Source organism: Yinghuangia soli (assembly GCF_021502675.1).
GTDB lineage: Bacteria > Actinomycetota > Actinomycetes > Streptomycetales > Streptomycetaceae > Yinghuangia > Yinghuangia soli.
Genome location: NZ_JAKFHA010000029.1, coordinates 53,844 through 104,822 on the forward strand (window position 1 = coordinate 53,844; position 50,979 = coordinate 104,822).

Below are 50,979 nucleotides of genomic sequence, written 5' to 3' on the forward strand. Positions count from 1 at the left end.
GTCCCCTCGCTTGGGCGGGGGGGCGCGCGGGCCAACGCGGGGCCCCCCGCGCTGCCCCGGGTCAGCCGGCGACGCTGATCCAGCGTCCTTGGTCCCGGCCTGCGGGCCGGGGTTCCTCGGCGTCGAAATCCACCAGGCACCAGGCGCCGCCGCCCACCGGAACCGCCGTCGATGCGGACGTCACCGAGAAGTGCTCCCGCGGCGCTGCGGCACCGCGCGGCGCCGACTGCAGGAGGACGCGGTCGCCCGGATACGCCGCGACCGCTAGTACCGGAGGCCGCACGCTGCCGGGCCCCAGGACCCCGATCGCCGGGGTGCGGACCGGCGGTTCGAGGACGCGCGTGCGGCTGTGCGCGACCAGGAGCGGGGCCGGGTAGCCCCGGTTGACCACGGACAGCGCGTGGTCCGGCCGGTATTCGAGGAGGACCAGGCGGGCGAGGGTGCGCTGGGGGCGGCCCCCGGCGTCGCCGGAAGCCGGTGCTTCCGCGGGGCCCACGGGCAGGGCCGCGGCGATACGGACCGACAGCTCGGCCAGGTCGCGTACGCCGGACGCCTCGGCGCGGAAGGTCCGCAGCATCTGCGCGGCGGTCTCCGCGGCGGCCTGCGGGGTGCCGGAGGCGTCGCCGAAGAGCACCCGGATGCCGAACGGCGTCGGCGCGACTTCGTGGACATAGCGGCACCACGCGGAGTCGGCGGCGTGCACGGTGGCGGTCACCGGGCCCACGGCCGCACCGGACGTTCCGAAGGCGCCCGGGCCGGAGGCGTGGACATGTGCGGGGAGGACGGGCGGCCGGCTGCCGACGCGGGAGAACAGGGCTCGGGTGCGGGCGGCGGTGGACTGCATGGGGTCCTCCTCGTACTCGGTGGTGCGTCGTACGGGCGGCGCAACCGCGGCGGACCGGCCGCCGGAACTGCGCTGCCCGACCGAGGCTTCCCCATCGGGGATAAGAGGGTGGTCAAGACACCGCGGAGGCCTTTACGGCGGCGGCATCGTCCCAGGCCACACCGCCGAACGAGGTAAATGCCGGGCGGTGCGCGGCAATCCTCATGCGCGCCTCAGCCCTTTCTCACAGTCGTCGGTGAGGCTCTGCGCATGGCTCCTGACAGCGACATGACAAGACGACGATTCCTGGTGGTGGGCGGCGGTGCGGCCGCGGCCGGACTCGCGCTCGCGGGTTGCTCCGACTCGGACGGCGGGGGTAGCGCGGACGGTGCCACGAGCGGCGCGCCCGGCTCGTCCACCCCGTCCGGGACTGCGTCCGCCTCCGCGGGGAGCACGCAGTGCGTGCTGACCTCGAACGCCACCGAAGGCCCGTACTACCTCGACAACGCCCTTGTCCGGCAGGACATCACCGAGGGCAAGGCTGGTGTGCCGCTCAAGCTCCGGCTGACCGTGCAGGACACGACCGCCTCGTGCAATCCGGTGGCCGGCGCCGCGGTCGAGATCTGGCATTGCGATGCGTGGGGCTACTACTCGGGCTTCACCACCGCCAATCCCGGCGGGAGCGCGCCCGCCGAGAGTGCGGACACCAGCGGTGCGAACGCCAACACCTACTTGCGCGGCTACCAGGTCGCCGGGGCCGACGGGACCGTGGAGTTCACCTCGATCGTGCCCGGCTGGTACACCCCGCGCGTCACGCACATCCACGTCAAGGTGCACACCGGCGGCCAGTTGCAGGATGGCACCTACGAAGGCGGCAAGGTGAACTTCACCGGCCAGCTCTTCGTCCCGGACGCCGTCGGCGAGGCCGTGTACGCGCTGGCCCCCTACAACCAGCACACCGGGACGCCGACCAAGCTCGACGACGACATGGTGTACGACGGAGGCGGCACCCAGAGCGGCCTCATGGCGGTCACTCAGCTCCAGCCGGGCTCGGTGCAGGGCGGCTACCTCGGCACGCTCGTCCTCGGCATCGACCCGGCCGCCGGCAACGGGTGAGGTGACACGTGTCGCCGGGGCGTATCTGCGTCTGGAGACTGCGTCCCGGCTGTGGCACGATCCGACCACTCGTCACCCTTCGGGACGCGGCCGTACCCCCGCGCCCCGACCAGTTCTCGCCCGTTGGAGTGAACGCATGTCGATAGTCCACGTGCCCGGCCGGTTCGACGGCAAGACCGCACTCGTCACCGGAGCCGGATCGGGCGTCGGACGCGCGACCACGCTGCGCCTGGCCGCCGAGGGCGCCAACGTGTACGCGCTCGACATCGCCGCCGAGGCGCTCGCCGAGACCGCGAAGCTCGCCGCCGACCTGCCGGGCAAGGTCGCCACCCGCATCACCGACGTCTCGGACCGCGCCGAGTGCTTCGCCTCCGTCGCCGAGTGCGTCGCGGAGTTCGGCGGCCTCGACGTCCTCGGCAACGTCGCGGGCATCGCTCGCGCCGAGCACGTCCTGGAGGTCACCGAGGCCGACTACCGCCGCATGATGGGCGTCAACATCGACGGCTACTTCTTCATGTGCCAGGCGGCCATCCCGCACCTGCTGGAGCGCTCCGGCAACATCGTCAACATCGCCTCCAACGCGGGCGTCATGGGCCTGGCCTACAGCGTCGTCTACACCATGTCCAAGGGTGCGGTCGTGCAGCTGACCCGCTCGCTGGCCTGGGAGTTCATCAAGACCCCGCTGCGCGTCAACGCGATCGCGCCGGGCGGCATCGAGACCAACCTGGTCGCCAACTACCAGATGCCCGCCGACGTCGACTGGGAGCTCGTGGGCCGCTCCACCACCCCGCGCCCGATGGCGCAGGCCGAGGACATCGCGTCGATGTTCGCCTACGTCGCGTCCGACGAGGCCCGCAATGTGCACGGCGCGATCCTCAACAACGACACCGGCCTCACCGCAGGCTGATCCGCCGCCTCCCCGAAGCGACGAAGTGCCGCCCCCGGCCCCCCGGGTGGCGGCACTCTCGGCTGGCAGGATGGGCGGACGATGACCGATACGAACGGATGTGCGGACTGCGCCGGAACCGTCGCCCCGGACGGGCACTGCTGGGACTGCGGGAGCCCGCAACCCGGGTTCCGGGCCCGGATCGAGCAGGATGAAGGCGCCGCGACCGGCGTGAGCGACCGCGGCAAGCGGCGCGGAGTGAACGCCGATGCCATGGCATTGAGTCGGGTGGGCGACTGGACCGTCGCGGTGGTGTGCGACGGGGTCTCGATGTCCCCGCGGGCCGAGCGCGCCGCCCAAGTGGCCGCCGCAGTAGGCGCCGCGGCGCTGACCGGGCAGCTGAACGCGGGGGCGATCCCCGAAGAGGCGCTGCACGACTCGGCGGTGCGGGCCGGCGCCGCGGTCGCCAAGTTGGCCGCGTCGGCCGACGCTGCCCCCGCCTGCACGTACGTCGCGGGCATCGCAGGACCGCAGGGGATCTGGACCGCGTGGGTCGGCGACAGCCGCGCCTACTGGCTTCCGGACGCGGGCCCCGGCATGGCCCTGACCGAGGACGACAGCGGCCGGCACGGCGCCTTGTCGGCCTGGCTCGGTGCGGACGCCGGGCCGACCGAGCCGCACGTGCGCAGCTACCGTCCGCGCGTCCCAGGGCACTTGCTCCTGTGCACCGACGGCCTGACGCGCTACACCGCCGCCCCCGGCGAGCTTCGAACGCTCGCCTTCGGCACCGAGGCGGCCCGGCTCGCCCCCGCGCGGGCGCTGGTGCAGCATGCGCTGGACGCCGGCGGCGAGGACAACATCACCGCCGTCGTGATCCCGGTGGGCGGCTGACCGGGCAGCGGCCCGGGCGTCAGCGGGGGAGCAGCCGCGGTTCGAGGCGCTCCTCGACCGCCGTGTCGCCCTCGCGCGTGACGATGTAGGCGCCCTTGCCCGGGACTTCGGTCACCGCCTCGTGCAGCTCTGTGCCGCGGTACACCAGGCCCACACCGTCGTCCGTGCAGTGCGTCGCGGGCAGCGTGCCGTCCGCGACGAGGCGGTGCACGAGCGGGCGGCGCTTCTTGTCGGAGTCGTAGTGCACGCCGTTGCCGTACGGCAGGTAGCCGAGCGCGTTGGTGACAGGCCGCAGTTCGGGGCCGAACGAGTCGGTCGTGCCGCCCTCGAACCAGCAGATCGACCCGGCGCTGACCCCGCTCAGGACCACGCCGGCCTGCCAGGCCCGCCGGAAGATGGCGTCGAGTTCGTGGACGCGCCATACCGCGAGCAGGTTGGCCACCGAGCCGCCCATCACCCACACCACGTCCTGCTCCAGCACGGTGCCCTCGACATCGTCGAGGTTGACCATGGGAAACAGCTGAAGCGGCGTCAGATCGAAGCCCGCGACCCGGGCCGCCTCGCCCATGCGCGCGGTGAAGTGCTCGGCATCGCCTATGGCCGTGCCCACGTACATGACGCGCGGGCGGCGCCCGTGCACGCCGGACAGATCCACGGCGTGGTGCACCAGCGAATTGAACGACACCATGGTGCGTCCCCCGGTCCGGTGTCCTCCGGAGGTGGCGACGATCGTCGGCTCAGTGGCAGGCATGGGACGAGACCCTACCCACGGCCGCCCGGGGTCAGCCGTAGGGGTTGTGCGGCGGTGGCGGCACGGACGGCGGCATGGACGGCGGGGGCGGAGGCGCGGGAGCGGCGGCCATGCCCGGGACCACGTCCGGGACCGGGCGTACCGGGCGCCCGTACACCGCGCACTTGTACAGGAAGCCGGGCGGCAGCCACGCGCCGCCGAGGAGCCGCGGGTGCGCCGGGAACGCCGCGAGCGCGCCCAGCACGAACATCAGCGGCGCCCACGGGCTGTGCAGCCGAATGCTGATGTAGTGGCCGGAGTGCACGTCGCGGAAGCGGCCCTCGAACGCGTCGAGCGTCGGCAGGTCGATCGCGTCCAGACCGGTGAAGCCGAGCGTCAACGGGCTGATCGGGTGCGCCAGATAGACGCCCTGCTCGGTGATCGTCGCCTCGCCGCCGCCGTCCGGCATCCACCGCGGGACCATGTCCTGCGCCGCCTGCCGCCGCCGCGCCGCGTTCCCCATCGCGTTGACCGCGACCGCGCCGGCCACGAACGCCGGGCTGCCGAACGCGAAGCCGCCCTGGTGCCGGTACGAGCCGTCGCCGGCCTGGCGGAGCGTGAACCGCTGCGCGGGACCGCAGGCCAGCACCCGTTCGCCGGGCTGCAGGCGGGCCATGCTCGCCATCCGGGGACGCCGGTCGACGCGCCCCTCCACAATGTCCGCGACGATGTCGCAGGTGTGCCAGAGGTAGTCGTCGATCGGCAGCCACGCCGCCGCCGGATCGGGCTGCTGCGGTTTCCTCGCCATCACGTCCCCGTTCCCCCGGAGTTCCCCCGGAACCGCCGCGGTCAGGTCCGTCCGCCCGGCACTTGGAGCTTACGGCGCCTCGCCGACCCAGGACACCGCGGCAGGCCGCCGCGGACGCCCTTGACTTCGCCGGCGGACGGTCGTTGGGTGGCGGGGTTCGCGGACGACCGCGCCGCAGGTGCCGCGCCACGGGGCGGTGGTGCCGCGGCGCCGTACCAAAGGAGCGGGTATGCGCGCCGCACTGCTGGAAGTACCGACGCTGAAGCTGTCCGTCGCCGAGCTCGCGGTCGCCGAACCCGGGCCGGGCGAGGTGCTCGTCGCGACCGCGGCGGCCGGTCTGTGCCACTCCGACCTCCACGTCCTCGACGGGCACCTGCCGATGCGCGGCGCCTCGGTGCTCGGCCACGAGGCCTCCGGGGTGGTCGTCGCGGTGGGCCCCGGTGTCCGGCGCGTCGAGCCCGGCGACCATGTGGTCACCTGCCTGTCCGTCTTCTGCGGACGCTGCGCGCTGTGCCTGCGCGGCCAGACCTGGCTGTGCACCGACAAGCAGAGCACCGAGCGGCCCGCGGACGCGGAGCCCCGCCTGGCGCTCGCCGGGCCGGGCGGCGCGGCGGTCTCCGCGCATGCCTCGATCGGCGGCCTCGCCGAGCGCCTGCTGGTGCACGAGAACGCCGTGGTGGCGATCCGCAAGGACATGCCGCTGGACGTCGCGGCCATCCTCGGCTGCGCGGTCACCACCGGTGTGGGCGCCGCCTTCAACAGCGCCGACATCCGGGCCGGGGAGAGCGTCGCGGTCATCGGCTGCGGCGGCATCGGCCTCAACATCGTGCAGGGCGCCCGGCTGCGCGGCGCCGGGCAGATCGCGGCCGTCGACCTGGTCGCCGCCAAGCGCGAACTCGCCCTGGCCGTCGGTGCCACGGCCGGCATCGACGCGTCCGGCGACCCGGGCGCGGCGGCCGCCGAAGTCGCCGCGCTCACCGGCGGGCTGGGCGCCGACCACGTGTTCGACGCGGTCGGCATCGAGGCCACCAACGCGCAGGCGCTCGCGATGACCCGGCCCGGCGGCACCATGTACGTCGTCGGCATCAACGGCATGGCCGGCAGCGTCACGGTGCCCGGCTACGCGATGTGGGCCCAGGGCAAGACCGTCCGCGGCGTCCACATGGGGTCCAACAACTTCACCGTCGACCTGCCGCGCTACGTCGACCTGTACATGCAGGGCCGCCTGCGGCTGGACGAGCTCGTCTCGCAGCGCATCGGCCTCGACGAGGTCGCGGACGGCTACGAGGCCCTGCGCCAAGGCGAAGTCGCCCGCGCCGTCGTGGTGTTCGCACAGCCCTGAAGCGCCGCTGCCCCGGCCCGCGACTGTGCCGGGGCACAGCATTCCGGTACGCCGGAACGTCGTGTGCTGTTCACCCGCAGCCTCTCGTCCCGGATCTCGCCGCACACCTAGCGTCGTGCGCCGGGTCGGGGACAGGCTGGCGGCGCATCGGCCGTCGACGTGAAGGGAGCACCACCCATGGATCGGCGTACCTTCCTGCGAGGCAGTGTGGTCGGCACCGGGGCGGTGGCGCTCGGCGGCTCGCTCTGGGCCTCCGCGGCGCACGGCGCACCGGCGCAGCCCGGGGCCGGCCCGTACGGACCGCTGCTCCCGCCGGACGGGCTCGGCGTGCGGCTGCCCGCCGGGTTCTCGTCGCGGATCGTGGCGCGCAGCGGCCGGTTCGTGTCCGGCACGCTCTACCTGTGGCACGGCGCCCCGGACGGCGGCGCGTGCTACCCCGACGGGGACGGCTGGATCTACGTCTCCAACTCCGAACTCCCGCTCGTGGGCGGTGCCTCGGCGCTGCGCTTCGCGGCCGACGGGCGCATCCGCGGAGCCCGTTCGATCCTGGGTGGCACCAACCTCAACTGCGCGGGCGGGGCCACGCCCTGGGGCACCTGGCTGTCCTGCGAGGAGATCCAGTTCGGCCAGGTGTGGGAGAGCGACCCGTACGGCCGCAACGGCGCCCGGGCCCGGCCCGCGATGGGCCGCTTCAAGCACGAGGCCGCGGCGGCCGACCCGGACCGCCGGGTGGTCTACCTGACCGAGGACGAAGGGGACGGCTGCCTCTACCGGTTCACCCCGGCGACCTGGGGCGACCTGTCCGCGGGGCGCCTCGACGTGCTGTGCGCGCCGGCCGAGCCGGTCACCGGCCCGGTGACCTGGCAGCCGGTGCCGCGGCCCGAGGACTGGGCGACCGGTACGCGCAACCAGGTGCCCGCGGCCCGGCGCTTCCGGGGCGGCGAAGGCGCGCACTACCGGGACGGCAAGCTGTGGTTCACCACCAAGGGCGACAACCGGGTCTGGGTGTACGACGCGGCCGCGCAGGTCCTGGACATCGCGTACGACGACGACCTGACCCCGCCCGGATCCGCCCCGCTGACCGGTGTCGACAACATCACCGGGCGGCCGAACGGCGACCTGTTCGTCGCCGAGGACGGCGGCGACATGCAGATCTGCCTCATCACCGGGGACGGCACGGTCGCCCCGTTCCTGCAGGTGACCGGGCACGACGGCTCGGAGATCACCGGCCCGGCGTTCTCGCCGGACGGCCGCCGCCTGTACTTCTCGTCGCAGCGCGGGTCGTCCAACTCGGTGGCTTCGGGCGTGACTTTCGAGGTGACCGGCCCGTTCCGCGGCGCCGCCTGAGCCTGCCCGCCCTGCCCGGCACCGCCCGGCACCGCCCGGCCTGGACCGGCCGCGCGAAAAGCGAAAAGCGGGGCGCACCTGCCGTCCGGCAGATGCGCCCCGCCCCGGAGCCGTGCAGCGGTCACAGCCGGACCAGACCGCCGTCCCGGTCTTCGGCACGGTCCTCGGCCCCGACCGCGGCCGAGGCGGCGGGCGACGACCCGGCGACCGTACGGGACTTCCGCGTGCCGCCCGCGCGGCGCTCCAGCCGGGCCGAGACGACCGCGAGCCCGAAGGCCGCCAGGGCCATGATCGCGCCGACCCAGTTCGGCGAGGTGTACCCGAGGCCGCCCGCGATGGTCACGCCGCCGAGCCAGGCGGCAAGCGCGTTGCCGAGGTTGAAGGCCGCGATGTTGCCGGACGAGGCCAGCGTGGGGGCGCCGGCGGCCTGGTCCATGACGCGCTTCTGCAGCGACGGGACGGTCGCGAAGCCGAACGCACCGATCACGAACAGCGTCACCGCGGCGGCCGCCTTGTTGTGCGCGGTCAGCGTGAACAGGGCCAGCGAGGCGGCGAGTCCGAGCAGCGAGACGTACAGGTTCGGCATCAGCGCGCGGTCCGCGAAGCGTCCGCCGACCAGGTTGCCGGTGAACATGCCCAGGCCGAGCAGGGCCAGCAGCCAGGTGACGCCGCCGTCGGAGTAGCCCGCGACGTCGGTCATCATCGGCGCGATGTAGGTGATCGCGGCGAAGACGCCGCCGAAGCCCAGCACGGTCATGCCCATGGCCAGCCACACCTGGACGTTGCGCATCGCGGCCAGTTCGGCCCGCAGGCCGCCGTTCCCGCCGCCGGCCTCGGCGGCCGGGCCGGGCTCGGGACGGCCGGCGTGCGCCGGGACGAGGGCCGCGATGCCGGCCAGTGCCACCACGCCGAGGCCGGCGACCGCGGTGAACGTCGTGCGCCAGCCGTACTCCTGGCCCAGCCACGTGCCGAACGGGACACCGACGATGTTGGCCGCGGTCAGGCCGGTGAACATGAGCGCGATGGCACCCGCCCGCTTCTGCGGCGCGACCAGGTCGGCGGCGACCACGGCACCGAGGCCGAAGAAGGCGCCGTGCGCGAAGGCGGCCACCACGCGGCCGGCGAGCATGACGCCGAAGGCGGGGGCCGCGGCCGAGATGAGGTTCCCGGCGATGAAGAGCCCCATCAGGCCGAGCAGCATGCGCTTGCGCGGCACCCGGATGCCGAGCAGGGCGAGCAGGGGGCCGCCGACCACGACGCCGAGGGCGTACACGGACAGGACGTAGCCGGCCGTCGGGATGGACACCGAGAAGTCCGCGGCCACCTCCGGGAGCAGTCCCATCGGGATGAACTCGGTGGTCCCGATTCCGAAGGCGCCTATGGCGAGCGCCAGAAGGGCGAGGGGCATGGAAGACCTCCGGGGACGAGGCGCGGGCGATTGCTTGCGAGTACATTAGTTGCACGCGCGGGATATTTGCAAACGCTGGATATCCGCTTAAGCTGGCTACATGTCCGAGCTCTCTTTTGCGTACGTCGCGTAAACTCGCGGGCGTCGCGGCGCGGGAACGCGCACGATCCGCAGGAACGTGCAGGAACGTGCAGGAACGTGCAGGAACGTGCAGGAACGTGCAGGAAGGGGTGGCCATGAGCAGGCCGGAGGTCGACGGGCGCATCCTCGCCCAGGGCTGGTGCGCACTCTCGCTCCTGCACAACCGCATCGACGCGCACCTGGAGCGCGCACTGCAGAGTGCGCACGACCTGAGCGTGCGCGAGTACTCGGCGCTGCTGGTGCTCAGCGAGCAGTACGAGGGCGAGGTCCGGCACCTGAGCATGACCCGGCTCGCCGAGACCGTCTCGCTCAGCCAGAGCGCCACGACGCGGCTGGTCACCCGGCTCGAGGACCGCGGGCTGCTGGCCCGCTACCTGTGCCCGACCGACCGGCGCGGCATCTACACCGACGTCACCGAGGAGGGCCGCAAGCTCTTCGCGGCGGCCCGGGCCACCAACGACGCCGCCCTGGAAGAGGCCCTCGCGCAGGCCGACGAGTCGCCCGAGCTGCGGCCCCTGGTCGCCGTCGTGCGTGCCATGCAGGCCGCGGCCGCCCCGGGCGCCGCCCCTGCCGAGCCGGTCCCGGCGGGCTGACCGCACCCGCTCCCGAGTCCACTCCGGCTCGCGCTCCGGAGTCCGCTGCCGGGCCCGCTCGCGCGGTGCCTGCGCGACGCACCCACGATCGGCGCAACCCCGGGCCCGCCGCCCCGGACCGCGCGATCATGGCGCGTCCTGGCATGTGGAGGGAGTCGGTGCGGAATGAGCAACAGCGACGACGGCAGGCGGCGCGGTCCGCGGCCGTCGAGCGACCAGCCCTATGAGGATCCGACCCTGGATGCCTCGGAGACGCTGATCACCGACGACCTCAGCGCCGACCCGCTGGACGTCGGCGTCGTGCCGCCGGACCACTACTCGGCCGCGGAGCGCTTCGGCACCACCGCCGAGGAGGCCGAACGCGGCGAGTCCCTGGACCAGTTGCTGGACGAGGAGGAGCCGGAGCTGGAGCCCGAGGACATGGACGAGATCGACGACCGCTGGGCGGACGGCCCCTCGCCGCGCTCCGGCCGCCTGGTGGCGGCCGGCCCCGGCGGCACCGTCGAACTGTTCGCGGAGGACGTCGGCATCGACGCGGGCGCCGCCACGGCCGAGGAGGCCGCGGTGCACATCGTCGACGACCTCTCCGACGAAGACTTCGACGAGGAACCGGAGTTCCCCGCCGAAGACGGCGAATGACCTTTGCCCCGGCAGGTCCGTCCCCGAGAGTATGAAGGCGAGCGCGGCGGACGCCCCGTCCGCCGCCGCGCGGGGGAGGTGAAGGACATGCCGTTGCTGTTCGTCGTGGCCGGACTGGCCTTGGTCGCGGTCGGCGACAAGAAGCGCGTCGCACCCGCGGCCGGCGAGCCGGGTGCCAACCGCCTCGGGCTCACCCTGGAGATAGTCGGCGGCCTGCTGATGCTGGCCGGCGTCGCGTTCATCGTCTACGACATGGCCTGGTAGCGCTCCTGGCGGCACGCCTGGTGGCGCCGCGCCTTCGCGTGCCGGGAGCCTCATGCCGCATGCGGTGCGCGGGCCGGCCGCAGGAGCGGAGGAGGAAAACCCTGCGGCCGGGCGCGGGCCCCGCCGGGCCGGGAATCGGCGGGGTCTGGCCGTGCCTGCCGGGAGACGGCAGGCACGGCCGAGGGCGGGGACGGCGGTCCGGCCGGGTTCGGTGCAAGAACCCGCGGTGCCGGACACGCCTTGCCCGGTGCGGCGAGGGCCCGGGGCCCGTCCCGCCCCGGGTCGCCGCCGCACTGTGGTGTCCCCGCCGGTCCGGCCTTTCCGTCCCGAGACGGAGCCGGAGCTTTGCGGCGTGGCTGCCAGGAACACCATACGCATCCGTATGGTCCGAGGGGCGGCTTCGTCCCATGCCGGTTCGGCATGGAAACCCGCAGTTCCGCGGACGCGCCCACGCTCGGGGGAGCACTCGGGCGGATAGGTTCCGGTCCGTACGCTTTGCACGTGATTCCGTACTGCATCGCCCTGTTCTTCTTCGCGCTGTTCTGCTGGAGCGTGTACCGCGACCGCCGGCGGTTCCGGAATGCGGTCTACCTGGGCCTCGCGGTCTGCTTCCTCGGGCTCGGCGTGCTGGACGACCTCAGCAAGGGCCCGGTCGAGTCCTTCGAGGTCGTGCTCGCGGCGGTGCTGCTCCTGCCGGTCCTCGGCACCTTGCTGCTCGGCGGGTTCCTGATCGCGAACGGCGTCAAGATGGTCCGCAAGGAAGGCCGCGGACCGGCGAACTTCCTCTCCCTGCTGGCCGGGCTCGGGCTGATCGCGTTCATCGTGCTGATGGCGACCGCGGTGCACACCGAGTCCCGGTGGCTCGGCATCGTCGCGGGCACCTCGCTGCTGCTCGTCGGCTACGTCTCCTTCCTGTTCCTGTGCTTCATCGGATACGCGTTCCTGTACGGGCGCATGCCGGTGCGCGGCGACGTCGACTACGTCGTCGTGCTGGGTTCCGGGCTGATCGGCAGCCGCGTGCCGCCGCTGCTGGCCAGCCGCCTCGACCGCGGACGCGCGGTCTACGACGCGCAGGCCGCCCGCGGGAATCCGCCGGTGATGCTGATGTCCGGCGGCCAGGGGCCGGACGAAGAGGTCGCGGAGTCCGTCGCCATGGCCGACTACCTGACCGACCGCGGCGTGCCGGCCGCGCACGTGGAACGCGAGCAGCGCTCGCGCACCACCGAGGAGAACATGCGGTTCAGCAAGGAGATCATGCAGAGCGCGGCGCCGGGCAGCCGCTGCGTCATCGTCACCAACAACTTCCACGCCTTCCGGGCCGCGATGATGGCCCGCAAGGTCGGTGTCGACGGACAAGTCGTCGGCTCGCCGACCGCCGCGTACTTCTGGCCGAGCGCCACCATCCGCGAGTTCGCCGCGGTCTTCCTGGCCCACCCCGTGATCAACCTCGGCATCTGCCTGCTGCTGATCGCGACCGGCACCTCGGCGCTCTGGGACCGCTGAGCCGCCGCCGCACGGGGCCTGCCGACCTTTGCCTGAATTGCATAGATCAATGGTTGCGTGCTGCAAATGAAGCTGCTTGACTCGCGGCGCACCCGCAACAGCAGCCGACCCGCGAGGAGTTGCCCGTGCCGTACGACGACCTCGCCCGGCACCGCGGCGGGACTGCCGCCGGGACTGCCGAAAAGCCCGCCGACGACGACCTCCGCGACGGCGTCCGCGACGAAGGACGCGCGCCCGCGGCACCGCGCGGCACCTCCTGGCTCGACGGGTCCGGGACCCTGGCCGGCCTCGACGCCCGCATCCCCGCAGGGCAGCATGCCGGGGAATGCGGCCTGCTGCACAGGTACTGACCGGACCGGGCTCCCCGGCTCCGCCGCTCCGCCGCTCCGCCGCCCCTGCGGTCCCGGGCATCCAGGCGAAGCGGCGTCAGCGGCCGGTGCGTTCCGCGTACGCCTCGATCAGGTCGACGTACCGGGTCAGCAGCTCGGTCAGCGCGGCCCGGTCCTCGACCGGCATCGGCCCCAGCACGTCGCGCATGAGGGCCAGGCGTGCCGCGACGATGCGCCGCGCCACCGCCTTGCCCTCAGTGCTGGCCTGCACGACCACGTAGCGCCGGTTCACCGGGTCGGGTTCGCGCTCGGCGAGCCCGAGCCGGACCAGCGGGTCGACGGTGCGGGTCGCGGTGGACGGTTCGACGTTGAGGTGCTTGGCGAGTTCGTGCATGCGCCACAGCGGCCGCCCGGCGAGGCACTCCAGCGCATCGACCTGAGCCGGCGTCAATTGCGTGTCGCCGACCGCGTAGAGGCCGGCCTGCAGCAGCCGGCTCGGCGAACTGCGCCGCAGCCGCAGCACCGCTTCGATCAGACCGGCGCCCGGGTCGCGCGGGTCGGCTGCGGCGTCCATCGGTGCGTCCTTAAGGCCGGGGTGTCCAACTGGTGCGAAGCACGATTCTTGCATCCGGGGCCGTATGGTCCGTGCCCGGCAAGGGCAGTTCGGTGCCACCCCGCCCGGCGCGGCCCTGCCCGGCACCAAGGTGCCGGGCAGGACGCCGATGCCGAGGAGGGTCATACGAGCAGGCTGTCCAGGAACGGGTTGGTGAAGACGTCGTGCGGGTCGTACGCGTTCAGCGCCGCCACCGCGGTGTCCCAGTTGTCGCCGCCGGGGAGCCCGGTGCGGAACGAGTCCGGCACCGTGGTGCCGACCACGGTGGGGTCGGCCCACGCCGCGGTGCCGCTGTAGCCCCAGCCCTTGGACCACTCGGCGCGCACCTGCGCGTAGCTGCCCGAGTAGTTCGCCAGCACCCACTGCTCGGTCTCGCGGTAGAACTGCTGGCTGTACGGCGTCCCGGGGACGGTGAGGATGTCCAGCCACACCGCGACGTCCCATTCGGGGTGGTCGGGCCGGGTGCGCAGCGCGGACAGCGTGGGATGCACCGCGCCCGCGACGCCGATGTCGGACGGCTTGTCCAGGCCGGTGACCCGGATCTCCAGCGGCCCGTTCATCGGGAACCTGCCCTGCGCCTGGTAGGCGGCCAGGGCGCCCTTGTAGTACGCGTAGAACTCGCTGACCACGCGCTGGATATCGGTCCGTCGGCACAGGATCGCGTAGCCGTTCGCGGTCACCCGCAGCGTGGTGGGCCGCACGTACAGCATGGTGTTCTTCGACCAGCCCCACAGGTCCCACGACAGCGTGGCGACCAGGCCCGCGCTCGCGGTGGCGCTCTGCACGTTGCAGAACGCCGGGGTGAGCCCCGCGCTGCCCGAGATGATCTGGCCCAGCAGATCGGCCGCCTCGGTCGGGATGAAGTCGCTGAACGGGTAGTTGTAGGGCGCGGTCACCTCGCGGGACAGCAGCGGCTTGTTCGGCGCGACCGTCCAGACCTTCAGCCACGGGTTGTCGGTGAACGGGAACCAGATGGCCTCGATACGGCCGCTCTGCTCGACGAACGACGCGAACGCGTTCGCCCCCGCGGAGGCCGGCGGCGCGAACATGTCGTCGGCCTTGACCAGCATCGAACTCTGGCAGCGCAGCCGCTGGTTCGCCCCGACCCGCAGCGTCGCCTCGGTGACGAACGTGCGGCCCAGGTTGGCCAGCAGCGGGCCTATCGCCGGATCGGTGCGCTGGAAGGTCCGCAGCTTGTACTGCGCGGTCGGGCCGTCCCACACCACGGCGGTCAGCGACAGCACCAGGTTGCTCAGCGAGCCGTACGTGTGGCCGTACGGCTTGGACTCGCCGACCGCGGGGACCGCGGTGCCGTGCGCGTCGATGGCCAGCACGCCGCCCAGCGTGATGTCGCCGGGCGCGGGCACCGCGGTCATGCCGTATCCGGACGCCTCCAACGTGGCCAGCAGCACGTCCATCGAGACGCCGGTCTGCGCGGTGACGCTCGGCGCGGGCCCGGTCTGCACGGCGATCGAGGTCAGGTACTGCGTGGTGTCCACCAGCAGCGTCTGGGCGCTGCCTGCCGAGGCGGTCACCATGAGCGGCGACCAGTTGTGGCTGTGCCCCTTGGCGCGCAGCGTCCAGCCCTGCGCACGGGCCCAATTGGCCAGCGCCACCACGTCGTTCGGGGTGGCCGGGGCGCACGTCCACAGGTCGTCGACGCGCAGTTCGCCCGACCAGTTGCGGTAGGCCTGCTGGTACACCGCGATTCCCGGCGGGGTGCCGGGCGGGGCGGGTACGGTGGCCTCCGCGCTGCCCACCGGGATGCGGGACGCGGGCGTCCACTGCATCGCGGTCAGCGCGGCGGCACCGGCCAGCCCGCCTAATACGGTGCGCCGGTCGAGTGCGGTGCCCGGGGCGGGCGCGCCGTCCGGTGCGGCGCCGGACGTGCTGCGATCTGCGATGTCGGTCATTCTTCTCCGTCTTCGTGACTGTGCGATGCGGATGCGACACGTGTCGACCGAGCAGTCAGCGTGCCCGCGGAGCGCGCACGTTTCAATCAATCGACTGACTTATGCCGGGATTGCATCGATGCCGACGTTCTCGGTCCGTCGGGATTGCCGCGCCGCAGTGCGGGGCAGGCGCCGCGACACGATCGGACCTGCTCTCGGAGCGCGCTGCGGCAAATCGTGAAAGATTACCTAAATCGGTCGGGGATTCCGCTCGTCCGACGCCGTCACTCTTTCGGCCCGAGCCCGCATGCCTGGAGGACCGATGCCGCAGGCCGTCCGACCCACCCCCGAACTGCTGGCCGACCTGCGCCGGCCGCGTCCGTACCCGGCGGTCTCGGTCACGCTGCTCACGCACCGGCACCGCCCGGAGAACCAGCAGGACCACATCCGGCTGCGCCAGTTGCTGGACGAGGCGGGGAAGCGGCTCGCGGACGACCCCGAAGTGCCGCGCGACACGCGGCTTGCGGTCGCCGGGCACCTGCAGAAGGCGGGCGAGGAACTGGACCCGGAGACCTTCCTGGACGGCCTGGTGCTGTACGCGTCCGCCGACGAGCACCGCGCGTACCGGGTCGGCGCCGAGGTGCCCGACCGGATCGTGCTCGGCACCACGTACCTGACCCGGAACCTCGTCGCCGCCGAGGCCCGGCAGCGGCCGTACTGGGTGCTGGTGCTCGGCGAGGACGAGGTCCGGCTGTGGCACGGCCGCGGCTCGCAGGTCGCGGAGGCGTCGGACGCCGGGTTCCCGGTCCGCTCGCCCGCCGAGGACCGCGACGGGCCGATCACCCGCGAAGGCGGCGGCCTCGGCGTGTCGCAGGACGTCCGCAGCATGTTCCAGCAGGCCGACGACCTGCTGGCCGCCGCGCTGGCCGGGCGCGCCGAACCGGTGGTCCTGGTCGGCCTCCGGCCGCAGATCGCCTTCTTCCGCTCGGTGACCCGGCACACCGAGCACATCGGCGCCGAACTCGACAAGGGGGGCATGCAGCACACCACGCCCGCCGAGTTCGCCGCGGAACTCGCTCCGGCCCGGGCCCAGTTGACCGCCACCCGGGGTGCCGCGGCACTCGCCGAACTGGACGCGGCCCGCAGCGGGCGCCGGTACGCGGGCGGCGTCCAGGACGTATGGATGCCCGCCCATGAGGGCCGCGTGGCCCACCTGGTCGTCGAGGAAGGCCTGCGCATCACCGCCCGGCCGCAGAGCGCCGAAGGCATCGACCGGGCGTCCCTCGACATCGTCGACGGGAACGGCTCGGCACCGCGCGACGGCGTCGAGGACGACATCGTCGACTCGCTGGTCGAAGCGGTCCTGGACGCGGACGGCGCGGTCGACTTCGTACCGGACGGCACCCTCGCCGACGCAGGCGGCATCGCGGCGGCGCTGCGCTACTGAGGGACCCGCGGTGGCAGGAACCGCGCGTTGCTACGCTCCCGGCCAGGGGGAAGGCATCGCTGACGGGGGTTCTTGTGGCGGGACGAATACACGCGCCGGGACGAGCACACCGGAACAGCCGTCGTGCGGCGGCCAGGGCGGCTGCGGCCGCCTTGGCCGCCGCCGCGCTGCTGGCCGGCTGCGGCGACGGCGGCGGTCTGGGCCCGATCGGGAAGCAGGGCATCCCGACCACGGCCGCCGGGACGCCCGGCGGAGACGGCAAGTCGCCGGTCCCGGACGGCACTTCCACACCGTCCGGGAAGACGTCGACGGACAAGCCGCTGATCGGCGAATCCCGGCTGGAGTCCGCCCTGCTCACCGCCGACGAGCTCGGCCCCGGATGGACCGCCAAGCGCGCCCCGCGTGCCACGTCCGCCGCCCCCGCCGACGACCCGTTCGAGAAGGCCATCATGGCCCAGTGCGCGCCGACCGCGGAGAGCCGCGACGACCCGGTGCCGCCCCGCTGGTTCACGTACTACTACAAGGCCCCGCCCGGCATGCGCGACACCTCGCTGTACCAGGAACTCGAGGTCAGCGTGCAGCAGGACAGCACCGAGAACACCCGCCAGGCCTTCCTGATGATCCGCCGGGTGCCCTCCGAATGCCAGGAGGTGAAGGTCGACGACCCCGAGGGCGACTGGACGGTGACCTACCTCCTCGACCCGGCGCCCAAGCTCGGCGACGAAGCCGTCGCGATGACCACCGCCTCGGCGCGCGGCGGCAACGCCAACCAGTCGAAGCAGGTCTCGGTCCGGCTCGGCAACGTCATCATCCGGATCGGCGGCAATGCGGCGCTGGTCGACCGGTACGCACCGTACTTCGTGGACAAGATGAAGGCCGAGGTCGCCAAGGGCTGAGCAGGCCGCGGGAGTTCGGCGCGGGCGTCCGGTGTCAGTCGCGGTCCAGGACCTTGGCGAGGAACCCGGTGAGCTTCTCGCGGCTGCGTGCGACCTGCTCCTCGACCGACAGGCTCTCCTTGAAGCGCCCGCCGGGCTCGGGCTCCTTCAGGCCCCGGATGTAGAGCGAGCAGGCCAGGTCGGCGCACATGTACACGCCCACGGAGTTGCCCTCGCGGCCGGCCTTGCCGGCCTTCTTCGCGGTCATCAGCGAGACGCCGCTGCCCGGGTGTGTGGTGAGGCAGATGGTGCACATGCTGCGCTGCATCGAGCTGCGCGGCCGGTCCGGGAAGCGCAGCGCGATGCCGGTGGGGCGGCCTTCGTAGTCGGTCACCAGATAACACCGGTCCAGTGCCCCCGGATCGCGCCATCCCAGGAAGTCCAGGTCTCCCCAAGGGCGTTCGACGAGGTCGCGGGGGACCGCCAGGCGCTGGGCCTCGCCCTTGGAGCAATTGGCGAAGGACGCGCGGATCTGCTTTTCGGTGAGCTGTTCCATGGCCGCGACGTTAGACCTGCCTAATTATCCTAGGCAAATGCTTAATGGGGGTAGGTTGTAGAGTCCGGGGCAGACAGGCTCCGGAGGCAGACGGCCGAACAGCAGGAGGTGCATGTGCCGCGTGCCGGACTGAGTGCCGAGGTGGTGACCGCGGCGGCCGCCGAACTCGCCGACGAGGTGGGCTTCGAGAACGTGACGGTGTCCGCACTCGCCCGGCGGTTCGGAGTCAAGGACGCCAGCCTCTACTCGCACGTCAAGAACCTGCGCGACCTGCGGGAGCGGGTCGCGCTGCGGTCCTCGCACGAACTCGGCGAGCAGGTGACGGCTGCGGTCGCCGGGCGCGCGGGCCGCGATGCGCTGCTCGCCTTCGGCCATGCGTACCGCGACTACGCGCGCGCCCACCCGGGGCGGTATGTCGCCCTGCAGATGCGGCTCGATCCGGAGACCGCCGCGCAGGCGCCGGGCGTGCAGCGCGGCATGGACACGACGCTGGCGGTGCTGCGCGCGTACGGTCTGGGCGAGCCGGACGTCGTGGACGCCGCCCGGTTCATGCGCAGCACGTTCCACGGTTTCGTGAGCGTCGAGGCCGCGGACGGCTTCGGGCATCCGCGGGACACCGGGGAGTCGTGGGAGCGGATCCTCGAAGGGCTGCACGTACTCCTGGAGAACTGGCCCGCAGCGGGGTAGGCAGGGGCAGTCCGGGTTCAGGTGCGGGTCAGTGGGTCAGTGGGTCAGCGGGGCTCGACGCCGACGTATCGCGACGCGGCGGCCAGGTCCGCGCTGATCGCCGCGGCGGCCTCGCGCAGCGGCGGCAGCAGGTCGGCCTCGGTTTCGGCGGGGGTGTAGCGGCCGGCGTGCATCGCCACGTTGACCGCGGCGACCACCCGGCCCGCGGCGTCCCGCACCGGGGCCGCGACGGACCGCAGGCCTTCCTCCAGTTCGCCGTCCACCACCGAGAAGCCGTCCGCGGCCGCGGCGTCGAGCAGCGCGGCCAAGGCGGGTTTCGCGGTCACGGTGTGCGGGGTGAGGGCGACGGGCTCCACCCGGTCCAGCCACGCGTCGCGTTCGCGCTCCGGCAGCGCCGCGAGCAGCACCCGGCCGAACGAGGTCGCGTACGCCGGGAACCGGGTGCCGACCGTGATCGCCACGCTCATGATGCGGACCGTGGGCACGCGCGCGATGTACTGCACGTCGTCCCCGCTCAGCACCGCCATCGACGCCGACTCGTGCACGCGGCCCACCAGCGCGGCCAGATGCGGTTCGGCGATCGCGGAGAGCGGCAGACCGGACAGGTGCGCGAAGCCTAGGTCGAGGACGCGCGGCGTGAGCCGGAACAGGCCGTCCTGCTGCTCGGCGTAGCCGAGGTGTTCGAGGGTGATCAGGGCGCGGCGTGCGGTCGCGCGCGGCAGTCCGGTCGCCTCGGCGACGGCGGTCAGGGGGAGCGCGACGGGCAACTCGCGCCACGGGGCGGACGCACCGGATGTGCCGGGCGCTTCGGGGGCGCCTCCGGCGGCGTCGAATGCCGTCACCACGGCCAGCCCGCGGGCGAAGGACTCGACGAACTCCGGGCCCAGTTCCTGCTTCGAGGCACGCAGCCAGGCGGCGCGGGGGAGCGGACGGCCGGTCGTGGGGCGCGAAGTGTCCGATCCGGCAACGGGGTTCGCGGCCGATGCGGCCATCGCCTCCGCAGTGTCGCGCAGCGCGGCCGCAGTGGCCGCCCGCAGCGACTCGGCGGTGTGCCGGCTGGTGTGGCTCACCGTGCTCAGCGCGCAGACGGTACGTCCGCCGGCGTCGCGGACCGGCACCGCGACTGCGACGAGGCCCGGCTCGACGAGCTGGTCGTCGACCGACACGCCGGAGCTGCGTGCGGCGTCCGCACGGGCCCGGAATGTGTCCCGGGCGGCGGAGGACTTCGGCGGCGGGACGGCCGGGAACCCGGCGTCCAGCGGGTCGTCCGCGGCCCGGGCCTGCCACGCCGCGAACTCGGCGTCCGTCCAGTCCGCCGCGAACAGGGCGCCCGCCGCGGCGCGTTCGGCCGGGATCCGGTCGCCGATCCGGAACGCGAGGGACATCGTGCGGCGCCGGATCGCCTGGTGCACGAAGCGGACCCCGTCGCCGTCCGGCACCGCGAGCGACACGGACTCGTCCAGGGTCCCGGCCAGCGCGTCGGCGAGCGGGGCGTAGCGCTGCGGGATGCCGGTCGCGGAGAGGTACGCGTTGCCCAGCTCCATCAGCCGCGGGGTGAGCACGACATCGCGGCCCTCCAGGCGCGCGTATCCGATGCGCACCAGCGTCGCGGCGATCCGGTCGACCGTGGAGCGGGCCAACCCGGTCGCCCGGACCAGGTCGCCGAGCCCGGACCGCCCGCCGGCCGCGGTCAGCACGCGCAGCACCTCCAGGCCGCGCATGAGCGGCCCGACCGCCTCGGGCGGGGGTGCGGGCGCGGCGGATCCGTCCGGCCGGCCGGCGCCGGGGGTGCGGCTCGGGGCAGGCATCGCGGCTCCGGAAGGGCGGGTGCGGGCGCGGCCCGTGGTTGACACGCGTCAGGGCACCGCGCAGACTCAAGCCCGCGCAGAGTTGTGAACGATAGTTCACCAGGCGAACACCGCGCAACGCGCCACGACAGCGAACTCCTCGCACTGCGCAGCCTCAAGGCCGCCGGGAAGGACGGATCGTGACCGCCGGAGCCACCGGACTCAAGGACGTGTACATCGTCGACGCGGTCCGTACGCCGATCGGCAAGTACGGCGGCGCGCTCTCCGGCGTACGCCCCGACGACCTCGCCGCGCACGTGCTGCGCGCCCTCGTCGCCCGCGCCCCCGACCTGGACCCCGCGGCCATCGGCGACGTCTTCTTCGGCGACGCCAACGGCGCCGGCGAGGACAACCGCAACGTGGCCCGGATGGCCGTCCTGCTCGCCGGACTGCCCACCTCCGTACCGGGCACCACCGTCAATCGGCTGTGCGGCTCCGGGTTGGAGGCCGTCATCCAGGCGTACCGGGCCATCGCGGTCGGCGATGTGTCGGTGGCGGTCGCAGGTGGCGTCGAGTCGATGAGCCGCGCCCCGTGGGTCATGCCCAAGCCGGAACGCGCCTTCCCGGCCGGCCACCAGCAGCTCGTCTCCACCACCCTGGGCTGGCGCCTGGTCAACCCGGCCATGCCGGACGCCTGGACCGTCGGCCTCGGAGAAGGCGCCGAACTGATCGCCGACAAGTTCGGCATCACCCGCGAACGCCAGGACGCCTTCGCGCTCGACAGCCACCGCAAGGCCGCCGAGGCCTGGGCGGCCGGCCGGTACGCCGCCGAGATCGTGCCTTGCGAGGGACCGGCGTTCCGCGGTGCGGACCTCGCGCGGGACGAGTCCATCCGCGAGACGAGCACGATGGAGGCGCTGGGCAAGCTGGCCCCGGCGTTCCGCCCGGACGGCACCGTGACGGCCGGCAACTCCTCGCCGCTCAACGACGGCGCGGCCGCCCTGCTGCTCACCGACGAGGCCGGACTGGCCGCGACCGGCCGCGAACCGCTGGCCCGGATCAGCGCGTCCGCGGCGGTCGGCGTCGAACCGCACCTGTTCGGACTCGGCCCGGTCGAGGCCGTGAACCGGGCCCTGGCCAAGGCCGGCCGCACCTTCGCCGACCTGCACACCTTCGAACTCAACGAGGCTTTCGCGGCCCAGGCGCTCGGCTGCCTCGAACAGTGGCCGGACCTCGACCCGGCCGTCGTCAACCCGCGCGGCGGGGCGATCGCCCTGGGCCACCCGCTGGGTGCTTCGGGCGCGCGGCTGGCCGGCGCGGTCGCGCACCAGCTCGCCGAGACGGGCTCCGGAACCGGGCTCGCGGCCCTGTGCATCGGCGTCGGCCAGGGCCTGGCCTTGGTGCTGGAGAGGTGAAAGCCAAGACCGGCCAAGGCGGTTCCGTCCCGAACCCGGCTTCCGCGTCCGCCCGCTCACGCCCGGGAACTCACTGACGCGATCCGGGATTCCGCCCTTGTCGAGCTGCCGGGCGCGGCCCGCCTCGACCACTGCCTCGCGCGGCCGCGCCCGACAGCACGAACTCGGCCCACACCGCGCGGAACCCGGCGTCCACGTCGGAGTCCACACCCCAGCGGTCCGAGTACGCCGCGACGAGGAACAGCCCGCGGCCGGAGGTGGATTCCGGTCGCGGGAGTTGCGGGAGCGACGGGAGAGGGCATCCGCGATCCGGTTCGATGACGGCCACCCGCAGCCGGTCCGGGAGCAGGACCATGTCCAGTCGGAACTGCCAAGGCTGTGAATCGGATCCGTGCGTGACGGTGTTGGCCGCCAATTCGGCCGTCACCATCGCCACCGACTCGACGAGCGGTGGGACGTCGACGTCCCACAGTCCGAGCTGCGCAACGGCCAGGCGCCGAGCAAGTCGAGCACTGGACGGCACACCGTCCAGCAGGACGGCATAAGCGAGTTCGCCGACCGGGTCGGTATGCGGCTGTGTCGGAGCGGGCTTCATGCCGCAAACCGTCACCGGAGGCGCGCGTGCGCCACCAGGACGACGCCTCTGGGATCTGCGAGCTGTACGAGTCGGCGTCGATTTTGTACGGGTCGAATACGCCGCCCGCACCAACGAGTTCGACGTTTCGCAGCGTGAGCATGCGATTACCTGTCTAGCCTGGGCGTGGCTGGAAGTCGCCGGTGGGGGCTGCTGCGGCGGGAACGGTCATCAGGCATCGGCGGGGACGGTGAGTCACATGGGGACGACGACGGGCGGCAGCGGACGGAACAAGGGGCGTATGCAGCCGGACGACCGGCCGGCCATCTGGGTCGGCTACGGCAAACTCCTCAAGCTGTTCCGCGAGCGCGCGGGGCTCACCCAGCAGGCGCTTGCCGACGCGGTCGGCTACTCGGTCGAGCACGTGGCCTCGATCGAGCAGGGGCGCCGTCCGGCAAAGGAGTCGTTCACGGAGGCTGTCGAGGAACTCCTCGGTGCGGAAGGCGCGCTTGCCGTCCTGCAGAACGAAGTGGATCTCGCCAAGCTCCCGCAGTTCTTCCAGGACGTGGCCATGATCGAGGCCGATGCCGCGACCCGCTATTCCTATGACACGCAACTGGTCCCCGGTCTGCTGCAAACCGAGGAGTACGCGCGTGCTTTGTTCGAGGCACGTTGCCCTCCGCTGCCGGACGAGCAGGCCGAGCAGTTGTTGGAGGCGCGTATGCGCCGACAGGCATTGCTGGGGCGGGTCCCGACTACCGAATTCTCCTTCGTCGTCTGCGAGGCTGCGCTCCGTTGCCCGGTCGGCGGCCCCGTGATCATGCGGGCGCAGCTGCACCACCTCGTCCGGTGTTCGGAGCTGCGGAACGTCGAACTTCAGGTGATGCCGCTGGGCTACGGCCCGCATGCGGGAATTCACGGTCCCATGCTGCTTGTTGAGACGGTCGAGCACCGGCACGTGGCGTATTTCGAGTCCAATGGCGAGGGGCACCTGATCGCTGACCCGAGAAAGGTCAGCTTGTTCGCGATGCGCTATGGGAAGCTGCGCTCGCAGGCCCTCGGCGGCGAAGCGTCGGTGCGGCTGATCGAGCGCATTGCGGGAGAGCTATGAGCGGGCTTGAGGCAGACCAGGCGCACGAGCACTTGCATTGGATCAAGAGCAGCCACAGCGGACCGGATGGTGGTGACTGTGTAGAGGTCGCGGCTGTCCTTGGCGGCGTCCGCGTCCGCGTGCGCGATTCGAAGCGGGTCCATGGCGCCGTTCTGACGTTTTCGGCGGCGGAGTGGGCGCAGCTGACCGCTCCCAGCCGCCGCGGATAGCGCAGCGGGCCGGCAGCCGAGCCGCCTCAGGACGCGGCGGGCGTTCGGCGGGCTGTGCTGTTCGGGTGAACTGTGGGTGTGTCGTGTGCCGCCGACGGCCGCCCCGGAGGCGCCGAAGTGATAGTCGGTCTATCCGACCGATACCCGGTCGGCGGCTATCCGGGAGTTCTACCGTGACCACCACCCACGCCGTACGCCGCGTCGCCGCTGCGCTGGCCGTTGCCGCGTTCGGCGCAGGCACCGTGGCGCTTTCCGGGGTGGCGGTCGCCGCCCCGGGCGACAACGGCACCGTCAAGATCCACGCGACCACGACGCCCTTCGACGACAACCGGGACGAGCCGAAGGTGTGCCGGTTCTACCTGGCCGCCTTCCAGTTCGACACGGTCCAGGAAGTGACGTGGTCGATCGACCCGCAGCCCGCCAAGAAGGGGGCGGGGCACCTTGACGGCCAGCTGACGCTCGTCAACGGCACGGGCCACACCGGACCGCTCTCGCTGCCGAACGGCATGTACAAGCTGACCTGGAACTTCGAGGGCCAGAAGGGCAACGCCAAGCAGAAGGTCTTCAAGGTGTCCTGCGCACCCGGCAACATCACCAGCACGGGTGGCGGCACCGGTGGCGGCGGCAACGGCGGCGCTCCGACGGTCAAGGACGTCTTCGGGAACACGGTCCCGGCCGGTGGCTCCGACCTGGGCGGTGGCGGTGGTGCGGGCGGCATCAACCCGCTCCAGGCCGGCGCAGGTATCGCGGTCGCCGGTGTGGCCGTGCTGATCGCCGTTCCGCTGCTCCGCCGCGGCCGCCGCGGCTCCGGGAACTGACCGGCCTCCACGGCCTCGGACCCGAACCCCCGGTCGGCGGGCAGCCGGTGCGCGACGACGAAGCGTGCGGTGACGCGGCGCGGCAGGAGCATCCTGCCGCGCCGCGGCGCCGCCGTCCCGTGAGCGCGCCGCCGGTCAACCCGCTGCGCCGGGCCCGGCACGCGCGGCGCCGCAAGTCCGGGACGTCGGTACGGCTGACGCGGCGCGGCAGGATCCTGACGGTGGTCCTGATGCTGGTCGCCGTCCTGTCCGGGGCCGCCGTCACCGCCGACGCGTTGCGGCCGGCCGCGGGCCCGCCGCAGCCGTCCGCCGAGCAGCGCCCCGACGCGCCGCCCGGGCAAGGGGATGCCGCGCAGGCACAGGCCTCGGCCGGCGGCCCGACGACCGGCCCGGCCTCGCCGACCGCCAAGCCGTCCGGGAAGAGCACCGCCAAGGCGGCTCCTTCGCCCGCCGCGGCGTCCGCCTCGCCCACCCCGCAGGCCCGGCCGGCCAAGCCGATGCCGGTTTCGCCGCCGGTCTCCATCACGATCCCCGTCATCCGCGTCAAGGCACCGCTCACCACCGTCGGCCTCGACGCAAGGGGCTGGATCGCCGCGCCGTCGGTGACGGAGAAGAACCTCGGTGCGTGGTACGAGGGTTCGTCGACGCCCGGGGCCGAGGGCACCTCGGTGATCGTCGGCCATGTCGACGGCAAGAGCGGCCCCGCGGTCTTCTACAAGCTCGGCTCGCTGAAGAAGGGCGCCCGGATCCACGTCGCCCGCAAGGACGGCAGCACCGCGGTCTTCACCGTCTACGGCATCGAGGTCTTCAGCAAGAAGACCTTCCCCGCCGAGCGGGTCTACGGCGGCAGCGGCGTCCCCGAACTGCGCCTGATCACCTGCGGCGGAACGTACAACGGCAAGGCCGGCTACAACGGCAACGTCGTCGTCTTCGCGAGGCTCGCGCCACCCGACTGACCCGTTGGAACCCCTGCGGAAGGCCGGACGACGACCGGGTGTACGTCATCGACGGGCCCGGCCCGCACAGGTGGCTGCCTACCGCCTGCCCGGCCGAGGCGACGCGCAGCCTGGACGCTGCGCGGGATGTGGCGCGGCTTAGGGTGGCGGGGTGCGTACACCTCGGCCGTTGGCGGTTGCTCAGGATGTGTCGGCCGTTCGGCGGCACAATCTGTCGCTGGTGCTGCGGACCATTCGCGATGCCGGGCCGTTGGCGCGGACCGAGATAGCGGAGCAGACCGGGTTGGCGGCGGGGGCGGTCACCAGCCTTGTCGCGAACCTTTCCGATCTCGGATTGGTGCGGGCGACCGGGACGCGGCCGAATCCGGGTGTCGCCGGACGGCCGCGGTCGCCCGTGGAGTTCGACGGCACGACGGCTGCGGTCGTCGGCGCGCACGTCGACGTGCGGTCGGTGACCGTGCTGGCCGCGGATCTGGGCGGGCGGGAGCTGTACCGGCGTACGGTCGAGCACGCTGCCGGGCCCGGGGACCACGCGGCCGTGGTGGCTTGCCTGGGGGCGGAGATCGGTGCGGCATCGGGTGCTGCCCGGCAGGCCGGTGCCCGGCCTGTGGCGGTTGCGCTGGCCATTGCCGGTGTCGTGGTCACGGGCTCGGGGGTGGTGTCGCTCGCGCCCATCTTGCAGTGGCGCGACGTGCCGTTGGCCGGGCTGGTCCGCGACGAGCTGCGGGGGCTGGACGCGGAAGCTGCGGCGCTGCCGATCCTGCTCGACAACGACGCCAACCTGAGCGCGCTGGCCGAGCACCGGGCGCTGCCCGCTGCGGTGGCGCGGCAGGACGTGGTCGTGGTGAGCGGGTACGTCGGTGTCGGTGCCGGCGTCATCGTGGACGGCCGCATCTTCCGCGGCGCGGGCGGCGGAGCGGGGGAGGCCGGGCATCTGTCGGTCGACTCCGGGGGCACGTTGTGCTGGTGCGGCCGCCGCGGGTGCCTGGAAGCGGTCGGGGCGCCCCCGGTCTTGCTCGCGGAGGCGGGAATCGACCCGGCGGGCCCGTCGGTTCGGCCTGCCGCGGACGGCGATCCTGCGGACGCCCTGGCCTTGGCCGTGGCCGAGTTGGTGCGCAGCGCGCAGCGGCGCGATCCGCGGACGCTGCGCGTGCTCGACACCCTGGCCGGGCAACTCGCCGACACCGCGGTGATTTTGACGACGGTTCTGGGTTCGGAGACGGTGCTCCTCGGCGGGCACTACGCGGCCCTCGCGCCGTGGCTGCTGCCGCGCGTGCGGGAGGCGCTGGCCGAGCTGCGCGGTGTCGGCGTCTACCGCAACGTCGAGGCGCGCGGCGGGCTGCTCGGTGCTGCCGCGCCCGTGTGGGGGGCCGCCGCGCTGGCGACGGATCTGGTGCTCGACGACCCGGCGAGCGCCGGACCAGCGGAGTCCGACCCGGCTTGACCTGCCCATGGGATGAGACCCCCTATCCGCCGCGGCCGGGCGGCCCGTAGGGTCCTCGGGGTCCTTGATCAAATGTGGAGGGGAGACGCCATGGGGGCGCCGGCTGTGCAGGGGGATGTGCGAGTGGGCTCGGTGGTCTCGGAAGACGGCACGGTGATCGGCTACCGGAGCACCGGGACGGGGCCCGCGCTGCTGATCGTGCCCGGCGCCCTGCAGATGGCGGCCGACTTCGACGGCCTGGCCGCGGCGCTCGCCGACCGGTTCACCGTGCACACCGTCGAACGGCGCGGCCGCGGGGCGAGCGGCCCGCAGGGCGATGCGTACAGTGCGGTGGCCGAGGTCGCCGACATCGAGGCCGTGCGTGCCGCGACCGGTGCCCGGCTCGTGTTCGGCACCAGCTTCGGCGGCTTCCTCACCTTGCAGGCGGCCCTGAACGGTTCGGCGTTCGACCGGATCGCCGTGTACGAGCCGGGCGTCGCGGTCGACGGCTCGGTGCCGATGGGCTGGGCCGACCGCAGCCGCCGCGAACTGGAGGCGGGCAAGCCGGCCGAGGCGTTCCTGACGTTCGTACAGGGCATCAACCCGGACCTGAGCGGCAAGGCGCCGCGCTGGCTCATGCGCATCATCCTCAAGTTCGCGGTCAAGGGCCCGGAGCGGGAACAGAAGCACGTCCTGCTGGCCGGGTCGATCCGCGAGCACGAGGAATCGGTGCGCACCGAGGCGGACTTCCCGCGGTACGCAGAGGTCGCCGCGCCGGTGCTGCTCATGGCGGGCAAGGACCTCACGACCACCGGCGCGGGCCGGGCGACGGTCCGGCTGAAGGACGTCCTGCCCGACGCCGAGCTGGTCACCTACCCCAAGCTCGACCACTTCGGTCCCGAGGCGAAGCCCGAGGCGGTCGCCGCGGACATCGCGCGGTTCCTGCAGGCGCACAGCGCATAGAACGAGCAAGCTGCGGGGCGCGGCCGGGGAAAGGCCGCACCCCGCAGCGGGCGCATCAGGCCGCCGGGTTGCTCCAGAAGCCGCACTGGTGCTCGTCCGCGAAGTCGCGGAACATCCGGTCGCCGGACGGCCCGAACTTCAGGACGTCGCCGCGCCCGGTCAGCGGCAGCCACGGGGCCAGCCCCGGGCCGTTGGGCGTGCCGTACCAGGCGAATGCGGCCCACGCGCGCTTCATGCGGTCCGCCAGCTTGGCCTGCTCCGCGGTGAACGGGCGGCCCTGCTCGGTGAAGTCGAACAGGTACGCGAGTTCGGCGCTGTGCGCGTTGCCCGTGTCCAGCCCGGGGATGTCCAGGCCGCGCAGCGGCGGGGAGGCCGGGTCGTCGAACTCGTACTGGTACGTGGGCACCTGACGGCTCAGCGACTCCGCGGTCACCTGCGTCTGACAGGCCCACGACGAGTCGGTCAGCACCGCCGACAGCGCATGGAACGGCGTCGGGTACCCGGACACCGGATAGCGCGCGAGGACCTTCGAGGCCACCGAGCCGTACGTGGCACCCACGTAGGCGGTGTACTCCTCGGCCGATATTCCGGCCTGGCCCAGAGCGAACAACTTGCCCTCGGAACGGGTGTTGCCGATGATCACCGGCACCTTGTTCCACTGCCCCGAGGTGATCGCCTCGTACGGCGCGCGGGGCAGCAGCTTGCCGCCCGCGGCCGGGCCCAGCGGGGGCAGGTTCATGCCGGCCGCGGTCAGCGCCGCGATCGGCACGTTGCGCAGGCACGCGGCGGCGGTCGCCGCGTCCGGGCAGCCGAGCGATGCGGCGAACGCGGCACCCTGCGCCTGCGCGTCGGCCAGCGGCCGCGCGGACAGGAAGCTGCACGGGCCGCTCTGCAGCACGGCTTTGGCGAACAGGCCCTTCGCAGCCGGGGCGCCGAGCAGCGCGCAGACCGAGCCGCTGCCCGCGGACTGGCCGGTGACCGTGACGTTGCCCGCGTCGCCGCCGAAGGCGGTGGCGTTGTCGCGCACCCAGCGCAGCGCGGCGATCTGGTCCAGGGTGCCCCAGTTGCCCGAGCCCTCCGGCGTCTCCGCGTCGAAGCCCGGAAGACCCAGGTAACCCAGCGCGCCCAGGCGGTAGTTGATGCTCAGCACGATCGCGCCGGTGGTGTCCGCGGTCGTGCGGCCGGCGAACTGGACGCCGGTGCCCTGCTGCCAGGCTCCGCCGTGGATCCACACGATCACCGGCAGTTTGGCGCCGGGCCGGGCGCCGCGCGGGCGGTAGAGGTCCAGGGCGAGGCAGTCCTCGCTGCGCGGGTACGCCGGGTCGACGCCGACCGGCGCGAACTGGATGCATGCGGCGGACTGCGCGGTGGCGTCCCGGGTGCCGGACCAGCGCGGTACGGCCGCCGGGGCGCGGAAGCGGAGCGCGCCGACCGGCGGCGCGGCGTACGGGACGCCGAGGAACTGCTCGGCGCCGCCGACGGCCTGGCCGCGCAGCAGGCCGGACTTCGCGGCCGCGACGGGAGCGCCGCGGTCCGGACCGGCCGGATGGGCGGCGGCCTGCGGGGCGGCGAGCAGTGTCGCGACCAGGGCGGCCGCGGCGGCCGCGCACGTGGCGGCGCGAGTGCCGGGGCGGACGCCCGAGCGGGTGCCGGAGCGCAGCCGGAATCTCGGTGCCCGGTCGGGGTGTTCGGGCGGTGATGTGGCCAAGACGGCCTCCAGGGAACTGGTGCAGTGTATTAATTCTGGCTATGAATTAATTCGCGGGGAGACTACTCCCGTTCCCCGTGCGGCCGCCAGACCCGGCCGCGGATCGGCCTGCGATACCGGGCAACTCGCCGCAAATGCCGCCAGGTTCCCCCGCGTCGGTGATGGCGCACGGCCCGGCATCGGTGTATTCCAGGGGGAAGCGGACTGCCGACCGTCCTGGGGGAAGACAGCATGAGCGTTTCGCACTACGTCCACGAGCACGGCACGATCGACCCGCCGGCGGTGGAGGAGGTGGCCGACGGGGCGTTCGCGTACATCCAGCCGGACGGCACCTGGTGGATCAACAACACCGGCTTCCTGGTCGGCGACGGCGGTGCCGTCGCGATCGACACCTGCGCGACCGAGCGCCGCACCCGGCTCTACCTGGGCACCATCGAGCGCGTCGCGGGCGGCGCCCCGGTGCGCACGCTGGTCAACACCCACCACCACGGCGACCACACGCACGGCAACTACCTGGTGCCCGGCGCGACGATCGTGGCGCACGAGAAGACCCGGGCCGAAGTCCTGCGCTACGGCCTCATGGAGCGCGACGCGGTGTGGCCCGGCGTCGACTGGGGCGACCTGCGCGTCGCCGCGCCGTTCCTGACCTTCGCCGAGTCGGTCACCCTGCACGTGGGCGACCTGCGGGCCGAGGTGCGGCACTTCGGGACCGCCGCGCACACGTCCAACGACTCTGTGGTCTGGCTGCCCGACCAGCGGGTCGTGTACACCGGCGACCTGATCTTCAATGGCGGTACGCCGTTCCTGCTCATGGGCTCGCCGATCGGCTACCTGCACACCCTGGAGCGGCTGCGCGAGCTCGACGCGGCGACGCTGGTGCCCGGGCACGGCCCGGTCTGCGGGCCCGAGCAGATCGACGTCGCGGTCCGCTACACCGCGTTCCTGATGGAGACCGCCGCGCAGGGCCGCGCGGCCGGCCTCGACCCGCTGGCCGCCGCCTACGAGGCGGACCTCGGCGAATGGGCTGAGCTCAGCGACCCGGAGCGCCTGGTGGGCAATCTGCACCGCGCCTACGCCGAACTGTCCGGCGGCGAGGTGGACACGTATGGAGCCCTCGCCGACATGATCGCCTACAACGACGGCAAGCCTCTGACCTGCTACGCCTGAGCTCCGCGAGCCGCGGCGGGCCGGCCGCCGCGTCCCTCTTTCCGGGCATTGGCCGGAAAACCGATCAAGAAGGGACGATCCGGTGCCGATCGTCGTGATGCGGAGGTTCCGCAGGCACGGCGATCGGGGATCGGCATGACAGGTGGCAGGGTGCGCGTCCAGTCCTTGGTCTGGTCGACGGGCGGACTGCGATTACTCCCCGGACCGCGGCGTCAGGCCTCGGCGCCGCGCTCGCCCGAGGCGGCCGGCAGCCGCCCGCCCTCCGACGGTGCATCCGGCGCGGCCGCTCCGGACGCACCGGGCGCCGAGCGACGGCCTGCCGCGGGCAGCGCGAGTGCGGTCAGGGCCGCGGCCGCGGCGATGCCCGCCGCCAGGCCGAACACCAGCCGGTAGGCGTCCAGGCTGGCGATCTCCAGGCCGGCCGCGTCCATCGTCATCTGGGTGAGGACCAGCGCGACCACGGTGCTGCACACCGCCTGGCCGATGGTCCGCATCAGGACGTTCAGCCCGGTCGCGGCCGCGGTCTGCTGCTGCGGCACCGCCTCGATGATGAGCATCGGCAGGGCCGAATAGGCGAGCGTGGTGCCCACCGAGCACAGCGACGCGCCCAGCGTGATCAGCCACAGGCTCTCGCTGGTGAACACCCGGAACGTGTACGCCGCGGCGATCACCGCGGTGCCCAGCGCCAGCGTCACGCGCGCGCCGTACGCGTTCGACATGCGCGCCGACATCGGCGACAGCAGCACCATGATCACACCGCCGGGCAGCAGGCACAGGCTCGCGGTGACCGCGGACGCGCCGAGTCCGTACCCGGTCGACTCCGGGGCCTGCACCAACTGCGCGGTGGAGAGCCAGTTCGCATAGAACGCGAACCCGGTCAGCAGCGCGGCCGCATGCGGCAGGAAAACGGTCCGGCGGGCCGCCAGCCGCAGGTCGACCACCGGCTCCTTGGTGCGGAGCTGGTGCCATCCCCAGAGCAACAGCACGGCGACGCCGCCGCCCAGCAGTGCGGGAACCGCCGCTCCGGTCCAGCCCCACTCGCCGCCCTTCGACACCGCGAGCAGCACCGCGACCAGGCCGATGCCCAGCAGGACCGTGCCCACCAGGTCGAAGCGGCCGGGCGTGCGCACCGGCGACTCCGGCACCACGAGCCAGGCGGCCGCCAAGCCGAGCAGTCCGAGGCCGGTCGTGACCCAGAACATGGTGTGCCAGTCGGCGTGGTCCACCAGCACCGAGGCCAGCGGCAGCCCGAAGGCGGCGCCCAGACCGACCGTGGAACTCATCAGCGCGGCCGCCGAGTTGACCTTGTGCGGCGGCAGCTCGTCGCGCAGGATGCTGGTCGCCAGCGAGACCACCACCGCCGCGGTGCCCTGCAGCGCCCGGGCGAAGATCAGCACGCGGATGTCCGAACTCACCGCGCACAGTGCCGAACCGGCGGTCATGGTGGCCAGCGAGGCGAGCACCACGCGGCGTTTGCCGTACATGTCGCCGGCGCGCCCGAGCACCGGGTTGAGCACCGCGCCGGTCACCAGCGTCGCGGTGAGCATCCAGCTCACCGTGGCCGGGGAGGCACCGGTGTGCCCCGGCAGGTCCGGCAGCAGCGGCACCACGACGGTCTGCATCAGGGCCATCAGCACCCCGGCGTAGGCCAGGACGGGAACGATCAGGCGCTCCCGGACCGTGCGGCCTCCGCTCGGCGACGTTTCCAAGAGTGCAGCTCCGTCCCGCCGGCGCCGAGAGGGCGGCCCGGCGGAAGATCATGTCCGGAACCGAACATAGGGAACATCCCGAGCGGCATCAACAGCCCGCGCCAAGAAATCTGACGGACCGTCAGGTGACGTCTCCCACAAGGCGCGATTGCCGGTGCCGCGGCCGGCAGGGGCGGGTGCGCCCCCGCGGGCCGCAGGCCGCCCGGCCGGCGGTGCGCCGGGCGGCCCGGGCCGGTCAGAAGCCGGTACGCGGGCCGGGCAGGCGGACCGGGTGGTGGGTCAGGTCGTGCGGGACGTACTTGTAGCCGACCCTGCGCACCGTCGCGAGGCGGTAGCGGTGCCGGGCGCCCAGCTTCCGGCGCAGCCGCGCTATGTGCACGTCCACCGTGCGCCCGCCGCCCGCCTCCGGGTAGCCCCATACGGTCTCCATCAGCTGGCGGCGCGTGAAGACCTGCTTGGGGTGCAGCAACAGGTAGGCGAGAAGCTCGAATTCCAGGAACGTCAGCTCCAGCGTGCGGACCCCGACGGACGTGGTGCGCTCCTCCAGGCAGACCCGGAGGCCGTCGTCGACGAGCAGCCCCTCGGTGCTGCGGTGCGCGGTCGAGCCGCGGTGGCCGCGCGGCGGGCCGGCGGGTTCGGCGGACGCGGATAAGCGCCCGTCCGGCGGTATGTCGCCACGGCGAGCGAGCCCGGCTCCGAACGCTGGGCCGTGGAGTGCCCGAGTGGGTGCGTGCGTCATCGCGCTGTGTCTCCCTTGGGAAGGCCCGCGGTCCGCATCGTGTCCGCCCGGCGGGGAGGCCGGGGGCCGGGTGCGGAGCGGGCGGACTCGGCACGGGGAGGGACCGCCGGTCCGGCCGCCGCCGGGTGGCCTGGGCGAACCCGCCCCGCGTGGCGGGCGGCGCGTTTTGTGCAGCATCGAGTCACATCCCCCGTGTGTCTGTGACGGCCAGTCAAACAAACATCACTTTGGGTGTCCAGGGGCGTGGGGGCACTCGTGTGACCTGATGGTGCGACGCGCTGATGCTGCTACGCGGCGTGCCGCGGACCTGCCGCGCGCGCTGCCGGACGACGGGATGCCGGGGGCTGCGCGGCCCGCAGCAGGGCGAGCCGGTCGGCGGTCGTCCGGCCGCCCCAAATGCCCTGCGGCTGCCGGGTGGACAGCGCCCAGTCCAGGCACCGGGCGCGCACCGGGCAGGCCGCGCACACGCGCAGGGCCGCAGCGTGCCCGGAATCCCCGTCCTGGGGAGCGGCGTCGGTGTCCTGGAACATCGCCGGGTCGCTGCCCCGGCACGCCGCCGCGGCCATCCACGTCATCGAATCGTCCATCGAAGTTCCACCTCCGGCCATCCCCGGTGCCCCGAACCGCGTTCTGCATTCATCCGGTTCATCCGGTTCATCCGGCTCAAACGGTTCGACCGGTTCATCCGGACGCGAGGCCGGCGAGCTGCGCGAGGCTCTGCCGGGCAGCATGCGCGACCGCCTCCGCGGTGAGGCCGAACTTGCGGTACAGCACCTGGTGTTCCGCGGACGCGCCGAAGTCGCGCAGGCCGACCACGCGGCCCGCGTCGCCGACCAGGTCGCGCCACGGCATGGCCACCCCGGCCTCGACCGCGACCCGCGCCCTGACCTGCGGCGGGAGCACCATGTCGCGGTAGTCGCAGCGCTGTTCGTCGAACCACTCGCGGCACGGCATGGAGACCACGCGGGCCGCGACCCCGTCCCGGGCCAGCATGTCCTGCGCATCGAGCGCGAGGGCGACCTCCGAACCGGTGGCGATCAGCAGCACCTCGGGCTCGTGCGGCAGCGGCTCCGGCGCGTCCCGCAGGATGTAGCCGCCGTACGCCGCCTCCGAGGCCAGCGAGCACGCGGCAGGACCGCGGCCGCGGTCCAGGACCGGGAGTTCCTGCCGGGACAGCGCCAACGCCACGGGCCCGTCGGTGCGTTCGACGGCCGCCCGCCAGCAGGCCACCGTCTCGTTCGCGTCGGCCGGCCGGACCACCGCGAGCCCGGGTATCGCGCGCAGCGCGGCCAGATGCTCCACCGGCTGGTGGGTCGGCCCGTCCTCGCCCAGCCCGACCGAGTCGTGCGTCCACAGGTAGACCACCGGGAGCCCGGCCATCGCGGCCAGCCGCACCGTGGGCCGCATGTAGTCGCTGAACGCCAGGAACGTCGAGCCGTACGGCCGGGTGAGCCCGTGCGCCGCGATCCCGTTCATGATCGCGCCCATCGCATGCTCGCGGACCCCGAAGTGCACCGTGCGGCCGTACGGGTCGCCCGGCCACCCCCGGGGCATGCGCGACTCCGGCAGGAAGGACGCCTCGGCCGGCATCGTGGTACTCGTGCTGGACGCCAAGTCGGCCGAACCGCCCCACAGTTCGGGCAGCCGGTCGGCGACCGCGGCGAGCACCGCACCGGACGCCTCCCGGGTGGCGATCGGGCCGTCCCCGGGATCGAACACCGGCAGCGCGTCGTGCCAGTCGAGCGGCAGCCGCCCGGCGCGCAGCCTGCCGAGCAGTGCGGCGCGCTGCGGATCCGCGGTCTTCCAGCGGGCGTAGTCGCTCATCCAGTGCACCCGGGCGCGCGTGCCGCGGTCGCGGACCAGCCGCACGTGCTCCAGGATTTCCGGTTCGACCGCGAACGCCTCGCCGGGCGCGAAGCCCAGCAGCTTTTTGACCGCGGCCACTTCGTCCTCGCCGAGCGCCGAGCCGTGCGCGCGGCCGGTTCCGGACAGGCCGGGTGCGGGCCAGCCGATCACGGTGCGCAGCACGATCAGCGACGGGCGCGTGCTCTCGCCCTGCGCGGCCGCGATCGCGGCGAGCAGCGTGTCGACGTCCTCGACGTACTGGCCGGTCGCGGTGAAGTCGACGGTCTGGACGTGCCATCCGTACGCCCGGTAGCGGGCCGGCACGTCCTCGGACAGCGCGGTCTGCGTACTGCCGTCGATCGAGATGCCGTTCTGGTCGTAGAACGCGATGAGGTTGCCGAGTTCCTGGTGCCCGGCCAGCGAGGACGCCTCCGCGCAGACCCCTTCCATCAGGTCGCCGTCCGAGGCGATCACGTAGACGAAGTGGTCGAACGGGCTTGCTCCTGCGGGTGGTTCCGGATCGAGCAGGCCGCGCACGCGCCGGGCGGCCATCGCCATGCCGACCGCGTTGGCGAAGCCCTGGCCGAGCGGGCCGGTGGTGACCTCCACGCCGGGCGTATGCCGCAGCTCCGGGTGGCCCGGCGTCGCCGAGCCCCAAGTGCGCAGTGCGCGCAGGTCGTCGAGTTCCAGGCCGTAGCCGGAGAAGTAGAGCTGGATGTAGAGGAGCAGCGAGGCGTGCCCGCAGGACAGGACGAGCCGGTCGCGGCCGATCCACTCGGGGTCCGCCGGGTCGTGCCGCATGACCTGCTGGTGCAGCAGGTAGGCCAGCGGGGCCAGGCTCATCGCGGTCCCGGGATGCCCGTTGCCCTTGTGCTGCACGGCGTCGGCGGCCAGGACGCGGGCGGTGTCCACGGCGCGCACGTCGGCGGTGGTCCAGCCGGCCGCCTGCGCGAGGGGCAGGGCGAGCGCGGGGTCGCGGCGCCGGAGCGGCGGTGCGCCGGCGGGGCCGCCCGGATCGGCGGCGCGGACGGAATCGGCGGCCGGGGACTCGGGCATGGGTCACCTCTCGCGAAGACGGGGCAGCGGTCCTCTTGACCGCTGCCCCGCTCGCGCAGGGGCATTCGCCGGCGCGGGCCGCCGATGATGCCGCCGCTGCCGCTACTGGCCCGGCTCGTCGTCCTCGGGGAGGTGCGGGGTGCCGCCGGCCAGTGTCTCGGCGAGCAGGTCGTCGTCGGTCGCGCCGCGCCGCCAGTAGCCGGTGAAGGTGACCGACTTGCGGTCGAATCCGCGGTCCCGGACCAGGTTGCGGCGTACGGCCTTGACCGAGCCGGCCTCGCCCGCGATCCACGCGTACGGGGTGCCCTCGGGCAGTTCCGCCGCCTCGACCGCGGCGGGCAGCGCGTCGGCGCCGTCCCGGACCAGCCAGGTCACCTCGGCGTCGGCCTCGGTGGGCAGTTCACGGCGGTCGCCCTCGTGCGGCACCGAGATCCACACCTTCGCCGGCAGGCCGGCGGGCAGCCAGCGCAGGATGCCCTCGACGGCGGGCAGCGCGGTCTCGTCGGCGGTGACCAGCACCCAGTCCGTGCCGTCCGGCAGTTCGAAGTCGACGCCGCCGTTGGCCGGCGACGAGGGGCCGATCACCACGACGCGGTCGCCGGGCGCGGCCTTCTGCGCCCAGCGCGATGCGGGGCCGAGGTCGCCGTGCAGCGCGAAGTCGACGTCCACCTCGTCGGGTTCGCGGCGGGCGTCGCGGACCGTGTAGGTGCGCATGACCGCGCGGGTCTCCGCGGGGACCGCCATCCACTGCGCGAACCAGTCCTCGCCGGCGTCGACCGGGACCACGGGGGCGTCCTGGCCGGGGTGCGGCAGGAAGATCTTCAGCCGCTGGTCGCGGCCGTCGCTGACGAAGGCCTTCAGGTCCTCGCCGCCGAACGTGACGCGGACCATGTCGGGGCCGATCCGGTCGGCGCGCAGCACGGTGAGGTCGAAGAACCGGTAGGGGAGCTCGGGGGTGGTCATCGCGGGGCTCCTGTCGTCGTACGGAAGCAGGCGTACGGAGTGCGGAGTTCGGGGGAGGGTGCGGAAGTGCGGGCGGGGGGGGCGGGGCCCCCCCCCGGGGCCCCCCCGCGGCGGGGGCGGGGGGGGGGTTTTGGGGGGGGGGGGGGGTGGGGGGGGGGGGGGCGCCGGCCCGGGCGGCCGGCCGCCCCCGGGATCAGGCGGCCTTCTTGGCCTTGCCGAGCGCGTCGGCGAGCTGCTCGAGGACCGGCGCGAAGCCCGCGTACGAGAAGCGCGGCTCGCTCGCCCACGGGAAGACCTGGCCGGCCTTGACCGCGGCCAGCTCGTTCCAGGTCGGCTTCGCGGCGAGGTCCTTGGGCTGCAGGGCCGAGGAGCGGTTGTCGAGGATGATCACGTCGGGGCGGTACTTGCCGGCGTTCTCCCAGCTCAGGCTCTCGAAGTAGCCCTGCGGGTCGAGCTTGTCCGGCACGATGAAGTCGACGCCGAGCTCCTTGAAGAACTGCAGGTCGGCGGACTGCGCCGGGTTGGACGTGTAGAACAGGTCGGCGGACCCGGACGCGGCCAGGACCTTGAGGCCGCCGTTCGCCTTGACGGCCTGGCGCAGCTTCTCCGCGGCGGCCTCGAAGCGGGCCTTGGCGTCGACGGTCTTCTGCGCCTTGACGTCCGCGCCGAGCGATGCGGCCAGCTCGGTGTAGCGGGCCAGGATGTCGGCCATCTTGGCGCCCTTGGCGACCCGGATCGCGGCGGTCGGCGCGAGCGGGACGATCTTGTCCTTGCTGTCCGCCGGGACGTACCAGAGCTCGTCGTCGTCGTACACGTTGGTGATGAGCAGCTCGGGCTGCAGCGCCGCGTACTTCTCGATGGCGAACTGGCCGTACTCGTTGCCGATGATGGTGACCTTGTCGACCGCCACGTCGCCGGCCTGCACGTCGGCCTTGCCGTCCGCGGTCTTCGTCGGGCCGAAGACGCCGACGCAGTCGAGCCCGTAGTCCTTGAGGACCGCGGCGCTGCCGATGAACGCGACGATGCGCTTCGGGGTCTTCTTGGCGGTCACGGTCTGCCCGCGGTCGTCCTTGAAGCTCCACGGGCCGTTCCCGGAACCGGCTTCCGGCGCCCCCGTGTTGCCGGTGCTGCCCGCGGTGTCCTTCTTGTCGTCGCTGCCGCACGCGGTGGCGAGCGCACCCAGGCCGAGGGCGGCCCCTGCGGCGAGGATTCTGCGCCGGGTGGGGGAGACGGCGGGAACGTGCGGCATGGAACTGCTCCTTCGCGGAGACGGGAGTCGTCGGGGCGGCCGCAGGCAGGAGCGCACCACCGCGGGGGCGCGGCGGAGAAACGGGTACCTACCGGCGGGTTCGAGGGCTTAGGTTAACCTAACCTCACTTGATGTCCAGGGGCCGGGGTGAACGTCACATTCCGGCCGGTGTGCGAACGGAGCACGTGTGTGAGAGCCGCGCCGTCGAGCAGCCCGCCGCAACCGCGGCAGGCCGAGTCGACTGCAGCCGCTGCGGGGGCCACCGCCCTTGCGGAGAAAGCGACTTCGCGACGACAGATACCGACAGCCGTCGGCATCTGCGGCTCGCTCCTGCTGCTCGTCGCGGCCGTCCTGCTCAGCCTCGCGCTCGGCTCTCGGCCGCTGAGTATCGGCCAAGTCTGGGACGGCCTCTTCCATCCCGGTTCGACCGGATATGCGGTCGTGCACGACATGCGCCTGCCGCGCACCGTGCTCGGTCTCCTCGTCGGCGTGTCGCTCGGCGTGGCCGGCGCGGTCATGCAGGCGGTCACCCGCAACCCGCTCGCCGACCCCGGTCTGCTCGGCATCAACGCCGGAGCCTCCGCCGCAGTGGTCACCGCCATCGTGATGTTCGGGGTCACCAGCTTCACCGGCTACATCTGGTTCGCGTTCGCCGGCGCGGCGATCGTCACCGCCCTGGTCTACGCGGTCGGCGGCGGCCGCAGCGCCACCCCGGCCCGGCTCGCACTGGCCGGCACCGCACTCAACGCGGCCCTCTTCTCCTACGTCCAGGCCGCCATGCTGGTCGACAGCTCCGCACTCGACGACATGCGCTTCTGGACGGTCGGCTCGCTGGCCAGCGCCGAGATGGGCACCGCCGCCAAGCTCGGCCCGTTCGTCGCGGTCGGCCTGCTCCTCGCCCTCGCCCTGGCCCGCCCGCTCAACGCCCTCGCCCTCGGCGACGAAGCGGCGAAGGGCCTCGGCGGCCGGCCGGACCGCACCCGGGCCGGCGCCCTGGTCGCGGTCACCCTGCTGTGCGGCGCGGCCACCGCGGCCTGCGGCCCGCTGGTCTTCGTCGGCCTGCTCATGCCGCATGCGGTACGCACCTTCACCGGTCCGGACCTGCGCCGCCTCGTCCCGTACTGCGCGGTCCTCACCCCGGTGCTGCTGCTCGGCGCGGACGTCCTGGGGCGCGTCATGGCCCGCCCCTCCGAGGTCCAGGTCGGCACCGTCACGTCGGTCGTCGGCGGCATCGGCTTCCTGATCCTGCTGCGCCGCGCCAAGGAGGTGCGCGCATGAGCACCGGCATCCGCATCGGCAAGACGCATGCGAGCCGCGACCGTTCGCTGCGCGTCGGCCCCCTGTCGGTACGCTTCCGGCCGCGCGCGATGCTGGCCGCCCTGGCCTGCGCGGCCGCCGCCCTGGCCATTGCGGTGGTCCTCATCGGCAGCGGCGACTACCCGCTCGGCCCCGGCAAGGTCGTCGACGCGGTGTTCGGCAACGGCAACCCGGCCGACGTCTTCATCGTCCGCGAACTCCGGCTCCCGCGGGCCGGGGTGGCGCTGCTGGTCGGCGCCGCGCTCGGCCTGTCCGGGGCGGTCTTCCAGGCCGTCGTGCGCAACCCGCTCGGCAGCCCCGACCTGCTCGGCTTCACGTCCGGCTCGGCGGCCGGCGCGCTCGTGATGATCGTCCTGGTCGGCAGCGGAGCCGGGGCGGTGGCCTTCGGCGCCGCGGCCGGCGGGCTGCTGGCCGGCGTCCTGGTCTACGTGCTCGCCTGGCGGCGCGGCGTGCACGGCTTCCGCCTGGTGCTCACTGGCATCGGCGTCACCGCGATCCTGACCGGGGTCAACGGCTACCTCATGACGCGCGCCAAACTCGTCGAGGCGCAGCGCGCGTTGCTGTGGATGACGGGCAACCTCGACGGCCGCGACTGGGCCGACGTGATGCCGCTCGCGGTCGCGATGGCCGTCCTCGTCCCCGCACTGGTGATCGGCTGCGGCCCGGCGCTGCGCATGCTGGAGATGGGCGACGACGCCGCGGCCGCGCTCGGGGTCCGCGTGGAACGCGTCCGGCTGGTGCTGCTGGCCGGGGCGATCGTGCTGGTCGCGCTGGCCGCCGCGGCCGCCGGACCGGTCTCGTTCGTGGCGCTCACCGCACCGCAACTGGCCCGCCGCCTCACCGCGGCACCCGGCCCCAACCTGCTGCCGTCGCTCTTCATGGGCGCGGTGCTGCTGGTGGGGTCGGACTGGATCGCGCAGCGCGCGTTCTCCGACAACCCGCTCCCGGTCGGTGTGGTCACCGGCCTGCTCGGCGGCGGATACCTGGTGGCGATGCTCGCGGCCCAGCGCCGCGCGGGAAGGATCTGACGGACAGTGAGCGCGATGACCGACAAGGCCGGCGTGACCGCCGTACCGCCCGCACCCCGTTCCGCGGCCGGCGCCGGACCCGGCACCGCCGAGCCCCGGCTGCACGGCGACGCCCTGACCCTGGGCTACGACAAGCGCACCATCGCCACCGACCTCACGGTGGCGATCCCGGACCGCTCGTTCACCGTGATCGTGGGCCCCAACGCGTGCGGCAAGTCCACCCTGCTGCGTGCCCTGGCCCGCATGATCAAGCCGTCCCGCGGCCACGTGCTGCTCGACGGCCGCGACATCTCCGCGCTGCCCGCGAAGCAGGTCGCCCGGACGCTCGGGCTGCTGCCGCAGAGCTCGATCGCGCCGGACGGCATCACGGTCGCCGACCTGGTGGCCCGCGGCCGCTATCCGCACCAGAAGCTGCTGCGCCAGTGGTCCCCGGACGACGAGCGGGTGGTCGCGGCGTCGATGGAGGCCACCGGGGTCGCCGAGCTCGCCGACCGCGCGGTCGACGAACTCTCCGGCGGGCAGCGGCAGCGTGTGTGGATCGCGATGGCGCTGGCCCAGGAGACGCCGCTGCTGCTGCTCGACGAGCCGACCACGTTCCTGGACATCGCGTACCAGATCGAGGTGCTCGACCTGTGCGCCCGGCTGCACCGCGAGGAGGACCGCACGCTCGTCGCGGTCCTGCACGACCTCAACCAGGCGACCCGCTATGCGACGCACCTGATCGCGATGCGGGACGGCCGCATCGTCGCCGAGGGCGCGCCCGCCGAGGTGGTCACCGCCGAACTCGTCGAAGAGGTCTTCCACGTGCCGTGCCGCATCATCGACGACCCGGAGACCGGCACGCCGCTGGTCATCCCGGCCGCACCGGGCACCCCGCTCGGGGTCCGCTGACCGTGCGCCCGGGCCCGGACACGGACCCGGAAACAGACCCGGCCCCGGCCCCGGCCCCGGCCTTGGACTCGGTCCGGGACCCGGGGCCGGGCCGGGCGGTGCTTCAGGCCTGCGCGGGGGAGGGCGCGGTCATCTCGCGTATCGCCTCGACGTAGGCGCGCATCCGGGCGTTCTCCGCGGCGGTCCGCCACACGAGCGCATGCTGCAAGTACGGGGTGTCCTTCGCCGGCACGTACCGCACGTCCGGGCGCTGGTAGTACTCGAGGAGCTGCGCGTCGCCGATCGCGACGCACTCGCCGGCCGCGACCAGCGCGAGGATCTCCTGGTAGGTGCCGCACACTTGCTCGGTGCGGGCGATCGGCACGCCGGCCGAGGACCGGGCCGGATGGTACGGAGTCAGCCACGACTCGGGGACCTCGGGGACGATCGCCGGGAAGCGCTCCCCGGCGATGTCGTCGTACGCCAGCTCGGCCCGCTCGGCCAGTGGCGAGCGCACCGGGACCGCGATGTGGATCGGCGAGTCCAGCACCACCGGGCCGACCGTGATGTCCGGCTCGTCGAGCGGGATGAGCGTCACCTGCATGTCCAGCCGGCCGTCCCGCAGCGGGTGGATGTAGTCGCGCAGCTGGACCTCGTGCACCTCGACCGCGCAGTCCGGATGGCGCTCCCGGAACAGCGCCGCGGCCTTGTGCGCGTGCAGGCCCGACTGCACGCCGAGGAACCCCACCCGCAGGACGCCCTCGATGCCGCGCGCGGCACTGGCGGCGCGCGACACCGCCTCCTGGATCGCGTCGAAGTGCGGCCGGAGGTCGGCGTACAGCTGACTGCCCAGCGGGGTGAGCGCGACGCGGCGGCTGGTCCGCTCGAACAGCGGACCGCCCAGCCGGCGCTCGACCTTCTTCAGCGTCTGGCTCACCATCGCGCCGGACAGATGCAGCCGCTCGGCGGTGCGGCCGAAGTGCAGCTCTTCGGCAAGCGTCAGGAAGATCTCCATCTCGTGGCGTTCCACGGCCCCGCCTTCCCCGCTTTGTTCATCGGCAGTGAATGATCATCACCGCTGAAACCTCCCCGACCACGGAGTTCTCCCCGCGCCCCCGGCCTCACCCTAACGCGGACGCTCAGCAGCGCTGAATGGTCAGTCCATTGCGCGCGAAATGTGCCGCAAACCGATCCCCCGGGATCGATAAGCCGGGGTGAACGCCGCTTCTCCAGGCTGTCCTTGATGGCCTGGGGCGGGGCTGCCGATCATGGACAAGTCATCCACGAGGGGGAGTCTTGTCATGACAAATGCTGTTTCTGCTGCTGCTTCTGTGCGTACGGGAACCGGAGTCGGAACCGGGCCCGGCAGAATGCGCAGCCGAGCCCGCGGCGCGGAGACCGCGGCCGACATCGGCATCGCGCTGACCGCCGCCGACCGGTTCCTCGACGCCGAGCAGGCGTTCGCCCGCGGCCTGGCCGACGCCGAACGGGACGGCGTGCTGTGGGCGGTGCCGCTGCTGCGCAGCTACCGGGCGCAGATGTGGTTCGCGGCCGGCCGGCTGCCGCTCGCCGCCAAGGAGGCCGCCGCCGCATTGCGCATCTGCGACGACTTCGGGATGCGCCCGATGTCGGTGCTCGCCCGCGCGGTCCTGGCCCGCATCGCGGTGGCCTGCGACGACCTCCCGGCGGCGGGTGCGTACCTCCTGCCCGCCCGGCGGCTGGCGGACCGCGGCGTGCAGAGCGAGGTCGACGAACTCCTGCTGGCCGAGATGCTGCTCGCCCACGCCACCCGGCGGCCCGGGCACGCGCTGCGCACCGGCGACCGCATCTACCGGGAACTGCCGGAGCGCTGCTGGCTGCTGGGCTACGACCCGGCCATCGCCACGGACCTGGTCCGCATCGCGCAGATGGGAGAACGCCCCGAGTATGCGGCCCGCGCCGCGCAGGCGGCCGCCGCGCTCGCCGCGCACAACCCGCGCGTCCCGTCCGCGCAGGCCGCGGCCGCGCACGCCGGGGCGCTGCGCTCCGGGCGGCCGGAGGACCACCGCGCGGCCATCGACGCCTGCCGCCGGGCACCCCGCCCGCTCATGCTGGCCGCAGCGCTGGCGGACGCGGCGCGGGCCGAAAGCAACGAGGCCGCGGCCGCGACCTATTGGGCCGAGGCGTACGACATCGCGGATGCGGCCGGGGCCAAGCGCATCGCCGCGGATGCCCGCGACGCGCTGCGCGTGATCGAGGGGCGCCGCCGCCCTGCGGCCCGTCCGGAGGCCGGGGGATGGCACGCCGTCACGGTTTCCGAGATGCGGGTCGTACGGCTGGTCGCGGGCGGCATGACCAACCGTCAGGTGGCGCAGCAGCTCTACCTGTCGCCGCATACCGTCGACGCGCACCTGCGCCGGGTCTTCGCCAAGCTCGGCGTGCGCAACCGCGCCGACCTGGCACGTGCGTGCGCGGCCCGGGGCTCGGCAGGCGGCAGTTCGGTGGCCTGAGGCGGCAGGGCGCGGCGGGGCCGCGCCTTCGTCCCCGGCCGATACGGATAGCTATCCGTATCGGCTAGGATGGCGGCGGCGCACTCAGTCCGCAGGGAAAGGCCGGCGACCATGAGCGAATCCGGACCCGTCGAGCTGTCCCTCGGCGCCGCCTCCGCGCCCGAACGGGCCGATGCGGTCCGCAGCCGCGCCAAGATCCTGGCGGCCGCGGCCGAACTGGTCGCCGAGAAGGGCCCCGACGCGCTGACCATGAACGCCGTCGCGCATGCCGCGGGCATCGGGGTCGGCACGGTATATCGGCGCTTCGGCGATGTCGGGCAGCTGCTGTCCGCACTGCTCGACGCACGCGAGCGGCAGTTCCAGGCGGATTTCATGAGCGGCCCGCCGCCGCTCGGCCCGGGCGCCCCGCCCGCGGAGCGGCTGCGCGCGTTCCTGCACGCCGTCGTGGACCGGGTCGTGGCGCAGCACGACATCCTGCTGGCCATCGAAATCGCCGACCCGTGCGCGCGCTACGCGCGCAAGCCGTACCGCGTCATGCACATGCACGTGGCGATGCTGCTCGCCGAACTGCGCCCGGAAGCCGACGCCGGGCCGGTCGCGGACCTGCTGCTTGCGCCGGCCTCGCCCAGCCTGGTGCAGCACTTGCACCGCGACTGCGGGCTGCCGGTCGCGCGCATCAAGCAGGCCGTCGACGACGTGCTCGGACTGTACGGATGGGCTGGGCCGGATGAGCCGAGAACGGAGACGGCCGGCTGACACGTCCCGACTTGTGCGGCGCGTTCAGTCGGCCGGCAGGACGGCGATGGCGCACACGGCGATGCCGCCCGCCGCCGCCCACTGCCCGTCCAGAAAGTCGAAAGGCCGGTCCGCGACCAGCAGGCGGGCCCGGAACGTCCTTGCCTCGGGGTCGAATTCGACGTCCGCGTCCTCGAACCCGAGCCAGCGCCCGGTGACCGGGAACCACGCCTTGTAGACGGCCTCTTTCGCGCTGAACAGCAGGCGGTCCCAGCACACTTCGGGAAATTGCGCGGAGTACGCGGCGAGCCTGGCGCGCTCCTCGTCCGAGGAGGTCATGCGCAGCACCCCGTCCGGCAGCGGGAGGGCGGGCTCGGCGTCGATGCCTATCGTCCGCACCTCGTCCCGCCGTGCGACGGCCGCGGCGCGGTAGCCCGCGCAGTGGGTCATGCTGCCGACCACGCCGTCCGGCCAGGCGGGCGCGCCGCGTTCGCCCGGCAGCAGCGGCGCGGGCGGGACGCCGAGTCGGGCCATCGCCGCCCGCGCGCAGTGCCGCACCGTGGTGAACTCGCGGCGGCGCTTGTCGACCGCCTTCGCGATCCGGGCCTCTTCCTCCGGAAACAGCACGGCGCCCGCGGGGTCGGCACCGAACCACTCCTCGGCACGGACCTGCGCGGGCAGCACGGACGCCAGCAGCGCCCCCGCCGGTACGCGGAGTTCGGTCACCCGGCCGACCCTACCGGTGGGCACCCCGGGCGCTTCGGGCCAGTGCCGCCCACCGGCAGGCCCGGCTGCGGACGCGGACCGGCGGCATCCGCCAGGGGTGTCGAACTGACGCGGATGCCGCCGGGACCCCCCTGAGGCCGTCTACCCGCGGGGGAGAGGCGGGGAGACGCAGGGGGTGGGGGCCGGAGAGCCACGGGGGAGCCCTCCGGCGCGTGGCCGCCCCGAGGGGCGGCGCCGGGTCACTTGCCCAGCGCGGCCACGCCCGCCTGCGCGAACTGCTCGTCCAGGTCGCCGCTCGGCGCGCCCGCGACGCCGATGCCCGCGATGGGCGCGCCCTTCAGCTGCACCGGGGCGCCGCCGCCGAGGAACAGCGTGCCCGGGATGTCCTTCAGGTTCGGGGTCTGGGCCAGGCGGCCGACCAGCACCGAGGTCGGCGCGTTCCAGGACACCGCGGTGAACGCCTTCTTCTCCGCCGACTCGTACGACTGCGGGCCGGCGCCGTCGCCGCGCAGCGTCACGATGGTGTTGCCGTTGCGGTCCACGACCGCCACGGTCACTCGCTGGTTCGCCGCCTCCGCGGCGTCCAGGGCGGCCTGCGCGGCCTTGGTCGCGGCGTCGATGGTCAGGTGGTCGGAGGCGAAGGTGTCCTTGTTCTTGACCTCGCCCTTCGCCGCGGCGGCGGCCGGCGCGGCCTGCGGGGCCGAGTCGCCGGGGGAGGCCGCGGCCACCGCACCGAAGGCGCCGGCGCCCACCGCGACGAGAGCGGCGGAACCGGTCAGGACACGGGTGCGCAGCGAGAGGTTCTTCATGGGGATCGTCTCCAGGTCTCGAAGGTGCTCTTTCGGGAGCACTTCGATCCTCGGCTCGCCCGAGGCCTCCGAGGGTCCCCGGAGTGGATGCGGCCGCGCGGCATGATGGACGACGCCGGGGTCAACCGATCGGTCGATGGCGCACCCCGGATCCCGGGATACAAAGCAAGGATGGACGTGGAACCAGTGCGCCGGCCGCGCGACGAGGCGGAGACCGGCACCGGATGGATGGACGCCGCGATGTCGGTGTCCTTCGTGGTGCTGCTGGTCGGCGCCATGGCCCGCTTCCTCATCCGGCACCCGGGCGCCGCCGACACCCCCTGGGTCGTGGCGCTCACCTCCGCGGTCGCCCTGGCGTACGTGGTCCGGCCCGGCACCGACGGCGACGGCCCGGCCGGCCGGTGGACCAAGGTGTGGCTGGGCTGCTTCACGTGCGCCTGGGTGGTGCTCGTGGTGATGGCGCCGAGCTTCGCGTGGAGTGCGGTGCCCATCGTCTACACCGCGCTGCGGCTGCTCTCCGAACGCGCCGCGCTCGTGCTCATCGGGCTGCTCACCGTGATCGTGGTGGCCGCGCAGGTCCGGATCAGCGGCGCCGACCCGCTGCTCATCCTGGGCCCGCCCGCGGTGGCCGGCCTGGCGTCCGCCGTGTTCCTGCACATGCAGCGCCAGTCCGCCCGGCAGCGGCGGCTCATCGACGACCTCATCCGCACCCGCGCCGGGCTGGCCGCCAGCGAGCGCCGGGCCGGCACGCTGGCCGAGCGCGAGCGGCTGTCGATGGAGATCCACGACACCCTCGCGCAAGGCCTGTCCAGCCAGCGGATGCTGCTGCAGGCCGCCGACCGGGTCTGGGACGCCGATCCCGACGCGGCCCGCCGGCACGTCGGCACCGCGTCCGGCATCGCGGAGCGCAACCTGGCCGAGGCGCGCCGATTCGTGCACGACCTCGCGCCCGCGGACCTCGCCGACGGCGGCGGCCTGCCCGCGGCGCTGCAGTCGCTCGCCGACCGCGAGTCGGCCAACGCCGACGGGCTCGTGGTGCGCTTCCGGACCGACGGGCGCCCCACCCCGCTGCCTGCCGCGGTCGAAGCCGCGCTGCTGCGCATCGCCCAGGGGGCGGCCGCGAACATCCGCGAGCACGCCCGGGCCACCGAGGCGACGCTCACGCTCAGCTTCCTCGGCGACGAGGTCGTCCTGGACGTCGCGGACAACGGACGCGGGTTCACCCCGCAGGCGCGCGGCGGCACACGCGTCGGCTCGGAGGCAGGGGGGCCGGCGTCCGCGGCGGGGGAGGACGCGCCGCGCAGCCCCGGGCAGCCCCGCCCGGCCGGGCCGTCCGACCGCGGGCACGGCATCCCCGCGATGCAGGCCCGGATCCGCCAGCTCGGCGGCACCCTCACCGTCGAGTCGGCGGCCGGCGACGGGACCGTCGTCTCCGCGGCGGTGCCGCTCCCGGGCGCGGACACCCGGCGCCCCGGGACCGGTTGAACCGCGGCGCACCGCCGCACCGGACGTGCACGAGCAGCAGAAGCCGAAGAAGCACGACCAGCAGAAGAAGCAGAAGAAGCAGAAGAAGCGGAACGAGCGAAGGAGAAGCCGGCATGGCGACACCGACCCCGGGATCCGGCGGAGCCGACGTCCGCGTCCTGCTCTGCGACGACCACACCGTGGTCCGCGCCGGGCTGCTCGCGCTGCTCGCCAGCGCCCCCGGCATCGAGGTCGTGGGCGAGGCCGCGACCGGCGAGGAAGCCCTCGCCGCCGCCGCCAAGCTGCGCCCCGACGTCGTCCTGATGGACCTGCACCTCGGCAGCGGCATGGACGGCATCGAGACCACCCGCCGGGTGGTCGCCGAAGTCCCGGGCACCCGCGTCCTCGTGCTCACCACCTACGACACGGACGCCGACGTCACCCGGGCGGTCGAGGCCGGCGCCACCGGATATCTGCTCAAGGCCGAGCGCCCCGAGGAGCTCTTCGCGGCAATCCGGGCCGCCGCCGAGGGCCGCGCCGCACTGTCCGCGCCGGTGGCCAACCGGGTGATGGAGCGCATGCGCAGCCCGCGCGCCGCACTCACCGACCGGGAGCTCGACATCCTCGGCCAACTCGCGCACGGCCTGGGCAACCGCGAGATCGCCCGCGCGCTGTTCATCAGCGAGGCGACGGTCAAGACCCACCTGGTGCGCATCTACAACAAGCTCGGCGTGGACACCCGGGCCGGCGCGGTCGCGGTGGCCAAGGAGCAGCGCCTGCTGCCCTGAACGTCCCCCGAACGGCCGCCGGACGCTTCCGAGGCCGCCCCGGGCAGGCCCGCGACGGCGTCCGCCGACAGGACCGAACCGGCCGGAAAGCCGACAATATGACCATGAGTTCGAGCGACCCCGCCTACGAGGCCTTCGAGTCGACCACCGTCATCGCCGCGCCGCCCGAGCGCGTCTGGCAGGCCCTCACCGACCCGGAGCTGATCCCCGCCTACTTCGACGACAGCGGCCCCGAATCGGACTGGCAGGTCGGCTCGGCGGTCCTGTGGCGCATGGAGCCGGGCGCCGAACCGCGCGACGCCGGGCAGGTCGTGCTGGCCGCCGACCCGCCCCGGCTGCTCGCGTACACCTGGCATACGTACGAGCCGGAAATCGTGGAGATGTTCGGGTGGGACGACGCCCGCGCCGAAGAGGCCCGCAAGGAGCCGCTCACCCAGGTGGTCTTCCGCCTCGCCGCGGTCGACGGCGGCACCGAACTGTCCCTGGTCCACGAGGGGTTCGTACCCGGCAGCGAGATGCTCGCGGCGGTGCGCACCGGCTGGCCGGAGATCATCGCCGGGCTCAAGGCGACCGCCGAGGCCGCGCCCTGAGCGGCCGCCCTCGCCCTGCTTCACCCGAATGCGCGCACACGTCCTGCGCTCTGCGTGGGATAGATGGACAGGAGCCCGGTTACTGCCCCGGGCCCGCTGCTCCTGTCGCCGGCCAGAAAGACCCTGTACGTGAACGACGGTGACAGCATGCTCCACCCGCCGTGGCCTGCCCCGGCGGGCGCCGTGCCGTTCGGGGCGGACGACCATGCCCGCTCCGGCTTCGACCTCGCCCATCTCCTCGGCCGGCTCCCGCCCGGCCTGCGCACCGTGTACCGCGCCTCGGAGTCCCTGGTCCGCAGCACCTCGCGCGACGAGGTCCTGGACCTGCTGCTGCGCACCTTCCCGCGGCTGCTGCGCGCCACCCAGTCCACGGTCGCGCTCGGCGACGGCGTACGGCTGCACATGCACCGGGTGCCCGACCCCGCGCCGCACGTCGACGCGCCCCGGCTCGTCCCGCTGGACGCCGCGCACCCGGTCGCGGCCGTCGCCCGGACCGGCCGGGAGTGGTTCCTCACCGTCGAGGAGCATGACGAACTCCCCGGCGAGACCAAGCCCCTGGTGGCCGCCCCGGGCACCCGGGCCTGGTGGATGCTGCCGCTCGTGGACGACGGCGGCCGCCCGGTCGGCGCCTGGACGCTCGGCTTCCGCGCCCCGCGCCCGCCCGCGGCCGAGACCCGCGCGGCGGTCCGCGAGGTCACCCGGATGGCCGGGCACGCGCTGGACCGCACCGGCGCGACCCAGCCGTACCTGGACTTCGTGGAGGCCTTCCGGGCCGGCACGTCCTTCGAACACCCCGGCGCGGTCCCCGGCATCGAGTCCGCGGTCCGGCACCGCCCCGCGCACGAGGCCGCCGACCTGGGCGGCGACTGGTACGACGTCTTCGCGCTGCACGGCGACCTCGTGGTCCTCGCGGTCGGCGACGTGCAGGGCCACGGACCCGAGGCCGCCCCGATGATGTCGCGGCTGCGCACCCTGCTCCGCGCCTACGCCGTCGACTACCGCGACCCCGGCATGGTCCTCACCCGCGTCAACGACTTCCTCGACCGCTTCCCGACCCCCGTGCACGCCACCTGCCTGCTGGCCTACCTGGACACCGGCACCGGCGAAGTCGTCGCGGCGAGCGCCGGCCACCCGCCGCTCATGGTCGCCGCCGCACACGGCGTCGAGGTCCTGGAACACCCCGGCGACACGCTCCCCTTGGGCGTGGCCGGCGGGCAGCGCTACGTCTCCACGCGCTTCGCCCTCGCCCCCGGCGGCATCCTCGCGCTGTCCACCGACGGGCTCCTCGAAGGCCCGGACATCGACCTGGACGCCGGCATCGCCCGCCTGGCCCGCGACCTCTCCGGCGACGTATCGGTGCCCCTCGACGACCTGGCCGGCGCGATGTTCACGCACGCCGACCACACCGGCCACCGCGACGACGCCACCCTCCTCCTCGCCCGGCGGGACCGGATCACCTCCTAATGCTGTTGTCAACCCGCTGATGTGACCGGGAGTTCGTGTTGGTAGCACCGTCCGTCACGGATGAGGGCCCACAGGACGTTCACGCGTCGGCGGGCCAGAGCGAGCACGGCCTGGGTG

Annotated in this window: 49 protein-coding genes; 30 read left to right on the forward strand and 19 right to left on the reverse strand. The window is 73.4% G+C overall.

All coding sequences use genetic code 11. From position 1 onward, the window contains the following. Nucleotides 1-61: 61 nt before the first annotated feature. A complete protein-coding gene (locus LZ495_RS33190) occupies nt 62-844 on the reverse strand; it encodes a SpoIIE family protein phosphatase (protein ID WP_235056763.1) in 783 nt (260 codons plus the stop codon). 249 nt (nt 845-1,093) lie between these two features. On the opposite strand from LZ495_RS33190, the gene LZ495_RS33195 reads away from it, so the two are divergent. The 3 genes from LZ495_RS33195 (at nt 1,094) to LZ495_RS33205 (ending at nt 3,716) form a co-directional block, all read left to right on the forward strand. After that, nucleotides 1,094-1,939 carry an intradiol ring-cleavage dioxygenase gene (locus LZ495_RS33195; RefSeq protein ID WP_308268679.1) on the forward strand — a complete coding sequence of 282 codons (846 nt, stop codon included), beginning with the start codon at nt 1,094-1,096 and terminating at the stop codon, nt 1,937-1,939. A 136-nt stretch (nt 1,940-2,075) separates the two neighbouring features. Further along, the gene (locus tag LZ495_RS33200) at nt 2,076-2,846 is read left to right on the forward strand and encodes an SDR family NAD(P)-dependent oxidoreductase (RefSeq protein WP_235056764.1); all 771 of its coding nucleotides are present in this window, start codon (nt 2,076-2,078) and stop codon (nt 2,844-2,846) included. Nucleotides 2,847-2,927: 81 nt separating this feature from the next. Continuing rightward, a complete protein-coding gene (locus LZ495_RS33205; RefSeq protein ID WP_235056765.1) occupies nt 2,928-3,716 on the forward strand; it encodes a PP2C family protein-serine/threonine phosphatase in 789 nt (262 codons plus the stop codon). 19 nt (nt 3,717-3,735) lie between these two features. Here the strand turns inward: LZ495_RS33205 and LZ495_RS33210 are convergent, their stop codons facing one another. Together LZ495_RS33210 and LZ495_RS33215 are read right to left on the reverse strand one after the other, a co-directional pair. Beyond that, nucleotides 3,736-4,467 (reverse strand): Type 1 glutamine amidotransferase-like domain-containing protein, encoded by a 732-nt coding sequence (locus LZ495_RS33210; protein ID WP_235056766.1) that lies wholly within the window; start codon nt 4,465-4,467, stop codon nt 3,736-3,738. 31 nt (nt 4,468-4,498) lie between these two features. After that, nucleotides 4,499-5,254 carry a hypothetical protein gene (locus LZ495_RS33215; RefSeq protein ID WP_235056767.1) on the reverse strand — a complete coding sequence of 252 codons (756 nt, stop codon included), beginning with the start codon at nt 5,252-5,254 and terminating at the stop codon, nt 4,499-4,501. Between the two features lie 229 nt (nt 5,255-5,483). On the opposite strand from LZ495_RS33215, the gene LZ495_RS33220 reads away from it, so the two are divergent. Then, on the forward strand, nt 5,484-6,596 hold the full coding sequence (locus LZ495_RS33220; RefSeq protein WP_235056768.1) for a zinc-binding dehydrogenase: 1,113 nt from the start codon (nt 5,484-5,486) through the stop codon (nt 6,594-6,596). 177 nt (nt 6,597-6,773) lie between these two features. After that, nucleotides 6,774-7,943 (forward strand): alkaline phosphatase PhoX, encoded by a 1,170-nt coding sequence (locus LZ495_RS33225; protein WP_235056769.1) that lies wholly within the window; start codon nt 6,774-6,776, stop codon nt 7,941-7,943. Between the two features lie 121 nt (nt 7,944-8,064). Here the strand turns inward: LZ495_RS33225 and LZ495_RS33230 are convergent, their stop codons facing one another. Next, nucleotides 8,065-9,351 carry an MFS transporter gene (locus LZ495_RS33230; protein ID WP_235056770.1) on the reverse strand — a complete coding sequence of 429 codons (1,287 nt, stop codon included), beginning with the start codon at nt 9,349-9,351 and terminating at the stop codon, nt 8,065-8,067. Between the two features lie 236 nt (nt 9,352-9,587). Between LZ495_RS33230 and LZ495_RS33235 the strand changes: the two genes are divergently transcribed. The 5 genes from LZ495_RS33235 (at nt 9,588) to LZ495_RS33255 (ending at nt 12,841) form a co-directional block, all read left to right on the forward strand. Further along, entirely contained in the window at nt 9,588-10,085 is a 498-nt protein-coding gene (locus LZ495_RS33235) for a MarR family winged helix-turn-helix transcriptional regulator (RefSeq protein ID WP_235056771.1), read from the forward strand. Between the two features lie 165 nt (nt 10,086-10,250). Beyond that, complete coding sequence (locus tag LZ495_RS33240) at nt 10,251-10,724, forward strand: DUF5709 domain-containing protein (protein WP_235056772.1); 474 nt, start codon at nt 10,251-10,253, stop codon at nt 10,722-10,724. Nucleotides 10,725-10,811: 87 nt separating this feature from the next. Beyond that, entirely contained in the window at nt 10,812-10,988 is a 177-nt protein-coding gene (locus tag LZ495_RS33245) for a hypothetical protein (RefSeq protein ID WP_235056773.1), read from the forward strand. Between the two features lie 501 nt (nt 10,989-11,489). Further along, on the forward strand, nt 11,490-12,491 hold the full coding sequence (locus tag LZ495_RS33250; RefSeq protein ID WP_235056774.1) for a YdcF family protein: 1,002 nt from the start codon (nt 11,490-11,492) through the stop codon (nt 12,489-12,491). A 125-nt stretch (nt 12,492-12,616) separates the two neighbouring features. Next, on the forward strand, nt 12,617-12,841 hold the full coding sequence (locus LZ495_RS33255; protein WP_235056775.1) for a hypothetical protein: 225 nt from the start codon (nt 12,617-12,619) through the stop codon (nt 12,839-12,841). A 76-nt stretch (nt 12,842-12,917) separates the two neighbouring features. Here the strand turns inward: LZ495_RS33255 and LZ495_RS33260 are convergent, their stop codons facing one another. Next, nucleotides 12,918-13,394: a MarR family winged helix-turn-helix transcriptional regulator gene (locus tag LZ495_RS33260; RefSeq protein WP_235056776.1), complete on the reverse strand. Its 477-nt coding sequence runs from the start codon at nt 13,392-13,394 to the stop codon at nt 12,918-12,920. A 161-nt stretch (nt 13,395-13,555) separates the two neighbouring features. Further along, on the reverse strand, nt 13,556-15,346 hold the full coding sequence (locus LZ495_RS33265) for a cholesterol oxidase substrate-binding domain-containing protein (protein WP_235056777.1): 1,791 nt from the start codon (nt 15,344-15,346) through the stop codon (nt 13,556-13,558). Nucleotides 15,347-15,647: 301 nt separating this feature from the next. On the opposite strand from LZ495_RS33265, the gene LZ495_RS33270 reads away from it, so the two are divergent. Next, nucleotides 15,648-16,772 carry a baeRF3 domain-containing protein gene (locus tag LZ495_RS33270; protein ID WP_235056778.1) on the forward strand — a complete coding sequence of 375 codons (1,125 nt, stop codon included), beginning with the start codon at nt 15,648-15,650 and terminating at the stop codon, nt 16,770-16,772. Nucleotides 16,773-16,924: 152 nt separating this feature from the next. Further along, nucleotides 16,925-17,668 (forward strand): hypothetical protein, encoded by a 744-nt coding sequence (locus LZ495_RS33275; RefSeq protein ID WP_235056779.1) that lies wholly within the window; start codon nt 16,925-16,927, stop codon nt 17,666-17,668. A 34-nt stretch (nt 17,669-17,702) separates the two neighbouring features. Here LZ495_RS33275 and LZ495_RS33280 read toward each other — a convergent pair whose 3' ends face one another. Then, nucleotides 17,703-18,203, reverse strand: a complete 501-nt coding sequence (locus LZ495_RS33280; RefSeq protein WP_235056780.1) for an FBP domain-containing protein — start codon at nt 18,201-18,203, stop codon at nt 17,703-17,705. Nucleotides 18,204-18,317: 114 nt separating this feature from the next. On the opposite strand from LZ495_RS33280, the gene LZ495_RS33285 reads away from it, so the two are divergent. After that, a complete protein-coding gene (locus tag LZ495_RS33285; protein WP_235056781.1) occupies nt 18,318-18,890 on the forward strand; it encodes a TetR/AcrR family transcriptional regulator in 573 nt (190 codons plus the stop codon). Between the two features lie 44 nt (nt 18,891-18,934). Here LZ495_RS33285 and LZ495_RS33290 read toward each other — a convergent pair whose 3' ends face one another. Continuing rightward, nucleotides 18,935-20,698 carry an IclR family transcriptional regulator domain-containing protein gene (locus LZ495_RS33290; RefSeq protein ID WP_235056782.1) on the reverse strand — a complete coding sequence of 588 codons (1,764 nt, stop codon included), beginning with the start codon at nt 20,696-20,698 and terminating at the stop codon, nt 18,935-18,937. A 179-nt stretch (nt 20,699-20,877) separates the two neighbouring features. On the opposite strand from LZ495_RS33290, the gene LZ495_RS33295 reads away from it, so the two are divergent. Next, on the forward strand, nt 20,878-22,092 hold the full coding sequence (locus LZ495_RS33295) for a thiolase family protein (protein WP_235056783.1): 1,215 nt from the start codon (nt 20,878-20,880) through the stop codon (nt 22,090-22,092). Nucleotides 22,093-22,162: 70 nt separating this feature from the next. Here the strand turns inward: LZ495_RS33295 and LZ495_RS33300 are convergent, their stop codons facing one another. Next, on the reverse strand, nt 22,163-22,687 hold the full coding sequence (locus LZ495_RS33300) for an ATP-binding protein (protein ID WP_235056784.1): 525 nt from the start codon (nt 22,685-22,687) through the stop codon (nt 22,163-22,165). Here LZ495_RS33300 and LZ495_RS33305 point away from each other — a divergent pair. The 6 genes from LZ495_RS33305 to LZ495_RS33330 all read left to right on the forward strand — a co-directional run bounded on the left by LZ495_RS33305 (nt 22,686) and on the right by LZ495_RS33330 (nt 28,146). After that, nucleotides 22,686-23,777, forward strand: a complete 1,092-nt coding sequence (locus LZ495_RS33305) for a helix-turn-helix domain-containing protein (RefSeq protein WP_235056785.1) — start codon at nt 22,686-22,688, stop codon at nt 23,775-23,777. The genes LZ495_RS33300 and LZ495_RS33305 overlap by 2 nt on opposite strands. Continuing rightward, a complete protein-coding gene (locus LZ495_RS33310; protein WP_235056786.1) occupies nt 23,774-23,986 on the forward strand; it encodes a DUF397 domain-containing protein in 213 nt (70 codons plus the stop codon). The genes LZ495_RS33305 and LZ495_RS33310 overlap by 4 nt, the downstream gene beginning before the upstream one ends. A gap of 173 nt (nt 23,987-24,159) precedes the next feature. Beyond that, nucleotides 24,160-24,804: a hypothetical protein gene (locus LZ495_RS33315; RefSeq protein ID WP_235056787.1), complete on the forward strand. Its 645-nt coding sequence runs from the start codon at nt 24,160-24,162 to the stop codon at nt 24,802-24,804. Nucleotides 24,805-24,923: 119 nt separating this feature from the next. Beyond that, entirely contained in the window at nt 24,924-25,760 is an 837-nt protein-coding gene (locus LZ495_RS33320) for a class F sortase (RefSeq protein ID WP_235056788.1), read from the forward strand. 220 nt (nt 25,761-25,980) lie between these two features. Beyond that, nucleotides 25,981-27,204: an ROK family protein gene (locus LZ495_RS33325; RefSeq protein WP_235056789.1), complete on the forward strand. Its 1,224-nt coding sequence runs from the start codon at nt 25,981-25,983 to the stop codon at nt 27,202-27,204. 90 nt (nt 27,205-27,294) lie between these two features. Further along, complete coding sequence (locus tag LZ495_RS33330) at nt 27,295-28,146, forward strand: alpha/beta fold hydrolase (protein WP_235056790.1); 852 nt, start codon at nt 27,295-27,297, stop codon at nt 28,144-28,146. Between the two features lie 55 nt (nt 28,147-28,201). On the opposite strand, the gene LZ495_RS33335 is transcribed toward LZ495_RS33330, so the two are convergent. Then, nucleotides 28,202-29,854 (reverse strand): carboxylesterase/lipase family protein, encoded by a 1,653-nt coding sequence (locus tag LZ495_RS33335; protein WP_235056791.1) that lies wholly within the window; start codon nt 29,852-29,854, stop codon nt 28,202-28,204. Between the two features lie 231 nt (nt 29,855-30,085). On the opposite strand from LZ495_RS33335, the gene LZ495_RS33340 reads away from it, so the two are divergent. After that, nucleotides 30,086-31,021 carry an MBL fold metallo-hydrolase gene (locus tag LZ495_RS33340; protein WP_235056792.1) on the forward strand — a complete coding sequence of 312 codons (936 nt, stop codon included), beginning with the start codon at nt 30,086-30,088 and terminating at the stop codon, nt 31,019-31,021. Between the two features lie 212 nt (nt 31,022-31,233). On the opposite strand, the gene LZ495_RS33345 is transcribed toward LZ495_RS33340, so the two are convergent. The 6 genes from LZ495_RS33345 to LZ495_RS33370 form a co-directional block, all read right to left on the reverse strand. After that, entirely contained in the window at nt 31,234-32,730 is a 1,497-nt protein-coding gene (locus LZ495_RS33345; RefSeq protein WP_235056793.1) for an MFS transporter, read from the reverse strand. A gap of 235 nt (nt 32,731-32,965) precedes the next feature. Continuing rightward, complete coding sequence (locus tag LZ495_RS33350) at nt 32,966-33,469, reverse strand: winged helix-turn-helix domain-containing protein (RefSeq protein WP_235056794.1); 504 nt, start codon at nt 33,467-33,469, stop codon at nt 32,966-32,968. Between the two features lie 287 nt (nt 33,470-33,756). Beyond that, nucleotides 33,757-34,056, reverse strand: a complete 300-nt coding sequence (locus tag LZ495_RS33355; RefSeq protein WP_235056795.1) for a WhiB family transcriptional regulator — start codon at nt 34,054-34,056, stop codon at nt 33,757-33,759. A 94-nt stretch (nt 34,057-34,150) separates the two neighbouring features. Next, entirely contained in the window at nt 34,151-36,370 is a 2,220-nt protein-coding gene (gene tkt, locus LZ495_RS33360) for a transketolase (RefSeq protein WP_235056796.1), read from the reverse strand. Between the two features lie 102 nt (nt 36,371-36,472). Beyond that, on the reverse strand, nt 36,473-37,333 hold the full coding sequence (locus tag LZ495_RS33365; protein WP_235056797.1) for a siderophore-interacting protein: 861 nt from the start codon (nt 37,331-37,333) through the stop codon (nt 36,473-36,475). 193 nt (nt 37,334-37,526) lie between these two features. Next, the gene (locus LZ495_RS33370) at nt 37,527-38,582 is read right to left on the reverse strand and encodes an ABC transporter substrate-binding protein (protein ID WP_235056798.1); all 1,056 of its coding nucleotides are present in this window, start codon (nt 38,580-38,582) and stop codon (nt 37,527-37,529) included. Nucleotides 38,583-38,771: 189 nt separating this feature from the next. Here LZ495_RS33370 and LZ495_RS33375 point away from each other — a divergent pair, with 189 nt between their 5' ends. From LZ495_RS33375 to LZ495_RS33385, 3 genes are read left to right on the forward strand one after another with little or no spacing between them, the layout of a single operon-like run. After that, nucleotides 38,772-39,860 (forward strand): FecCD family ABC transporter permease, encoded by a 1,089-nt coding sequence (locus LZ495_RS33375; RefSeq protein WP_372498678.1) that lies wholly within the window; start codon nt 38,772-38,774, stop codon nt 39,858-39,860. After that, nucleotides 39,857-40,927 (forward strand): FecCD family ABC transporter permease, encoded by a 1,071-nt coding sequence (locus LZ495_RS33380; RefSeq protein WP_235056799.1) that lies wholly within the window; start codon nt 39,857-39,859, stop codon nt 40,925-40,927. The genes LZ495_RS33375 and LZ495_RS33380 overlap by 4 nt, the downstream gene beginning before the upstream one ends. Nucleotides 40,928-40,942: 15 nt before the next feature. Further along, a complete protein-coding gene (locus tag LZ495_RS33385; RefSeq protein WP_235056800.1) occupies nt 40,943-41,818 on the forward strand; it encodes an ABC transporter ATP-binding protein in 876 nt (291 codons plus the stop codon). Between the two features lie 103 nt (nt 41,819-41,921). Here LZ495_RS33385 and LZ495_RS33390 read toward each other — a convergent pair whose 3' ends face one another. After that, on the reverse strand, nt 41,922-42,827 hold the full coding sequence (locus LZ495_RS33390; RefSeq protein WP_235056801.1) for a LysR family transcriptional regulator: 906 nt from the start codon (nt 42,825-42,827) through the stop codon (nt 41,922-41,924). Nucleotides 42,828-43,167: 340 nt separating this feature from the next. Between LZ495_RS33390 and LZ495_RS44360 the strand changes: the two genes are divergently transcribed. Further along, a complete protein-coding gene (locus LZ495_RS44360) occupies nt 43,168-44,286 on the forward strand; it encodes a helix-turn-helix transcriptional regulator (RefSeq protein WP_268823657.1) in 1,119 nt (372 codons plus the stop codon). Nucleotides 44,287-44,397: 111 nt separating this feature from the next. Further along, nucleotides 44,398-45,042 (forward strand): TetR/AcrR family transcriptional regulator, encoded by a 645-nt coding sequence (locus LZ495_RS33400; RefSeq protein ID WP_235056802.1) that lies wholly within the window; start codon nt 44,398-44,400, stop codon nt 45,040-45,042. A 24-nt stretch (nt 45,043-45,066) separates the two neighbouring features. Here the strand turns inward: LZ495_RS33400 and LZ495_RS33405 are convergent, their stop codons facing one another. Together LZ495_RS33405 and LZ495_RS33410 are read right to left on the reverse strand one after the other, a co-directional pair. After that, a complete protein-coding gene (locus LZ495_RS33405) occupies nt 45,067-45,717 on the reverse strand; it encodes a 4'-phosphopantetheinyl transferase family protein (protein ID WP_268823674.1) in 651 nt (216 codons plus the stop codon). A 269-nt stretch (nt 45,718-45,986) separates the two neighbouring features. Further along, nucleotides 45,987-46,556, reverse strand: a complete 570-nt coding sequence (locus LZ495_RS33410; protein WP_235056814.1) for a GlcG/HbpS family heme-binding protein — start codon at nt 46,554-46,556, stop codon at nt 45,987-45,989. Between the two features lie 171 nt (nt 46,557-46,727). On the opposite strand from LZ495_RS33410, the gene LZ495_RS33415 reads away from it, so the two are divergent. From LZ495_RS33415 to LZ495_RS33430, 4 genes are all read left to right on the forward strand, one after another. Further along, a complete protein-coding gene (locus LZ495_RS33415) occupies nt 46,728-48,041 on the forward strand; it encodes a sensor histidine kinase (protein WP_372498679.1) in 1,314 nt (437 codons plus the stop codon). Between the two features lie 113 nt (nt 48,042-48,154). After that, nucleotides 48,155-48,808: a response regulator gene (locus tag LZ495_RS33420; RefSeq protein WP_235056804.1), complete on the forward strand. Its 654-nt coding sequence runs from the start codon at nt 48,155-48,157 to the stop codon at nt 48,806-48,808. A gap of 104 nt (nt 48,809-48,912) precedes the next feature. Then, nucleotides 48,913-49,398: an SRPBCC domain-containing protein gene (locus LZ495_RS33425; protein ID WP_235056805.1), complete on the forward strand. Its 486-nt coding sequence runs from the start codon at nt 48,913-48,915 to the stop codon at nt 49,396-49,398. 129 nt (nt 49,399-49,527) lie between these two features. Beyond that, a complete protein-coding gene (locus tag LZ495_RS33430) occupies nt 49,528-50,862 on the forward strand; it encodes a PP2C family protein-serine/threonine phosphatase (protein WP_235056806.1) in 1,335 nt (444 codons plus the stop codon). The last annotated feature ends 117 nt before the right edge of the window (nt 50,863-50,979 follow it).

Coding starts and splice junctions, on each gene's coding strand:
- LZ495_RS33300 (WP_235056784.1), bottom strand. CDS start 22,687: ATGAAGCCCGCTCCGACACAGCCGCATACCGACCCGGTCGGCGAACTC.
- LZ495_RS33380 (WP_235056799.1), top strand. CDS start 39,857: ATGAGCACCGGCATCCGCATCGGCAAGACGCATGCGAGCCGCGACCGT.
- LZ495_RS33225 (WP_235056769.1), top strand. CDS start 6,774: ATGGATCGGCGTACCTTCCTGCGAGGCAGTGTGGTCGGCACCGGGGCG.
- LZ495_RS33305 (WP_235056785.1), top strand. CDS start 22,686: ATGCCGCAAACCGTCACCGGAGGCGCGCGTGCGCCACCAGGACGACGC.
- LZ495_RS33410 (WP_235056814.1), bottom strand. CDS start 46,556: ATGAAGAACCTCTCGCTGCGCACCCGTGTCCTGACCGGTTCCGCCGCT.
- LZ495_RS33385 (WP_235056800.1), top strand. CDS start 40,943: ATGACCGACAAGGCCGGCGTGACCGCCGTACCGCCCGCACCCCGTTCC.
- LZ495_RS33210 (WP_235056766.1), bottom strand. CDS start 4,467: ATGCCTGCCACTGAGCCGACGATCGTCGCCACCTCCGGAGGACACCGG.
- LZ495_RS33280 (WP_235056780.1), bottom strand. CDS start 18,203: ATGGAACAGCTCACCGAAAAGCAGATCCGCGCGTCCTTCGCCAATTGC.
- LZ495_RS33330 (WP_235056790.1), top strand. CDS start 27,295: ATGGGGGCGCCGGCTGTGCAGGGGGATGTGCGAGTGGGCTCGGTGGTC.
- tkt (WP_235056796.1), bottom strand. CDS start 36,370: ATGCCCGAGTCCCCGGCCGCCGATTCCGTCCGCGCCGCCGATCCGGGC.
- LZ495_RS33265 (WP_235056777.1), bottom strand. CDS start 15,346: ATGACCGACATCGCAGATCGCAGCACGTCCGGCGCCGCACCGGACGGC.
- LZ495_RS33220 (WP_235056768.1), top strand. CDS start 5,484: ATGCGCGCCGCACTGCTGGAAGTACCGACGCTGAAGCTGTCCGTCGCC.
- LZ495_RS33340 (WP_235056792.1), top strand. CDS start 30,086: ATGAGCGTTTCGCACTACGTCCACGAGCACGGCACGATCGACCCGCCG.
- LZ495_RS33290 (WP_235056782.1), bottom strand. CDS start 20,698: ATGCCTGCCCCGAGCCGCACCCCCGGCGCCGGCCGGCCGGACGGATCC.
- LZ495_RS33260 (WP_235056776.1), bottom strand. CDS start 13,394: ATGGACGCCGCAGCCGACCCGCGCGACCCGGGCGCCGGTCTGATCGAA.
- LZ495_RS44360 (WP_268823657.1), top strand. CDS start 43,168: ATGCGCAGCCGAGCCCGCGGCGCGGAGACCGCGGCCGACATCGGCATC.
- LZ495_RS33195 (WP_308268679.1), top strand. CDS start 1,094: ATGGCTCCTGACAGCGACATGACAAGACGACGATTCCTGGTGGTGGGC.
- LZ495_RS33200 (WP_235056764.1), top strand. CDS start 2,076: ATGTCGATAGTCCACGTGCCCGGCCGGTTCGACGGCAAGACCGCACTC.
- LZ495_RS33235 (WP_235056771.1), top strand. CDS start 9,588: ATGAGCAGGCCGGAGGTCGACGGGCGCATCCTCGCCCAGGGCTGGTGC.
- LZ495_RS33230 (WP_235056770.1), bottom strand. CDS start 9,351: ATGCCCCTCGCCCTTCTGGCGCTCGCCATAGGCGCCTTCGGAATCGGG.
- LZ495_RS33370 (WP_235056798.1), bottom strand. CDS start 38,582: ATGCCGCACGTTCCCGCCGTCTCCCCCACCCGGCGCAGAATCCTCGCC.
- LZ495_RS33215 (WP_235056767.1), bottom strand. CDS start 5,254: ATGGCGAGGAAACCGCAGCAGCCCGATCCGGCGGCGGCGTGGCTGCCG.
- LZ495_RS33240 (WP_235056772.1), top strand. CDS start 10,251: ATGAGCAACAGCGACGACGGCAGGCGGCGCGGTCCGCGGCCGTCGAGC.
- LZ495_RS33400 (WP_235056802.1), top strand. CDS start 44,398: ATGAGCGAATCCGGACCCGTCGAGCTGTCCCTCGGCGCCGCCTCCGCG.
- LZ495_RS33415 (WP_372498679.1), top strand. CDS start 46,728: ATGGACGTGGAACCAGTGCGCCGGCCGCGCGACGAGGCGGAGACCGGC.
- LZ495_RS33425 (WP_235056805.1), top strand. CDS start 48,913: ATGAGTTCGAGCGACCCCGCCTACGAGGCCTTCGAGTCGACCACCGTC.
- LZ495_RS33355 (WP_235056795.1), bottom strand. CDS start 34,056: ATGGACGATTCGATGACGTGGATGGCCGCGGCGGCGTGCCGGGGCAGC.
- LZ495_RS33205 (WP_235056765.1), top strand. CDS start 2,928: ATGACCGATACGAACGGATGTGCGGACTGCGCCGGAACCGTCGCCCCG.
- LZ495_RS33270 (WP_235056778.1), top strand. CDS start 15,648: ATGCCGCAGGCCGTCCGACCCACCCCCGAACTGCTGGCCGACCTGCGC.
- LZ495_RS33420 (WP_235056804.1), top strand. CDS start 48,155: ATGGCGACACCGACCCCGGGATCCGGCGGAGCCGACGTCCGCGTCCTG.
- LZ495_RS33365 (WP_235056797.1), bottom strand. CDS start 37,333: ATGACCACCCCCGAGCTCCCCTACCGGTTCTTCGACCTCACCGTGCTG.
- LZ495_RS33350 (WP_235056794.1), bottom strand. CDS start 33,469: ATGACGCACGCACCCACTCGGGCACTCCACGGCCCAGCGTTCGGAGCC.
- LZ495_RS33190 (WP_235056763.1), bottom strand. CDS start 844: ATGCAGTCCACCGCCGCCCGCACCCGAGCCCTGTTCTCCCGCGTCGGC.
- LZ495_RS33245 (WP_235056773.1), top strand. CDS start 10,812: ATGCCGTTGCTGTTCGTCGTGGCCGGACTGGCCTTGGTCGCGGTCGGC.
- LZ495_RS33310 (WP_235056786.1), top strand. CDS start 23,774: ATGAGCGGGCTTGAGGCAGACCAGGCGCACGAGCACTTGCATTGGATC.